The sequence below is a fragment of the Stenotrophomonas oahuensis genome (genome assembly GCF_031834595.1).
In the GTDB taxonomy this organism is placed as follows: Bacteria; Pseudomonadota; Gammaproteobacteria; order Xanthomonadales; family Xanthomonadaceae; genus Stenotrophomonas; species Stenotrophomonas oahuensis.
The window spans coordinates 2,216,566-2,273,012 of sequence record NZ_CP115541.1; the positions used below are offsets into that span (position 1 = coordinate 2,216,566).

Here is a 56,447-nt window from a genome sequence, read left to right on the forward strand (position 1 = left end):
TCGAACGGAGACGCGCTTCTACGTTGGCGGTCCCTCGTCACCGTGCCGATCGCCGCTACCGGTCGTCGTCTATCGACCGACGCTACCGGTTCCACCAGCACCACCCAGTACCTTGCAGCTGGCACTACAGGCATCCCCGCGGAAAGCCTCCGTCAGCCTGGCGCGCACCTCATTATCAATGCGCCCCTCCGAGTCGTGCTTCTGCAGCGTCTTGTCGATGGCATCCAGGGTTTCCTTCCGCAGCTCAGGCGTCATCGCACTGGCCACCTCGAGCAGCACCGGCAGTGCTTCTGCGGTAGTCCGCGCGCGGCTGTTGGGATTCAGGTCGGTCAGCGTGGCCCCCATGACCAGCATGGAGATTCTAGGCTTCAGGTCATCGAGCAGCCGCCGCATGTCATCCAGCGTTGCCGCATCGCCAGGGCTGACACCGCGCTTGAGCAGCTCACGACTCTCAATGTCCAACTGACGCGCGGCGCACAGAATCTGCATGTTGGTGGTGCGGTCCAACGCCACGGACAGGCGCGAAAGGATATCGCCGGGATCGGGCGTGGCCTGCGCAAGACGCACCAGCTGCACGGTGGCGCTGTGCCCGTTCTCGCACGCGGTACGCAGGTCGGGCAGGACTTCGGGGCCGGCATCGGCCCGTGGTACCAGCACGGGGTCGGCAATATCCATCGCAACCATCATCGCGGTCACCAGGGTTTCCCGGTCGGGCACGTTCTCGGGGGAAGCCGCATCAGCCAGACCGGTCAGCGCGTGCAGGCGCTCGGTCTGCTGCAGCAATGGGCTGACCGGGGGCAGGGTGACTGTGGCCTGTGCGGTGCCGGCCAAAGCGGCCAGCGCGGTGAAGCCGAGCAGGCGTGTACGTAGAGCGACGACGTCCATGTTGCATCCTTGTCATTGATAGGCATCCAGAGTGTAGCCCTTTCGGTAGAGTCGGCCGACAGGCGACTGCCGTGAGGCCCACATCGCCCGGTAACGCATGACCTTCAAGCGGAAGGAGCTTCTTCATTAAAGTTCTCTCCCGGCCGTGCCGATTCCCCTTACGGGAAGCCATCTGAATGCCGACAGGGCGTGGCGGAGCCAGCATGATCAGCGCCAAAGAGGGAGTTTTGAAATGTCATTTCTAGACGAGGCAATAAAGGCGATGGCAATCAATCGCGGGAAGGGGGGCGCAGCGGTCGGTGCAGCGGGAAAGATCTTCGACAACCTCACACCGGAGCAGGCGAAAGCCATTGCGGACTCGGTGGAGGCGGTGGCCAAGAGCAGCGGCCCTTCATGGGTAGCCGAAGAGACCACCGAGCAGACCACGGAGCGTCACACATCAGACTTCTATACGGCCTCGATCAACAAAGCCGAATCTGAAGAAGAGCGTGACCGGATCCGCAAGCAGCGCGAGGAAGAGCTAGAAGCGGTCCGAAAGATGCGCGACGAGCTTCGCAAGGACCGAAGCAATAGCCAGCGCGGCATGGCGCTGCTACCCGTCCTGGCCATTGCGGGGGCAACGGCGCTCGTGGTCGCGCTCGGTGCCAGATACGTCAAACTGGACGAGGTCATCGAGCTGCTCGGTAAGGACTGACGAGTCCGGTGCCGGCCTGGGGTGGCGTCCGTCGCCCCCCAGTCGCATTCCGCGGCGTTTCACACCACAATGTCCGGGCACCATCGAACCGGCATCAAGGAAGGAACCCGCCTAGTGTCCAAGCACCCCAAGTCCGCACCGCCATCGCCAGACGATCTGCCGCTCGAGCCCATGAGCCCGGCGCTGCCGCAGCACCCGGACCACGCCATGTACAAGCAGATCCGCCAGCACGTCACCAAGCTGGACAAAGACCACGGCCGCACCTTCGATGACGTGAGCGAACGCCTCACCAGCAGCCTGCTCGCCCTGGCCAAGGCCAACTGCCTCACCCGCGTGGACCACGTGGTGCTCAGCAATCCCACCGACGAGTACCCCACGGCCCACAACGTGTTCGTGGTCGAAGGCGACCTGGACAACCCGGGCCATCGCCGCGCCAGCATGGAAACCATCGTGGCGGTCACACCGCCCTCGGAAGACGAGGAGCCGCGCTGAGGCCGCGCGAAAAGCGACCACACGCGACATCACAACGTCGCAAACGCCTCTACTTCACATCTTCACGCACGCCTATCCTCCTCGGGCATCACCCGACAGCGCAAGGAGCAGCGTGCAGTGAACACCACGAATCACCTCATCAGCAGCCGAGAAGAAGAAAAGCTGCGCAGGTCGGTCTGGGAGACCGGCGACTGGCTCACCGCCGAGCAGATCATCGCGTTGGCAGAAATGAGCGACTACCCACAACGCGTGCAGCCGGATATGTGGAGGAAGAAGGGCATCATCTTCTCCATCCTGCGCAACGGCGTGGAGTATTACCCCGGCTACGGCCTGGACCAGGACGACGGCTTCCGCCCCCTTCTGGCCATGACCATGGTCACCAAGATCCTCGCCCCGCACAGGGACTGCTGGGGCATGGCGGTGTGGTTTGCAGATGGCAACCCGCTGCTGGATGGACTGTGCCCGCAAGAGCTGCTGGAACTGGAGCCGAAGAACGTAATCGCGGCGGCGCTGGCCCTGGCGAAGGCAACGTAGAGCCACGCCCTGCGTGGCTTCAACCCAGTGTGATACGGTCCACTTGCGGCCGCCAACCGGCGAGCCCCGCCGTAGAACTCATCCATAAGGACCATGCATGAACGAAGCCACCCAGGAAGCACTCTTCGACCGCCAGCTCATCATCGACGGCTATCTGCACGATAGAAGCCCGCTGCTGCAGCGCCTGAGCGTGGCGGGGCTGTTTGAGGTCGACTCACCGGTGAACGCGCTGAATCTTCCGGTTGAACGAGTACTTGCAGAGAAGCTCGGCTGCGCCCAGTTCTGCGCCGAGCCGATCCCCAGCTATCGCGAAGGCATGCTGGGCCAGCTTCAGAAGATCGAGAACTCCACCCAGGGTCAAGCAGCCATGCAAGGCGATGAAAGCAGCCTGCGTTCTGCAGCGGAATCGATAGAGAATCTGCAGCTGACCATCAAGGCGGCGCTTATCAACGGCGACCTCGTCCTCGGCTAGATTTGAGGATGCCCCTCGTAGAGCCACGCCCTGCGTGGCTTCGACCAACCCAACCACCGCGAAGCCACGCAGGGCGTGGATCTACGGGGAATCATTGTTGCGACGACGCGCATGGCGCGTCGCTACGCGGTGCATACGGGCTTCTGACCCTTGCTTGCCGATACCAGGCTCACCGACGAGCTGCCACCTTCCTTGTGAAGCTTCAGCTGGCCATAGCCGTTGACCATGGTTGAAAGCTTCGCGTGCCCGTACTTCGAGGTGGTGAAGCCAGGGTGGCTCCTGCTCAAGTGTTGCCCCAGCGCATTGAGCGGCACCTTGCCGTTCGGGCTTGTGGCCGCAAGCTCGCTTACCTCGTCAAAGAAAAACTGAGGACAGCTTTTAGACTGTGGGCCAGTAGCCTTCTTGGCCGCCTTCTTCGCGGCAGGCTGGGGTGCCGGCGGCGCAGGCTTCTTTGCCTGGGTAACTGCCGGCGGCTTCGTCTTGCTTGAAGTTGCCTCTAGAAACCGGTCGCAGATCTTCCTCAATGGGGGAGGAGTCTTCGCATCGCCTACAACGTAGACCGTGGCACCCCGCTCCCTGAGCTTTCTGCACAAACAGACAAAGTCGCTATCGCTGGTTACCAGAACGAAGGTGTCCGCACGCCCATCAAGCAGTGCTTCCAGCGCTTCGAGCGCAAGCGCGATGTCGCTGGTGTTCTTCCCGGATGCGTGCTGAAACTGCAGGCAGGGAGCAAAGACCTCACCCGCGAGTACCTTGTTCCAGGTCCCACTCAAGGTCGTCTGGTTGCCGTAGCCGCGCCGAATGGTGACCCGTCCCGCCTGAGTGGCAATCGGCATGACGAAGTCAACGATATCCGGCGGGACGTTGTCGCAGTCAATCATGACTGCGACCTTTGCCTGTTGCTGAGCGTCTTTCATGATCACCCCCTTGATCACGTTGGATTTCCCAGGTTCTATCGGGCATCGCGAAGCCACGCAGGACGTAGCTCTACATGTGCATTGCGGGCTGTGCCTGTTCGCGTCCTTGTTGGCGTGCTTGCTCCTGCTTCACCACCTCCGCCTGCTCTAGGTTCTGCTGGGCGGGCTGAAGCATGGCTTCGCGTCCGTCCACCACCGCATTGAAGAAGGGCGGTTTGTCGCCATGGGGAGCATAGGTGGCAATCACGTTGTGCTCCCCATTCGGCCCCAACGCGCCCGTCACCCGGTCCACACGCTGGAAGGCCGGGTTCTCCGCCTGCTTCCGGTAGAGCGAGGCCGCCACGTTATGGCTCTGCTCCTCGTTCCAGTTGCCGGTCTTCTCCACCCACGTATGAATCTTGTCGTAGGCCGGATGGTCGGGGTGATTCGGGTGGTTGGGCAGGAGTGGTGGAGTAGGCGCTTGTGCCCCTGGATGCGGTGCGGTCACCGTTACAGCGTCCAACATAGGGGCGCTGCTCTGCGTCGGCGCGGGTGAAGCCGCCAGCTGGGCCTGGTGCCGAGCGACGTCTTCCACCGTGGTCGCGCTGTGCAGCACCACGCGGTTTCCCCCATCATCGCGGAACACTGCCACGGCACTATCCGCGCTTGGTGCATGAGTGTGAGGGTCCGGCATGAGCTCCAGCGTTATGCCTTCCGCATTGCCAGACTGTGCCAGCTTCTGCTGCACGGCGGCAGTGGTAGCGTCCAGCTGCTCGGGCGTACGCTCGATGCCATGCTTGGCGTACAGATCTTCCAGCTGGCCGCGTATGCCTTCAGGCTCAAGCTGCCGGTTCTCCCAGATCTGATCGGCCATCTGGCTCAGGCCCTGCACGCCGGCCTCCTGGCTTTGCCAAGTGAGTTCCAGCTCATCGCGCAGATTCAGATTGGCCGTACTGTCGAACAACACGCCGTCGTGAAGCCACTGCCCGTCGGATTGACGCGTGTAGGTCTGCCCGTTGCTGGCCTTCAGGGTGTCAGGGTTGTCGCGGGCGTTCTGGATGGCAGATGGAATAGCGGAGCTATCGCGCGTGGCGAAGTCATCCCAGCGCTGCTGTTCGTGGGCCACCATGTAGCGGGCGGCGAGGGCGGCCGGGGTATTGGCCGCATTCTGCGCAATGATGGTGCGCGATTGCTCATCCAGTATCGGCAGGCGTTCGGGATCCACCGGCTCACGATGGTTGCTCGGCGCGCGGCCATCGACCCGAGTCTGGATCTCCAGCATCCACTCGCCGCTGCGCGCGTCACGCACGTAGTCGCGGCCGATCTCAAAAGGTGCGCGCGGCGGATAGGTTTCCGCACTGGCGTTGATGTGGTACGGGTCGCGCGCAGGTGGCAGATTGTCCAGTCCCAGCTCGTAGGACGCCGTTGCGGCTTTGTGATTGAGCTGGCGCTCGAGCGTCCCAGTGGCCACATAGCTGGAGCGGAAGGTAACGTCGTTGCCCAGCGCATCCTGCACAGGGCGCACTTCGACGCCTGTGCCCAGATCAGTGCTTTGCACCTGTTGCTGGTGTGCCCCGCGATACCACCGCCCGTCCGGATCAGCAGGATCGCGCCGCCACGTGCGTCCGAGCGAATCCTCTTGTATGTAAACGCGGTCGATATCCTTCTGCTTTGCCCAGTTGTCGCCAAGATATGCACCAAAGGCACCGCCGCCGATGCCGCTGATGATGGCCCCGGGGCCGGTCCACGAACCTGTCGTCAGGCCCACGCCTGCGCCAGCGATGAAGCCGCCCACCGCGCCGCCGACATTGCGACCCACGAAATGTGCTGCGGTGGAGTCGGCGGCGGCGTCATTGCCTTGAGAGTGCAACTGCACCCACTTGTGCCCCGTGGTGCCGAAGTCGTGCGCCATGAGCGCAAGGCCGGCAATGCCGGCGACCTTCATGCCGGGGCCCATGCCGCCGGGCACGCGATGTGGCGCGGCTTCGACGGCAACTTCGGCGGCGGTTGCGGCACTCGGTGGGCCGCGCGGTGCGCCGGGTTGGCCGGGAGCACGCTGCGGCGGTTCCGGAGCCTCAGCGGTGAGGCGCGGGCCGTCGAGCGGCACTCCGCGCGCTGCGACCCAATCGAGCCGTGCGGTGGTCATCTCGGCGAGGCTGAGCGACTTGTAGTCGTCCAATGGGCGCGCGTATAGGGTTCTGGCTGGCGCGTCATAGCCTTCGATCGGCATGATCTCCAGGCGTATTTCGGCCACGGTGACCGCCTTGGTGCCATTGGCGGATGCGTGCTGGGCGAGGGTGCGCTCGAGCGCTTGGTACTCGGCAGCGGATTGGCTGACGAAGGCGAGGGGGTCTGGCCCGAAGGCGCTAACGGGATAGCCGTTGATGCGGGTGTTGGGGTGTTCAAGTGCCGTGGGCAGCTCGAAGTTGCTGAAGCCGCGATTGGCTGGGGCGTTTTCGACAAAGGCGACCAGAGGCTTGCCTGTGGCAATGGCGTTCTCGAAGTAACGCGGGCTTCCGGCGTTCCACATCATGTCCTGGAGGGCTCCGCTAGGAGTTCCCATCGGAACCAAGCCCTCCGCAATCAAATGACTCTTGAACTTCTCCATGGCACGCAGGAAGTCAGGGTGCTGGGATGGATTTTTCTGGATGTCATTGATGTACTCGCCCCACGGTGTATTGCCGATGATTCCGGCGCGATCCTTGGTCTGCGTTACGTACGCTTCGGCGTTATCGAAGTTGTACGCTTTATGGCTGTCCTTGCCGGAGAACCCGACGTACTCCCGGCCGGCTGCGAGTTCCGGCGGAAACTGCTTCATCTTGGCTTCGACGAACTCGGCATAGCTGGTAGCACTATCTGGTCCTGAGCCAGGAGACTTCAGGTACTGAATGACCCGATCCATCTGCTGTGGGGTGATAGGGCTATCATCAACGTTGGTTGCCGGCGTCAGCGTGGTTCGCGCGAAATCATCGAAGGTAAAGCTTGGCATCGTGGTTCTCCTTAACCAGCATCTGACGAAACAAACGCCTCCGCGAGCACAATCACTCCATCCGCGCGGGGTACGACATCGGCAGGGACACGTATGGAGTGCCGGGAAAGCGCGTCAATTCCAGAGAATACGAGATACCTCTTGTTGACCAAGCTGCCAGATTCCGTCTTGAATCCATCAAGCAGGCCTTGGGCCAACTCACGGAGATAGGTGAAATCGTCATCCTGGCTTCCGAGGATCGGCTTGACCCTCAGTGCGGCGGCAAGGGCGGGATCGGTGCTCAGGTCAATGGTAAACAGACGCTCGTGATAGCCGGGGCGCTTAATGAAGTACTCAACTCCTCCGACGCCCATTCCGGTGAGTCTCTCTTCGGACCGATGGAATGAGTACTGGTACTCCACTTCTCTAGCGTCTCCAGAAGCGGCATCAGCCTGCACACGTGGCTCGCCTATGGAAATTCCATTCGCTTCGTAAAAAGGTGTCTTGATTTCGGAGTTCAGATCCATCAGAACGCTTCGTCCCTAAGTTAAGGTGATCAGTCCGGGGATAGGCATGATGCCGGTTGTACCCCTCATCCCTGGCCGGCCCAACCATCGTCCCCCAACCCGATGACAGGCACAACCCGACCCACCCGGTCTTCAGTCCACCGAACTCCAAACCACCCACCCAATCTCTTGCCCTGAGACCGCGATCCCGTATCATCACAGGGAGCCAAAATTTGGCGCCAACCTGTCCTGGACGCTCCGCACCACATGAAAGCCCCCGCCCCTGAGCGTCGCACCAGCCTGCGCCTGTCGGCCGAGCAGCACGAAGCCATCGAGCGCCTGTGCCACCAAGACGGCGGCAAGGTGCCGATGAGCAGCTGGATCGCCCGGGCCATCGAGGACAAGATCGCCCGCGATACCGGCGTGGCCGAAACGCCCGGCGTCGCTTCCGGCACGGGTGGGCATCGCTTCTATGAGTTCTTCGCCGGCGGCGGCATGGCCCGTGCCGGGCTGGGGCCGGAGTGGCAGTGCCTGTTCGCCAACGACTTCGAGCCGATGAAGGGCCGCGCCTACCGGGAGAACTGGAACGGCGGCCACGACCTGCTGGTGGATGACATCAACAATGTCAGCCCTGCGCAGTTGGCCGACGAGGCCGACCTGGCCTGGGCGTCGTTCCCCTGCCAGGACCTTTCGCTGGCGGGTGCATACAAGGGCATCGGCCACTGGCAGGACAAGCAGCAGACCCGCTCGGGCACGTTCTGGGTGTTCTGGCGGCTGATGCAGTCGCTGCAGAAGGAAGGCCGCGCGCCGCGCATCATCGTGCTGGAAAACGTGTACGGCGTGCTCACCTCGAACGAGGGCCGCGACTTCGCCGCCATTGGCAGCGCGTTCTCCAGTGCGGGCTATCGCTTCGGTGCGCTGATGGTGGATGCACGCCACTTCGTGCCGCAGTCGCGCCCGCGTGTGTTCATTGTGGGCGTGCGCGACGATGTGGAACTTCCGGCCTCGCTGCTGGGCAGTGAGGCGCACCCCACCTGGCACCCGCCCCGTATGCAGGAGGCCGTGGCTGGGCTGAGCAAGGCTGCCCGCAAGCAGTGGTTGTGGTGGAACCTGCCTACGCCACCGGCGCGTGCGCTGCACTTCGTGGACGTGATTGAAGACGCGCCGACCGGGGTGAAGTGGGACACCGCCGAGCGCACCCAGAAGCTGCTGGGCATGATGAGCGAGGCCAACCGCAAGAAGGTGCGCGAGGCGCAGAAGGCGGGCCGGCGCATGGTGGGTGGCGTGTACAAGCGCACCCGCCTGGACGAGGACGGCAACAAGGTGCAGCGCGCCGAAGTCCGCTTCGACGACATTGCCGGCTGCCTGCGTACGCCGTCCGGTGGTTCCAGCCGGCAGAGCATTCTGGTGGTGGAAGGCCGGAAGATCCGCTCGCGCCTGCTGTCCCCGCGCGAGGCGGCGCGCCTGATGGGCCTTCCGGATACCTACCGCCTGCCACCCAACTACAACGACGCGTATCACATCGCCGGTGACGGCGTGGCCGTGCCGGTGGTGCGCCATCTGGCCGAACACATCTTCGAACCGCTGCTGCAGCATGCGCAGCGTGCCGAGGTGGCGGCGTGAGTCTGTTTCCGGACGCAGCGGCTCCGGCTCCGGCTGCGGATGCCGCGACGCTGACCGCAGACACGGACTTTCTGCAGGCACTGGTCACCTACAGCCAGCAGGCCAAGGTGAAGGGCAAAGGCGCACTGGCCGTGATGCTGGTGGTAAACGACCATGCCCGCCGCGCCGCTGCCAGCGGCACCTCCTTGAACGCCGATGACCTGCTCACCGAGCAGGGCGGGCAGGTGCTGGGCCTGGGCCGTGCCGCGGTGCAGGCCATCCTGGCCCAGCACGGCATCACCCGCGTGCTGGCGGAGGAGGGCGGCCGCACCAGTCGCGGCAGCATCGGCTTCATGCGCGGCTATGTGGCGTTCCTGAACGAACAGAGTGCCTTGCGTGGTGCGCTGGATCTGGCCGCCGCCGAGCGCTTCTGGATCAGCCGCGTGGAAGCCTTCTTCGCCGGGAAGCCCTTCAGCATGAAGCTGGATGCCGCCTGGAGCCTGCGCACCGCCGTGCGTCACCTCACTGCGCAGGCTGAAGCGCGCCAGAAGGAAGCGGGCGGCACCATGTACCTGGGCACGATGATGCAGCACCTGGTGGGGGCTACGCTTCAGGTTGTGCTGCCGGAAGCCGAGAAGGCGCTGGTGGTGCACCACGGCTCCAATCAGAGCGACCAGAAGCCGGACCGCCATGGTGACTTCGACCTGGGCGATGTGGCGGTGCATGTGAGCACTGCGCCGTCAGAGAGCCTGATCCGCAAGTGCGGGGAGAATCTGGGTAAGGGCAAGCGGCCGGTGATTGTGACCACGCGTCGTGGGCTGCTTACTGCGGAAGGGCTGCTGGAGAATGTTGGTATTCACGATCGCGTGGACGTGATCGAGTTCGAGCAGTTCATGGCGACCAATGTGCTGCAGTTTGGGCGCTTCAGTGTGGATGGGCGGCGTGAGGACTTTCAGCTGATTGTGGACGCGTACAACGACGTGGTGGAGAACCATGAGACCGACCCGAGCCTGCGCATTGAGATGAGCGGCGGGAAATAACGGGGGGCTTCTTCGTTCTCTGGTCATGCGTTACCGGGCGTTGCGCTGCCATCGGCGGTCGTCTGTCGACCGACCCTACCATTGCCAAACATCGCGACCGTGCCGCGCATTGCGGCCGCCGGTACCCCTCTGAACGCCCATTGATGCTGCACGGGTAGAGTCGGTCGCAAGACGACTGCCGATAACCCCAATCGGCGCATTAACGCATTGACCCCACCAACGAAACGCCTTTGGCGGAATCCACGCCCGACGACATCACCCCATCCGGATCGCCGGATTCTCCCGTCCCTGCCGCTCAACCTCCTGCTGCTGGCTCTGCGCCAATGCCTGCGCGCGATCCGCACTCGCCACTTCCAACCGCTGCAACGACTGCTCCACGGGCGTCTGCACAGCGTCCTGTGTGGACATCGCCGCACGTCGGTGCGCAGGATCATTCAAATCTCCCTGCACAACAAAGACGTTGCGACCGGGGCCATGTTCGGCAGTGGCAGCACTCAACACCACATGATCAGCTCGATCTAGATTGTTCTCGCGCGCCAGCGCCATCACACTGGCGGTCATGCGTTCGCTGAACTCGTCAAACGTGCGGCCATGCTTCGCGTCCAATGCAGCTACCTGCTCGCGAACCTGCTGCATCAGCGGATACTCGGGATGGCCCGGGCCGATGTCGGCAAGGCGGGTGATTGGCTGGTTCTTGTCTGGAACATCATCAACAGAACCGGTCTTCGGACTTGGCGTAATGGTTCGGAAGGTGTCTTCCTCATGAAACTGAGTCGACTTTTGCTGACGCTCCAGGCGTACTGCGCGGGCGTCGTTCAGCTCTGCTATGCGTGCGGGATCCTTCTCCTGCTCGTGGAATACATCGCGGCCCCCAGTTCTGTAGTTCACCCACGTTCCGGTTTCCTCGAAGTAACGCGAGTACTTGTTGTGGCTGCCAATCACGTTTGGATCGACGGTGTTCCGACTATCCGTCAGCTGACCTAGCTCCATGACCCCAAGCTTCACCAAGTAGGACCCGCCGTGTCGTGCTCCCTTCTCTGCGAAAGAGTCGACCATCGTGTCCCACATGCGGTTTACGCCCCAGTTGTCATTTACCAACATGTTCTGCCAGATATCTTCCACCTTCTGCGGACCAGAGTCTTCTTGTGCGGCCTGGAGCAGCACGCGAGGTGTCCAGCAGTTAGGGTCCAGATCATGTAGTTCGAAGGCTTTGTCATGGGCTAGCATCACATCCTCGCCCGGTAGATTAAGCGCCAAATCGGGGCGGCCTTCGCGAGTCCAGTACCTGCGCCGTTCCAGATCCTCAAGTAGGAGGGTCTGACCAAACTTTTCCCAGTCGCGCTCAGTCGGCTCCTTGTTCTCAAACCGAGAGCCGCGATCATGCTGGTGCTTCGCGTAGTCCTGAGCATAACTGTTCGCAACTTGACCCGGCAGATTGTCGTTACGAACAACGCCCAGCGCCAAAGTGCCGTATCCGTCAGCTCCAGGAAGCTGAGAAAGGTAGTTCCAGTACAGCTCGCGATTCCCAGCGTTGGCATGGCTGGCCAAGATGCGTAGGTCAGAATCCGTCCGTCCATTCATCTAATGCTCCTTATAAGTGGCGGATCAACTGACCTTGGAACGGGCTAGAACGCCGCGGATGGCGTCCTCCATTCGCTTCCAGTCTTTGAGAAAGACTCGCTTGTAGTTGATGCTGATCGAAAGGCGATCGTTGATATCAGTGATGTAGTGAACGCAGCCTGCGGCAGGGAGCTCGCCCGGGACGTCGATGATCTCGGCACCATCAAGCCTGACGCCATCCCTGACGTGGGCCTTGCTTCCGCACTTGATGTACGTACTAAGTCGACCGTCGGGAGCGCGCGCCACGTACCAATCTTGTTCCGACAATCGACCACGCGGTGGCGGTGTTCCGTACTTCGCCTCGTAGGCCTTGGCGAACAGTGCCATCTTCGCTTCGTCAACTGTGTAGGGGGTCAACCCCATGTCCTCAGGTTGCGCTACTCGCAAGTCCAGTCGCTCTTGCGGATCATCCCGCTCGAGCGAGTCCGGCGGTGTGATGGCCTCGTTGGATGCATGCCGTTCCAGCGACGTTTCTATCGGCAGTCGGTCGACGTAGTTGACAAGAATCCGGATCTCCTTCCGGAAATCATTCGTACGCGGATTCGCCCGCGCGCCCGGCGCACTCGGCCCCATATCCGGCCACTCGATCACCAGGCTCACCCCCTCGCCCGGCCACGGCGCGATCTGGCTGTCCAGGTAATTGGCCGGAATCCGGAACGTATGTGGTCCCAGCTTCACGTCCACAGGCGCGTCGGTATAGGTGTGCCCGTTGACGGTGCGGCCGACCTGGGTAGTCTCGGACATGGTCGAATTCCTTTCTGGTTCCGTAGGTGGTGCCTTGGCGCAGGCACTGGCGCAGACCGCAGCCGCAATTGCCAGCATCACGCAGCGCCCGGATGACATCACACGCATAGGGCCAGTCCATTGCATTGAGTGCGGCCAGTATAGGCAAGGCTGCCGGAACGCCGCCGGAACCGTGTCGCAATCTGCCTGCGCGGCCGACCTCTGCTACCATATCGCCCTCAGCCAGCCTGCCCACGCCGTTCCCGTTGTGTGGGTCGGCCGCCCTCCCGCGGCCGCGCGAGCCAACCTCCTCCGCCTCTTTCGAAGGACGCTCGCATGCACCCCCGTACCCTGTTCCGTTCTGCCGCGCTGGCACTGGCCATCTCGCTCACCGTGGGCGCACCGTCGGCCTTTGCCGCTGAAACCGCCGCTACTGCCGCCGCAAACGTGGTCCGCAAGCCGGTTGCCCAGGGCCTGTACGAGCTGGCCTTCAGCCCCACCCAGAACGCCGTGTTCGTCGCTTCCTCGGGCGGCTTCGGCGACAACGCCGGCCCTTCGCAGGTGCTGCGTCTGAACCCGGAAACGCTGGCCGTGGAAAAGGCAATCCCGCTGGAACGCAAGGCCTTCGGCGTGGTGCTGGATGACGCGCACAACCGCCTGTACGTGGGCAACACCGTGGACACCTCGGTCACCGTGGTGGACACCGCGAACAACAAGGCCATCGGCATCGTGCAGCTGATGGAAAAGAAGGTCGGCAAGGACGGCAAGGCCGCCTACACTCACGACCTGCGCGAGCTGGTGGTGGACCCGGCCAACAATCGCCTGTACGTCACCGGTCATTCCGGCGAAGGCAGCGTGCTGTTCGTGGTGGATACGCAGAGCCTGAAGCTGATCAACACCATCCCGGGCCTGGGCAACGCAAAGGCTCCGGGCCTGGTGTTCGACGCTGCCAACAAGCGCGTGCTGACCTCGAATCTGCTGGGCGAGGTGGTCACCGTGGGCACTGAATCCGCAAAGGTGGAGCAGCGCTTCAAGGTCACCGCCGAGCAGCCGATGAACCTGGCACTGGATCCGACCGGCAAGCGCCTGTTCGTCACCGACCAGGGCCTGGAGATGATCCGCAAGTACCAGGGCACCAGCATTCCGGGCTTCGTGTCCAAACACCCGGGCAAGCGCGTGCTGGTGCTGGACCCGAAGACCGGCAAGGAACTGGCCAGCATCCCCACCGACGCCGGTCCGCTGGGCCTGTTGCTGGACGCACCGCGCAAGCGCCTGTACGTGACGAACCGCGAAGCCGGCACGGTCACCGCGTATGACAGCGACAGCTACAAGCAGGTTGCGACGTACGCAGTGCCCACGCATCCGAACAGCCTGGCGCTGGATGCGAAGAACAACGTTCTGTACGTGACCGTCAAGAATGGCGAAAAGGACGAGAAGGGCAGCGAGGAATCAGTGGCCCGCATCGCGCTGTAACCGCGGCACGGGAACCTGGAAAGCGCGAAGAGGCACGCCCTGCGTGGCTGCTCTTCATTCGGCACCACGAAGCCACGCACGACGTGGCTCTACGCCGGGGTGGGATCTGGTAGGGACGGTCGAAAGACGTCCGCCGATGACATCCATCGGCGCATTAACGCATGGACCCCGGCCGGGCATGCGCTTCTGCCACGGTGTCTCCCCACGAGATAACGCCGTCGCCGGGACACAACTTTGGGAGTTTTCCTACACCCTTCGGCCACCGCCGAGGGCAGAATGCCCGTCATGACCCAGCCGGGGCGGCAACGGAAATGCAGTCATGAACGCCGAAGAATCGATTCGTCTTGCACTCGGCATCGGCCTCCCGGCTTTGATATCGGTGTGGCAAGCCGGCGCAGCGGAAGCAGCGAGGTTCCCAAAGGAGGTAATCGGTACATGGGACCTGGGTCCAGAAGCATGCAAGCTCCCGGTCAATCCCGATTCCGATACACCAATCGAGATCCAGCCCCAGCGCCTGCTCGGCTTCGAAAGCACGGACACGCTCAGGCGGATAGCCCAGATATCAAATGCCCCTGTCGCGTGGTCGGTATCCACCGAGTCCAACCTCGCGCTAGGCGTTGGCGTAGACGAGATCTATGTCCTGAAAGGTGATCATCTGACGATCACGGATGGTGAGGCGGTGCGCAGTTACCGCAGGTGTGGTGAGGTTCCTTCGGCTGGCCTGCAACAATGCCCTTCAGCCGAATTTGGCGAGTTCCTGAAAGGTTTCGCTTCCTCACAGGCGGCTGCGCTGCGAAGGCAGTACACCCGGGAGCCATTGGCGTATGAAACCCCCGCCGGCGTCGTTGAAGAGCAGGGTGCGGCGCGGCTCAATCGATTCAAATACAGATACCTTCCAGAGTTCGAACTGTATGTCTCAGAGGACGTGGCCACCAACCCGGTATCGTTGGACGGCATGAGGCGCGGGGTGTTCAACGCACCGGTATCCGTTGAGGCTCAAACTTCAGGCAGCTATAGGGTCACCTTTGGAATGGAGTACGAGAGTGACAGCTATGTGTTCGAACGCCACGCAGGCTGCTGGCAATTGATACGCGCGATCAATCTGCGTGATTGAGGGGGCAGCTGGCACTCACACGGATCCTGCTACGATTGAGGCGTCCCCCAACATGCCGCTCGCTCGAGGTTTCCCATGTCCCACGACCCCAACACCCAGCAGAACCCCCTCCTGGCCCAGTCGCGCGACGCCATGCAGCGGCTGGAAACCACCTTGGGCCGCCAGTTCGACCAGAACAGTGAACGCATGGCGGCCAGTGCAGCCTGCCTTGCACAGGACAGCGGATTGTCGCGGGTGGACCATGTGTTCCTGAGCAACGCCACCGAATCCAAGCGCCAGGGCGAAACGTTCTTCGTGGTGCAGGGTGACCCGGCCAACCCGGCGCACCGCCGCGCGCATATGCCGACCGAGCAGGCGTTGAATGCGCCGCTGGAGGCATCGTTGCAGCGGTTGCAGGGTGTGGATGCGCCGTCGCAAAGCCAGAGCCGGCAGCAGGAGCAGAATGAGCAGTTGGTGCAGCAGCAAGGCCCGCGCGTTGGGTAAGTAAGTCGCAATGATGCGCCATGCCTAAGACCACCACGCCCCCTTGGAAGAAGCCCAACCCTAAGAAGCGCAAGGGCCAGCCGCTCTCTGCCGCGCAGAAGGACGCAGCAAAACAGCGCGCCGAAGAAAACGGGCGCGCCTATCCGAATCTGGTCGACAACATGTGGGCGGCGAAGCTGCCGCGCGGGGACTAGCGGCGCGTCAGCGCGCCGCGTCCTTGGCCTCGCTTAGTGCGCGGTCGGCGCGCAGGAACAGCACGTTGTTGGATTCCCCGGTGCTGGTGGTGCCGGCACCGATCAACAAACGGGTGCCCAGCACGCTGGTGACGGACTCGGCCGCCCGCTGGAACCGCTCCAGCGTGTGTTCGGGCTTGTCGGTGCCCAGCACTGCAATGAACTCGCCACTGCCGGTGACCCGGTTGATGCTGTCGCCGCGCTCCAACTGCAGGCACTGCTCCAGCGCCTGGTCGAGCAGGGTGAGCTGGCGGTCCAGGGTGCGCTCGCCGACACGGCGGGCCACGTCATCCAGCTGCTGCAGCTCCAGAATCACCACGCTGTAATTGCCGCCCGTGGTGGGCGCGGTGGGGCCGTCCACCGCCACCGCCTGTTCGAGAATGGTGGACACCTGCTGCTCGCGCTCGCGACCGTGCCCTTCCATCAGATTCATGGTCAAGCGGGCTAGGGCCTGCAATGCGTCACGCTGGGTCGGATTGAGCTCGCGTGGGCTCAGGTCCACCACGCACACGCTGCCCACGGCTGCTCCGGTTTCGGTCACCAGCGGCATGCCGGCGTAGAAGCGTGCGCCGATCTCATTGAGCACCGGGTTGTCGGCGAAACGGCTGTCCTGCATCAGGTCGCCAATTTCCATCAGCTGATCGGGTTGGCGGATGGCGTGGTCGCACACCGCGACGTTGCGCTCGGTCTGGTGACCGTCCAGCCCGGTGCGGGCCTTGAACCACTGGGTGTCGCGGTCAATCAGGGTGACCAGCGCCATCGGCGTGCCGCAAACGGCGGCGGCCACCTTCACGATGTCATCGTAAGCCGGTTCGGGCAGGCTGCCGACGATGTGCAGGGCATCAAGCGCGCGCTGGCGCTCGGCTTCGTTGAGGGCGGGGGTGGGGCTCAAGGACATGCAGTTTCCTGACCTACGTATGGCTCAAGCCGTAGCGTAGGTCAGGAGTGGTGCGCACCGGGTTAAGCCCAGGTGGAGGGCGTGAACCGATGATTCAGCTGTGTTCACCATGCGCTGGCGAACGGTCGCGCCGCATCAGTCCGGAACGTTGATCACCTGCGGGTCGCAGACGATGAACTTCTTTTCTTTGAGGGTATCGTCGGTAACCACCACGGCCACGTCGATCAGCGCATTGGCCGTCATGTTGTCGAACATCCTGGCGGTCTTGCCGCTTCTTGCAACCTTCGCAGGCTCCAGCTGACCGCTGGTGCCGTTGTCGACCACGGCGAAGATGCGAATGCCCTTGGAGCAGTCTTTGGTCAGTCGGAAATGAAGGTAGCCCGGCTGGGTGGCCATGATGATGGCGGGCGAGAAACTGTAAAAGTACTTGCCCCCGCCCGTATTGCCACCCTCTTCAACGCGAACCACGGTGAGATCGAACGTATCGTCTAGTACGGCTTCCATGTTTTTCCCCCTGCTGTGAATGTGCCAACCGGCACGAAATCAACGAATCAACGGTGGTGCAGGCTGCAGATCCGCCAGCAGCGGAGACAATCGCTGCCACAGGTCGCGTGCTTCGCGATCAGTGGCACGTTGTTCTTCGCTGCCCAGCCACAGCGCGGCCTGACGCAGCTGCTCGGCGTGCGCGCCCAGATGAGCGGCATCGAGCTCAGCGCGCAGCACGCTGGTTTCCGCACGCAGCAGGCGCTCGCGCCGCGACGGCTTCTCGGTCGCCGGCATCTCATCCAGATACCCCTGCGCCTGGGCGAGGCGCTGCGCAGCCGTTGCTGCTGCACCGGCGGCATGGGCAAGACGGGCCGCACCGAGCGCCGCGCGGATCTTCAAACGCGGCAGCTCACGCACCTCGGCACCGCTGTCCAGCAGCGCACCGAGCAGGCGGTCAGCGGTCACAAAGTGCGCGGTGGCGTCAGTCAGATTGCCCACGTCCAGGGCGAGCTCGCCGGCCGTGCGATGGGTGACGCTGCGGTCGCGCGCCCAGTCGCTGCGCTCGGGCTGTGCTTCGCCAATCTGGTCCAGCAGCCGGGTGGCGGCCACCAGGTCGGCGTGTGCGGGTTCGCGCTCGCCCAGGCTGGACAGAATCTGCCCGCGCAAGGTATGCAGCACTGCTTCGCGGTGCTTCCATTCGGCATCCTGCGGTGCGCGCTCGCGTACCTGCGCAATCACCGTCAGTGCTTCGTCATAGGCAGCGCGGGCCTGTGGCCACTGACCCAGCCGGTCGTGCGCGCTGGCCACCCAGGAAAGACTATCGGCCAGGTCAGCACGCAGGCGCACATCATCGGGATTGAGCGCCTGCGCGCGGCGTTTGTACTGCAGCGACTGCTGGAACAGCTGCAGCGACTGCGCATTCTGGTCGGCACCGCGCGCCAGCGTGCCCAGGTTGTTGAGCGCGTAGGACGCTTCCAGCCAGGCCTTGGAGTTTTCAGGCTGCAGCTCGGTGGCGCGCACGGTGGCCTCGCGGTAGCCGTTCCAGTGCTGCAGCGCGACCGGTGTTTCATTGCGCACGAAGCCGATGTAGCCGTTCCAGTAGTGCGACTCGCCGAGGGCCAACTGTGCCTCTGCCGATTCCGGCTGCTCTGCCACGACTTGTTTCGCCAGTGCCAGCGATTCGCTGGCCAGCGGTGCGGCCTCATCCAGTGCACCGCGCGCCACGCGGATGCGCGCCAGCTGGCGCAGCACGCGCGAGCGTTCCAGGCGCGTGTCCTGGCTGCGTGCCTCGGCACCGGCCAGGTCGTGCTGGATGCGGGTGCCCACTTCGTCCAGCAGGTCCAGACGGCCGACCTGCTCCAAACGATCGGTCAGGTCGCCCAGCATGTATTCCACCAGCCCGGCGGCGCGCTCGCGGTCCTGCTCGGCCTGCAGCCGGGCATGGTGGGCGACGCCGAAACCGGCCATGGCCACCACCGCCAGGGTGCACACGGTGCCGATCGCGCCGCGCTTCACCCAGCGCTGGCGTTGCTCGCGCTGGGCCGAGGCGGCGACCAGCGAGCGCGAGGTGGCGTCCAGCACCTGCGGGCGGCGCTGCAGCAGGTCTCGCGCTTCGTCCAGCAGGCGGCCGCCGGGCAGCAGCAGGTCGCGACGCTGGTCTTCCTGCTGCCAGCGCTGCGCGGCCAGAAGCAGGCGCTCGCGCAGGTGCAGGTCGTCGCGGTTGTCGGCCACCCACTGCGCAGCACGCGGCCAGGCACTGAGCAGGGTTTCATGCGCGATCTGCACGGCGGGGGTGTCGTCCTCGGCGGTGCCGGCCAGCAGACGGTTGCGCAGCAGCGCATCCACCAGTTCGCGTTCGGGGCCCGGCTGGAACACCTGCAGTGGCGCGGCCACGCAGCTGATCTGCTCGCCGCTGGCCGAGTACCGCACCAGATGCACCAGCACGTTCGGCAGGCTGGCGCGTGCGGCGGGGGAAAGCCCTTCCATCACCTGTTCGGCATGCTGGCGCAGCGCGCCGTCCAGCCCGCCAATCGCCGAATAGGCGGCGAAGCCCAGCCGTCCGCCTTCCTCGCGGTGCTCGTACAACAATTGAAGCGTGTACTGCAGCAGCGGCAGCGCGTGGCGCTGGGCCACGGCGGAATCGCGCAGCACGTCGTCCAGCCGGCCGTCGGGGCCTTCCTCGAACGACAACGCCGCCAACTGCGCCGGACGACGGATGATCTCGGCAATTTCCGCCGGCCCCGGCGGAGCCAGGTCGACATGGCCGCTGGGTTGTTTCAGGGCCAGCAGCGCGGGCACGTTGGCCAGGGTGGCGTAAGCGCTGCTGCGGCAGGCCGCGACCACCGCCACGTGGCCGCTGCGCACCAACTGGCCCAGCAGGGTGGCGTCCCGGGCCAGCTGCGCCGGGTCGCCGTCTTCGGGGAAGAAGTCATCCAGCTGGTCGATCACCACCACCAGTGCCGGCGCGCGATCCCCCTGGCGTGCGCCCTGGGCGCTGTGGATGCGGTCGCCCAGCTGCTGCAGGGCGCGCTCCGGGGTGTTCTGCAGCGACTGCTGCCACGTACTGACCTCATGCCCTTCCAGCAGGGCCGGCTGCAAGGTGGTCACTAGCGCATCGGCGACGGCGGCGGCCAACGTGCGGGTGCCCGGGCCGCGGCCGGGGATGCGGGCAATGGCCACCACGTCCAACGCGCCGACGCCTGGCGGTGCCAGCCGCGGAATCAGGCCGGCGTTGAGCAGCGAGCTCTTGCCGCTGCCGCTGGCTCCGACCAGCAGTACGAAGGCGCACTGCTGCTGCCATTGCGCTTCCAGTGCCTGCACCAGGGTTTCCACAGCGGCGCTGCGGCCGAAGAACACGCCGGCGTCGTCGCTGTCGAAGGCCTGCAGGCCCCGGAACGGACTGCCCGGCGTGGCCGGCGCGGCGGCGTGTGCCACTGGGCCGCGATACCCGGCCGGCAGGGTCACCGGCGCAATCAGCCGGTAGCCGCGCTTGCGGATGGTTTCGATGTAGCGGGGGGCCACCGCGCTGTCGCCCAGCGCCTTGCGCAGTTGCGCGATCGCCTTCTGCACCGGGTTGTCGCCCAGGCTGACGTCGGCTCCGCATTCCACCAGCAGGCGCTCGGGGCTGACCACGGTGCCGGCGTTGTAGGCCAGGAATTCCAGCGTTTCCATCGCGCGCGGCTCAACGCTCACGCGTCCGGCGTCGCTGGCCAGTGCGTTTTCCTTCGGGTAAACGATCCAGTCGCCGACGCGGAAATGCGCGACGGCCGGACCCTGCGGGGTTTGTTCGTTCAACGCACTGCCCTTTCTGGCTGTCAGCGCACACGACCGGTGGCCGATGCGCCGATAGTAAGGCAATGTGAAGACGATCGTGCTTCAAAGCAGGTCGCTGGCCACCCCGCGCGCAGGCCAGGCCGTATCCATGGCCGGCGGCTGCGCGCGCCAGGAGTGGCAACCCAGCCGGAACAGCGTGGGTTGGTCACGCCCGGAAAGGCCCTGCACAGGCAATTGCACCGAGAGCACCAGGTCCACCCGGGCGTCCTCGCCGGGCATATGGCCGTGAGTGTCGATGTGCAGGGTCAGGGTGTCTTCATAGCCGGCGGGCACGGTGGCCAGGCTGCTCACCCAGCCATTGGCACGGCCCAGCACGAACGGCGCGATCTGCAGCGGGCCGTTGGCGTCGCTGCCCAGCACCGAGAACGTCCAGGCCGGCGGGCATGCGTGTGCACGCAGCTCCAGCTGCATCGCGGCAGTGCTGTCGCGCTGCTCGTAGCGGGCCTGGAAGGTGTAGCGGTCGGCCATGCCGTAGGCCACGCTGCGCTGGGCGTGCCCCGGGTGGCGTTCGAAGAAGGTCTTCAGGTCCTGCACGCTGCGCAGGGTCACCGGCGGCACCAGCAGGCGCGGGTGCGGGGCCAGCGGCTGCAGCAGGTCCGGCCAGCAGGGCAGCGGCGGGTGGCCGATGGCCACGAACAGCTGGCCGGGGGTGTCGCTGCCGATGCCGTTGGCGCAGCGCATGAACACCTGGTTGTTCACCGCCGGCAGGTGCGGCAGTTCCGGAGCCGTTTCCCAGCCCGGGCGGCTGTCGTCGCCGGGCAGGCCGCGCCGGAACAGCGGCTCGCGGGGGTCAGCGCCGCACATGGCGGGAGCCTGGTTGGCGGTGATCGGCGGCGGGAGCGTGCATGGCGGCAGACCTCGTGAAGCGGACGGGATGTCGAGGCCCGAGACTGCTCATACGTGGCTGACGAAGCTTGCCGGAAACCTTCCGGAGGGGGCAGGTGGTTGATCTACAAGGAAAAATAAAAATCGCTCAGCGCTTGACCGCCAGCACCCCGTCCAGTGCCAGCTCGGCCTTGAAGCCGGCCTTCTCAAGCCGCTTGGCCACCTCGCGCGGCACATCGCGGCCGCTGGTCAGCTTGTTCGGGGCCCCGGTGTAATGGAACATCCGGCCGCCCGGGCGGATCACCCGCGCCAGCTGGTCGTAGAACACCTGCGAGTACAGTTCGCCGGCAATGCCGAAGCGGGGTGGGTCATGCAGGATGGCGTCCACCGACCGGCTCTCCAGCCCTTCGATGGCCTGTGAGACGTCGCCGTGGGTCAGCGACAGCCGGCCGCCGCTGCTGGCCGCGTCCGGGTCGGGCGACCACGGGTTGAGGGTGCGCAGCCAGAGCACGTCGGGGTTCTTCTCGAACGACTGGATCCGGGTCACCCCGGCTTCCAGGCAGCAGGCGGCGAAGTAGCCCAGCCCGCCGCAGGTATCCAGCACGGTCTTGCCGGCCGGGGCCACCAGCGCCACCTTGCGGCGCGCGTCCTCGAACGGGGACACCTGGGCGCTGGGCAGCATCTTGATGCCGTCGATCTCGAAGGTCGGCGCGTCCCACTCGGTGGGCACCAGCTTGATCAGGGCCGAGCCGAAGCGGGAGACCGGCAGGAACTCCTCGCCGTCCCAGTAATACAGGGTGCGGTCCTTGGTCTTGCCGGGGTAGGCATAGGTCACACCCTGCCACTGCCAGTGGTCGGCGGCCAGGGTGGCGGTGCCGGTGCTGCGGCCCAGGTCGAGCGAGCCGGTCCATTCGGCGGCTCCGCTGTCGCGGGCGCGCAGCAGCGCTTCGGCCAGGGGGCGGGTGAGCAGGGGACCGGTGTAGTGTGGCACGGGCGTTCGGGCAGGCACGGGGGTGGGTAGGGTACCCGAGCCGGTGAATTCCTACCGGCCGACGCGTCGCCGCCCGACCCGCGGCCGTGGCCTGGGCTGATCGTGGCCGGCCGGCGGGGTTCGCACACTGGGGTCATGGACACGCCCCGCCCGTACGCCCCGTTCGAGAACACGTGGCACTTCAGTGCCTACCTGCGCGACCCACGCAGTCACCTGCTGGTGGAGCACGCCGAGGTGCTGCGGCGGGCCTTCCGCATTGCCCGGCAGACCCGCCCTTTCATCCTGCAGGCCATCGTGGTGCTGCCCAGCGAACTGCACGGGGTGTGGACCCTGCCACCGGGCGACGACGATGGCGAAGGCCGCTGGCGGCAGGTCCAGGCGGTGTTCGATCGGCAGCTGCCCGGCCAGCCACCGCGCGCGCTGCTGCGTCGCGACCGCTGCGCGCGGCCGTTGTGGCAGGCGGATTTTCCGCAACAGCGCATCGTCGATGCGCAGGATCTGCAGCAGCAGATCGCCCGCGTGCATCACAGCCCGGTGTTGCACGGGCATGTGCGCGAACCTTCGCAGTGGCGGTACAGCTCCATCCACCGCCGCCAGGGTGGGCGGAATGGCGCATGACGGTTGTTTACAGGGGATGGCATCACCGCTGGGCGCGCTCACCGCGCCGGCGTCAGCTGCATATCCGCGGCTCGCCGCTGCGGTGCACCTCGGGTGGAGGTGCGAACTCTTTTAGGGAAGTGCTGAACAAATATGAGAAGAGTTTCATGGTAGCGCCGGCCGTTGGTCTGCAGGCTGACAGCCTTCCATCAATTCGGGAGTACTCGATGAAAAATCTGGTAGGGCTGCTATTTGCAATGAGTTCCGCGTCCGTCCACGCTGGCGTTCCCGAGGCTGGCGCAGATCGGACCGTCTTTGACAAAGCGGGTCAGAGGACGGTCATCAGGGCAGTGGAAAATGTCGGGCGCACCAACCAGGTCGACCAGCGTCTTCGGGTAATGGCAGACGGCCGACTGCGCTACGACTTCAATGAGCAGAGTGAAGTAACGAAGGAATACCACCGCTCTTACTGCGAGCATCTCGGCATGAAACCGGTGATCGAGGGAGAGATCCTGTTTGGCGCTGACGCCAGTGGCTGGCACTGCAGCAACGTCCGTGAGCTTTACCCGGATGAGCTCGCCGACCTTCAGCGGTTCCCACTCGACTACGTTCACGCCGTTGCACCTTCAGGGTCTGTGCAGAGCCATACGAACTTTGCGTTGGAGGGTTCCGCGCACTATCAGAGTAGCGTGGCAGGCTCGATGAGGGGTGTTTCCCATGTCGACAACCGCTGTCACACCGAATTCTCCCAGTACTATGGCTTCCCTTTTACGGGGGACCATCGGGCGAAGGTCGCCTGCCGCGCTCATGAGCCACGATTCATGAACTCGGGAATGGAAGCTTGCGTTCCAAACAAGTGTGGTCGGGCGACCGGGACAGTTTCTGTGCGGTAATCTCTCTTTCATTTTTGAGAACTGGGGCGACCGACTTGGGAAGTCGGGTCGCCGCTGGGTGATTGCTTCATCCATCTGGGCATTACTTGCGTGCTAGTCGCACCCGGTGCGGAACACCGGCCCCGCACCGATCAGCACCAGGGTCATGTAGTCGCTGTCCTTGGCCTTGCCTCGCAGCGTGGCATTGGACTTCAGGTGGAAGAGTCCGAACCCGCCACTGTTGCGCACCAGGGCACGGTCGATCTGGTCGGCATCGCTGGGGAAGTAGCTGGCCACTTCGTCGCGCTTGGCTTCCTGCAGCGGGGTGGCCTCGCGTTGCCACTGTTCGTCGCGGTTGAAGGACACGTAGTACCGGCCCTGTTCCTGGTCGATGCGGAAGTCGGCCGCCTTGCGCGGATGGGTGGCATAGCAGCCGAGCATCGGGTCGGCAGAGAAAACCGTGTCGCCGCCATTGCGTTTGTCGCAGCCGGCGAGCAGGGCCAGGGGGAATAGAAGCAGACAGGGCAAGGCGCGCATGGCGGTTCTCCTGACGGCAGATGTTGCGTCATAGTGCCGCACCCCGCGCGTGGGCGATGTGCAGAACCGGCAATGGTGTACGGTGGCAGCTGACTCGTTCACCTGTGCCGCCCATGTCCCGTCCTGCCCCTTCGATGCCGCCTTCCGTTTCCACGTCCAGAGTGCCCGGTACCCGAGCGCCGCTGTTGGGCGTGGGCAGCTTCCTGGTCGCCCCGGCGATGTTCGCGTTGGCCTATGCCGTGGGCCTGGCGTCGCCGGAAGTGGGGCAATGGTTGTTGAGCAATGCCGGCATCTCGCTCGGGGTGCTGGGCGCGTCCATCCTGGGCGTGATCGTGGGGCTGGGGTCGCGGGTGCGCGGCGAGCGCTGGCCGTGGCTGGGGACGGCGGGGGCGGTGTTCAGTTCGTTGCCGCTGGGACTGTTCCTGTTGGGGATGATTCTCAAGTTGTGATTGGCACCGCGGTGACACGCATGGCGTGTCACTACAGGCGTTGAGGGATTCCGTAGTGACACGCCATGCGTGTCAGCGGGACCCATCACCGTGCAACAAATACGAAATCATCATTGATGCTGCCTATCCTGGAACACACCGCACAGTTCCAGGCCCGCATCACCGCCAACCTCCCGCCTCCATCACCCACGAGGCAGGTACGCCCATGAGCTTCATCCTTGCACTGTTGCTGTCCGCACCCGTGCCCCTGATCGAACACGCAGACGGCTACTACCACGATCGCATCGAGCTGGACGCCGAAGGCAAAGAACGCGTGGTGCGAACCACCGAAGAACTCGATGCAAACGGCGTCATGCGCCAGGTAGAGCAGCGCATTCGCCATCTACATGGCAACACCTATTCCTTCGACTACGAAGACCAGAGCCAAGCCACGAAGGACTACTACCGCGCGCTGTGCGCCGAAAGCCGCATGGCACCGGCGCGCGGCGGCGAGACGACGTTCACCGCCATCTCCGCCTGGAGCTGCGTGCGCCAGGGTGGTCGCTCGGACCAGCCCCCCGGCTTCCTCGAAGCCCGCGCCCCACGGGGCTCCGGACCCCAAGGCCAGGAGTTCAGTGCCGCAGGAACCTTGCGTTACGAGACCACCGAGCCCGACGTGATCAGCGGGACGGTACGGGTGGATACCTGCAGCAGCCACTTCCTGCAGTACCACCCGGCCGCGTTCAAGGGCGAGTACAAGGCCTGGGTCACCTGCACCGTGCGCGATCGCGGTGAGGTTGCCACCGCACTGGATGCCTGCATCGCCAATCACTGTGTGGATGACAGTAGCAGCATGAGCATCCATTAGCGGCGGGCCGTGGTGATTCCGGTTCGCGCGCGGAATTGGGACGCACTGGATGGCATGCACGCTATATCTGACGTGCGGGATACGTAGAGCCGGGCTTGCCCGGCTGCTCCTGGCGGGTTACGTGGAAGGCTCAGCCGGGCAAGCCCGGCTCCACGACATGCGGCGCACGCACAATGGATTGATCGCGACACAATCGATGAATCGAATGTCGCAATCACCCGCCATGGAGGACGCCAGTTTTGTCCAACGGCGTTGCAGACGCTCTTGATGCACAAGGTCTTCAGCGCAGCGAACATTCCCCCACATTCCGGATCCGTTGAACTATTGACGTAGCGCACACTTCCACCGAAGCCATGCAGGAACACTTCGCGCTCCCAACCAACAAGGTCAATGCGCATGAAGTGTTTGATGTACCTGCTGCTGGCAAGCTCGTTCGCGGCGAGTGCGAGCGATTCCAGTTACTACACAGACCGCCCCGAAGTGGACGCTGCCGGAAACCGGGTGATCGTGCGGACGACAACGTTCGTGGATGCAACAGGGGCCACGAAGCACGTTGAGCAGCGCCTGGATCCGGTAGATGAAACCACCTTCATCTACGACCCCAGTATCCAGAGTGAAGCAACGAACCAGTACCACGAAGCGTTCTGTGCCGAGCATGGCGGCGTTCCGTCGCTTGACGGTGAAACCGTCCTGTCGGGTGCGATCAGCGGCTGGGCATGCAGCGGTCCACTGGAGCCGAACGATGGTGGGGTGGGCAGCACCGGGGCGGGCCGCAGCGTCCGCAACGACGCGCCTGATTGGGTCAGGTCCCAGGCCCCCAACGGTGTCGTCGCGGTCGGAAACTTCATCGCCTACGGGTATGTATCCGGTAAGAGCAGTCAGGCGGGCAGGCTCGCCACCAGCGTCACCGCAGACGGCGGCCGCTGCCGGATGTCGAAGAGCTGGACGTACTCCGGTCCATTCACCGCTTCACAGCAGGTGTGGGTGAACTGCCGAGTCGATCTCCCTCGCGTCATCTCGACCAGGACTGAAGCCTGTATTCCCAAGCGTTGCGATGCTCGCAACGGAGAGATGACCGTTCGTTGATCGCGCATTACGTAGAGCCGGGCTTGCCCGGCTGCTCTTGGCGGATTACGTGGAAGGCGCAGCCGGGCAAGCCCGGCTCTACGCAAGGCGGTGCACTTCCACCGTTATATGCACCAGCTCTTCGTGCACGGCCAAGGCGTCACGCAGCGTATCGGCTGAAACGTCGTCGGTGCTGACCACACTGGCCACCACCGCAAACTTGCCACGGCCCACCTGCCACACATGCAGGTCGGCCAGCTGCGCAGCCCACGGACCCTGCTCGATCACCTCGCGTACCTCGGCCACCACCGGCGCATCCATCTGCGCATCCAGAAGAATGCGGCCGGTGTCGCGCAGCAGGCCAATCGCCCAGACCGTCACCAGCACCGCCCCGACAATGCCCATCACCGGGTCCAGCCACGCCGCGCCCCATAGCTTGCCGCCGAACAAGGCCACGATCGCCAGTACCGAGGTGGCGGCGTCGGCGAGCACATGCAGGTAGGCCGAACGCAGGTTGAGATCCTGATGATGGCCGTGGCCGTGGTCACCATGGTGGTGGTGATCGTGATGCCCATGCTCATGCCCGTGGTGGGCATGACCATGAGCGTGCCCGTGCCCATGCGAATGCCCCGGGCTGTCATGCAGCCACCAGGCACAGACCAGGTTCACCACCAGCCCGACCACGGCAATGGTAATGGCCTGGTCGTAATGGATGCTGCTGGGCACGAGCAGCCGCTCCACCGACTGCACCGCCATCAGCAGGGCTACGCCCAGCAGGGCGATGGCGCTGGTATAGCCGCCCAGGATCTCGATCTTCCAGGTACCGAAGGCGAAGCGCCCGTCATGCGCGTAGCGGCGCGCGCAGGCATAGGCAAAGGCGGCCATGCCCAGTGCCAGCGCATGCGAGCTCATGTGCCAGCCATCGGCCAGCACCGCCATCGAGTTGAACCACCAGCCGCCCACGATCTCCACCACCATCATCACCGCGGTCAGGTACAGGGCCCGGCGGGTGCGGCGTTCGGCCAGCGGGTTGCCGTCGTCGAAGCGGTGGCTGTGGCTGCGGGCGTCAGCAGCGGAGGTCAGGGACATGGCGGGGCACGGCAGGGGAGGGCGAAGGTGTGCAATGTATACCCCCTAGGGGTATGAGTCCAGTGTATGCTCCGGCGCTATGGCACACGTCAACCAACACCGAAAAGCCCTCCTTGCCCGGGTCCGCCGCATGGCCGGGCAGGTAACTGCTCTGGAAACGGCTTTGCAGAACGAGGACGCCGACTGCAGCGAGGTGCTGGTCCAGGCCTCCGCGGTGCGCGGTGCCGCGCACGGGTTGTTGATGGCGCTGTTGGATGAGCACCTGCAGGCGCATGTGGTGTCGTCCGACGACCCGGCCGAGCGGGCGGAAGAAGCGCAGGTGCTGGTGAAGCTGTTGCGGGCTTACGGGCGCTGAGGGGCGGCGCCTCACGCACAACGAGTTGATCGCGACACAACCCATGAATCGAATGTCGTAATCGACCACCATGAAGTGAGTCTCTCTTTGCTCAAGCAGAGTGCCGATGCCCTTGATGCACAATGGATTGAACTACGCGGGCGTCATCAACAATTCTGAACGCCTTGAATTTTTGAACTGGCGCACACTTTTGGCCCGTTTGAGAAACAAGACTCGGCGCTCCCAATCGAGGAGTTTCGAGCCAATGAAGAGTTTGACCTGTCTCCTGCTGGTAACGTCTTTTGCAGCAGGTGCAACTGAGGAGAAGTCGTACTCAGACCGGCTTGACGTGGATTCCGCAGGAAACCGCATTGTGGTCCGAAGCAGTGCAATGCCTGATGCGCGCGGAGGTACGAGGTACGTGGAGCAGCGACTGGATCAAGTGGATTCAACGACCTACGTCTACGATCCCAGTATCCAAACTGAGGCGACACAGAAATATCACGAGGAGTTTTGCGCTCAACATGGAATGAAGCCATCTCTCGACGGGGAGTCCATCATCTCGGGTGCCGTGAGTGGTTGGGGGTGCCATCTACCGCGCAACGAGAATGAGCGAATCGATGAGGGTTCCATGGCAGTCGATGGAGTGGTCGGCAAGTCGTCGGACTACGTGTTCACCACTGCGCCTTCCGGATCGGTACCCGTCGGAAACTTTCTTGCATACGGAAGAGCTCAAGCCAGAAGCAGCGTAGCAGGTCCGCTGTCTGCGACGGTTTCCGCCGACAACGGTCGATGCCAATATCACCAAACGTGGCACTACGGCGGTGCATTCACCGACGATAGACATGTTTGGGTGAACTGTATTTCCGAAACCCCACGTTTCATCTCCACGCGAATGGAGGCTTGTGTTCCTCGGCAATGCGGACACGCGACTGGGACCATCTCTGTTCGCTGATGCATCGCGCCTCGTGAGCTCAATCTAGATCAGGTCAAGTGCTGGATTGATGGCGCTGTTGGATGAGCACCTGCAGGCGCATGTGGTGTCGTCCGACGACCCGGCCGAGCGGGCGGAAGAAGCGCAGGTGCTGGTGAAGCTGTTGCGGGCTTACGGGCGCTGAGGGGCGGCTTCGGGTTGGATCATGCGTTTACGTGCAGATCACCGTTATCGGCCGTCGTCTGTCGACCGACGCTACCAAAGCAGATGCCGGCCACGCCGCATTGAGCCCGACGGGCCGCGATGACGAACGCGCCACGACGCGCCCGTTACCCGACGCGCCGATGACGTAGAGCCGGGCTTGCCCGGCTGCTCTTGGCGGATTACGTGGAAGGCGCAGCCGGGCAAGCCCGGCTCTACATCGCCGCGTCCTTGATCGGAGTCACCTGCCACAGGGGGCTTATCAATGCCGGTGCTGCCGCCACGCGTTCCACACATGCGTGCCGGCCAGCAGCAGGCTCCCGCCCACCGTCATCGGGGTCTCCAAAGCATGGCTCGGCCACTCCGCCGCACCGGCCAGCAGGCACAGCAACCCGGCGACGGCGACCACACCCGCCCACATCGGCACCGGGTAGCGCAGGTGCGCGCGCCATAACGCCAACCCCGTGGTGGGGGCCGCAATCGCCACGAACAACACATGCACCCACTCGGCTTCGGCCCACACCCCCAGCAGGGGCAGAGCGGCAGCCAGCAAGGGCAGGGCCAGGCAATGCAGCAGGCATAACGCAGACAGGGCAATGGCTCCTGCGTCCAGCAGGGAGGCGTGGGGGTGTTTCATGGGTGGGGGCCCTTGGCTTTCGAGTGTTATACAGTAACATTCATTCCTTCTCCCAGCCGACCCTGCCATGAACACTGCATCCCCCTCTGCCGATCCGCGCCTGCCTGTCACCGTCCTGTCCGGTTTCCTGGGGGCGGGCAAGACCACCCTGCTCAACCAGTTGCTGCGCAACCGCCAGGGGCTGCGGGTGGCGGTGATCGTCAATGACATGAGCGAGATCAACGTGGACGCGCAACTGGTTCGCGACGGTGGCGCGGCGCTCAGCCGCACCGAGGAAACCCTGGTGGAGTTCAGCAATGGCTGCATCTGCTGCACGCTGCGTGACGACCTGCTGCAGGAGGTGAAACAGCTGGCGTCATCGGGCCGCTATGACTACCTGCTGATTGAATCCACCGGCATCGCCGAACCGATGCCGGTGGCGGCGACCTTCTCGGTGCGGGATGCCGACGGCTTCAGCCTCGGCGACATCGCGCGGCTGGATACGCTGGTGACGGTGGTGGACGGACAGAACTTCCTGCGTGATTTCGGCGGCACGGATCGCCTCGCAGATCGCGGCCAGCAGGCCGGCGAAGACGACGCGCGCGGTGTAGTCGACCTGCTCGCTGACCAGATCGAGTTCGCCAATGTGATCGTGGTGAGCAAGTGCGATGTGATCGACGACGAGTCCTTGCAGCAGACCCTGGCCGTGCTCCGCGCAATGAACCGCGACGCGCGGCTGGTGTTGTCGCGCCACGGGGAGGTACCTGCGCATGAACTGCTGGACACGAAGCGCTTCGACTTCGTGCGTGCACAGCTGGCACCGGGGTGGATGCAGGCGCTGCGTGGCGAGCACACGCCGGAGACCGAGGAATACAACATCAGCAGCTTCGTCTACCGCGCCCGCCGCCCGTTCCATCCGCAGCGTTTTGCGCGCGCGCTGGAAAGTGGCTTGAACAGCGTAATCCGCAGCAAGGGCTTCTTCTGGCTGACCAACCGCATGGACTGGGTGGGCGAACTGTCCAGCGTGGGCGCGTCCACCCGTACCCAGGCGGCGGGGTTCTGGTATGCGGCACGTGAGCGCGTGGATGCCGGGCTGGAAGACACCGTGCCGCTGCTGCCGCCGCCGCAGATTCCTTACACCGATGCCGGTTGGGTGCGCCAGCAGGCGTCATGCTGGACGGCTGCGCTGCCGGCCGCGCATGAGGTGGGTGACCCGGGTGAGTACGCCGCGATGCGCCGAATGTGGCATCCAGTGTGGGGCGATCGCCGCCAGGAACTGGCGGTTATCGGCGTGGCCATGAACGAGCGCGCCGTGCGCGCGGAGCTGGATGCGTGCCTGTTGAACGACGAGGAAATGCGCGCCGGGCCGATGGTGTGGCAGGTGTTGCCGGATGCATTCCCGGTGTGGGCGCGGGGGTGACGTGATCATGACGGGGGCATCTGCAATCGCTGCTCAATCCCCACCGCCTGCAACAACGCCTCATCGTGCGAAACGATCACCAGCGCACCGCCATACCCACGCAGCATCTCCTCCAACGCCGCCAGCGACGGAAGATCCAGGTGATTGCCCGGCTCATCCAGCAGCAACAGCTGCGGCGGCTGCTCCGCATACAGCACCGCCGCCAGCGCGGCCTTCATCCGCTCGCCCCCGCTCAGCGTGTTCAGCGGACGCAGGCTGCGCTCGGCATCCAGCCCCAGCAGCGCAAGCCGCGTGCGCAGCACGCCTTCGCCCGCCGTCGGGTTCGCCTGCAGCAGCAGTTCCAGCGCACTCTGCTGCGCCGGCAACGACGACAGGGTCTGATCCAGATACGCAGTGGTCGCCGCACGCCGCACCTCACCTGAGGCGGGCGGCAGCACACCGGCCAGCACCCGCAGCAACGTCGACTTGCCGCTACCGTTGGCCCCACACACCGCCAGCCGCATGCCGCGCGTAACGCGCAGCTCGATGTGCCCCTGCGTTGCCGGAAGATGCGGCAACTGCACCTGCCGCAGCTCGGCGCACACCTGCGGTCCCGGCGCACTCAACGCGGGACCGAGCAGCGCCACCTGCACATCGGCTTCCACCTGCGCCGCGGCTTCGCGCACCCGCGCATCACCTTCGGCGCGCCGCTGCGCCAGCTGTGCCTGCAGCCGCCCCGCACTGTGCTCGCTGCGGTTCTTCATGCCCCCCAGCAGAATGGGAGCCTGGTTCGCGGTACGCGCGTCCCGCGTGGCCCGTGCCTGACGATGCGCCTGGCGTTCGCGCTGCTCCCGCTCGGCATGCTGCTGTTGTCGGCGCTCGTGCTTGCGCAGGGCCAGCTCGGCTTCGGCCGCGCGCTGCGCCTGTTGCTTCTGCTGCGCATACACCTCGAAGTTGCCACCGTAGCTGTGCAGGCCGCCCGGGGTGAGCTCGACGATGCGCTGCATCTGCTGCAGCAGGGCACGGTCGTGGCTGATCACCACCAACCCGCCGCGCCACTGTTGCAGAGCCTCGATCAGGCGGTGGCGATGCGCGCTGTCCAGGTGATTGCTGGGTTCATCCAGCACCAGGGCGTCGGCGTCGGAAAGCAGCGCACCGGCCAGTGCCACCTGCATGGCCTGGCCGCCGCTCAGCTGGCGTGCGGGGGCGTCCGGGTCGAGCGGCGGCAGGCCGAGTTGCTGCCACTGGGCCTGCAGCTGCTCGCGCAGGGTCCAACGCTCCCCCACGGCGGTGAAGTCATCCGGGTCCACGCTGCCGGCCTCGATTCGGGCCAGCGCATCCAGCACCGGTGCCACCCCGGCGAGGTCGGCAATGCGTCCGGGTACTTCGCCGCTGTGCTGGGCGAGCAGATGTACCCGGCCGTGGCGCTGGATGTGCCCGGCGCTGGGTGTCAGCTGCCCGGCCAGCAGACGGCCGAGCACGCTTTTGCCCACGCCGTTGCGACCGACCAGCCCGGTCGGGGTGGTGTCAAAGCTGGTGGAAAGTTCAGAAAACAGGACCCGCCCGTCGGGCAGGGTGTAGGTCACGCGGTCGAGCGTGAGTGCGAATGCGGTCATGCGACCTCCATGGATGCCTTGGAAACCCCGCGACGTACCGCCCGGTAGGGCAGGCGGGAAGGGAGTCAGGCCGTCATTGCGACGGCGGCATCAATGGCGCATCGGGGCACACCTCAACACAAGGCGGCTGGCTGCCGCGCGGTCATTATAGCGATGGAGGATGAACGCCCGCGGCGGATGACGTCGGCGCGTCCAGCCGGGCAAGCCCGGCTCTACGTGCGATCACTCGTGCGCGCTGTTGGGGTTCTGCATGTTTTCCTTGGCTTTGCCGTACTGCTTCAGCCGCTGCTCGTGGTAGCGGATGAACTCCTCGGCCGGCAACGGCTTCGAGAACAGCCAGCCCTGGCCGAATTCCACCTGCCGGGCCTGCAGATAGGCCAGCTGGGCAGAGGTCTCCACGCCCTCGGCCACGGTGAACAGCCCCAGCGTCTTGGCCATGTCGATGATGTGCGAGGTGACCGGGCTGGTGGCGCTGTGGGTGCCGATGGCTTCAATGAACGACTTGTCGATCTTCAAGGCATCCAGCGGCAGGGTCTGCAGGTACTGCAGGCTGGAATAACCGACCCCGAAGTCGTCGATGGCCACGCAATGGCCGGCACGCCGGGCGGCCGCCAGCGAGGTGCGTGCGCCCTGGATGTCGATGAAGCCACGCTCGGTGGCCTCCAGCCAGATCTGCTGCGGATGGATGCCGGTGCCCTGCAGCTTGGCAGACAGCACCTTCAACGCCCGCCCACTGCCGACGTCGCCTGCGGACAGGTTGATGGCGATATGCGCGCTGCGGTCGCGCACCAGCAGCTCGCGCATGTCCTGGATGACCTGGTCGATGACGTGATCGGTCAACGCGTTGATCAGGCCGGTTTCCTCGGCCACCGGAATGAACAGATCCGGCCGCACCGAGGTGCCGTCGGGGCGGGACCAGCGCACCAGCGATTCGGCACCCACGCAGATGCCGGTGTCCAGTTCGATGATGGGCTGGTACTGCATGCTGAACTCACCCCGGCGCACTGCGCTGGTCAGTTCACTGCGCAGGGTCATGCGCCGCCGTGACAGCCACCAGACACCGAACACGCCGAACGCCGCGCCGGCCACGCCCAGCGGCAGCAGCTGCATCAGCTGGCGATACAAGCTGGTGCGGAAGTCGGTGCGCGGAGAGACCGCGATTGCCAGCCACTCCTGGTCCTGCGCGGTGGCGTACCAGCTGCGCGCTGTGCGCCCGCTGGACGGCTTGCGCAGCAGGTCCAGCAGCAGGTTCTGGTCGGGCAGTGCCTGCTGCACGAGCAGGCGGCCGTCCGGCGTGGCCACAGCCAGCCGCACGTTGGGGTCGGCAATGACGTCAACGAAGCGGCTGGGATCCATGATGATGTCGTGCCGGCCCAGCTGCACCGCCACCATCGGGCTGCCGTCGCCGGCCTGTGGGCGCACGCCCAGGGAGATGCCGGCCCCGTCGGCGGTGACGTGGTCGGGCAGGGGTTCGGGGATGTCGTCTTCAGTCAGTCCCCACGACGTACAGCGCAGCCGGCCGGCTTCGAAGTAGCCGACCTGCTCGGCCGAATGGGTGCTGACCGCCAGGTTGCGCATCAACTGCATATGCTCAGGCGAACAGGGCGGCAACGGGGTCTGGTTGAGCTTGCGCAGGGCCATCAGACCGCCTTCGTAAGCGCGGTGCGCACGCAGCAGGGTGCGCTCTGCGGTGCTGGCCAAGGTGCGCTGTTCGTGCTCCTGCTGCCGTGCCCAGGTGAAGTACGCCACCGTGAGAACGGGGACGACCGCGCCGATGAGGGCGGCAAGCACGATGGCGGCGATGATCCTGGCGCGCTTCAAGCTAACCTCGGTGCAGTCGGGTGTAGGGGGTGCGGTTATGACACCACCCGCAGGCGGCTATGGGAACAGAACTTCACTCAGAACGCTGTCGGGATTTGCCCAGTGTCGGTATCAGGACGCATGAACGAGGTGAAGCCGTCACCGGGCCATCATCGGTACGGCCGGATCATCCCGCCACCGCTCGCCGCGCCCGCCCTGCGGGCCTTTCCCCATGACGCGTCCGTTGCCTGTCGCTTTGGCCCTGTTGTCGCTGCTGCCAGGTGCGCCGGCAGTGGCACGCACGGTCTATCGTTGCGTGCAGAACAACACCGTCAGCCTGGCCACCGCGCCGGAGCCGGGCTCGAAATGCACCGCCGAGCAGGTGGACGACAACGCGGTGCAGGCCCCCAACCTGTGGGGCAACATGGGGGTGTTCAGCGGCACCTTGTACGAACGCGAGCAGGACGGCGTACTGGTGTACTCCACCCGCAACCTGCCGGGCTCGCGGGTGTTCCTGAAGTTCACCGTGACCACCCCGCCGGGCGAACCGGCGCACCCGGGGCTGGGCAAGGTGGGGCCGGCGCAGTTGAACCGCCACGCGCGCCAGTTCAAGGCCGCAGCCCGGGCCACCGGCGTGGAAGACGCCTGGCTGCGGGCCATCGCCCATGCCGAAAGCAACTTCGACGCGGCTGCGGTGTCCCCCAAGGGCGCGCAGGGGGTGATGCAGCTGATGCCCGATACGGCCACCGAGATGGGGGTGACCGACCCGTTCTCGGCCGAGCAGTCGATCAGCGGCGGGGCGCGCTACCTGCAGGCGCTGCTGAAGCGCTACAAGGGCGACCGCACGCTGGCGGCTGCTGCCTACAACGCTGGCATCGGCGCGGTGACCCGCTACAAGGGCGTGCCACCGTATGCGGAAACGCTGGCTTACGTGGAAAAGGTCAGCGCACTGTACGTACGCTACCGCGACGCGATGGGCGGCGCGCCGCAGACGCCGGCGCGCTGATTTCGCGCTACAGGCATTTACTCGGAGTAGAGCGCGTAGCTTTCAATGCGCCCGACTTTCTCCGCGGCGGCGATCACATCCGCGCGCGCCTTGAACTGCTTCCAGCTGGCATGGAAGTCCTTGTCGCCCGGTAGTTCCGGCCGCTCGCGCAGCTGCTGCAGCTCCAGCAGCGCCGAACCCCGCTCATACGGGTCGGCAAGACGTTCGGCCAGCACGGCAGCGGCTTCGTCCAGGCGGTGATCGGTCACCAGCCCCAGCATCGTGTAGGCGGGAGCCTGCGCGCGCACGGCGGCCAGCGCGTTGTGCGCCTGTTGCTGTGCATCGGCATCGGCCAGCTGCTGGGCGGCCTGCAGCAGGATCACCTGGGTCATGCCCTCGCCTTGAACGGACAGCTCGCCCATGTCCCTGAGGGTCTGGCGGGCCAGTGCCGGGCGATGCAGCCCGGTGTAGCTGCTGGCCAGGCGCAGCTTCTGTTCGGTGTCGTCGCCCGGCGAGGCCATGCGGGTGGCCAGCTCCTGGGTCTGGATGGCCTCGTCGTTTCGGCCCAGCTGCCAGAATGCGCGGGCGCGGGCGTTAAGCATCATCCCGACGGGACGCGCTTCCTCCGCTTCAGGCAGGGACCGCGCCTGTGCGGCGAAATCGCCCAGCGACTGGGTCATGCCGACAACGTCTTCGGCTTGACCGGTGACCAGCAGTGCATTGGCCAGTGCGACGGCGGCCTCGTTCAAGCCGGGTGACAGCATGGTTTCCACCCGCATCTGGTCGATGTAGCGCTGCGCTGCGGCGACCGGATCGAAGCGGGCGTCGCCGCGTTGGATGAAGCGGTCAAAGCGCTTGTCGGCGCGCAGCTGTATCAGCGGCAGCGGCGCGTCCACGCGCTCCAGCGTGGCGGCCACGCGGTCGGACTGCGGGCTTTCCACCTGCAGCTCTGCCAGGTCGACCCAGTACCAGATGGGTTCGATGCCATCGGGCTTCCAGTGCTGATCGAACAGCCCCTGCAGCAGTGCCAGCCGTCGGGCGGGGTCTTTGCGCAGATGCATGCTGATGTACCACACCTGGTCTTCGGCCAGTGCCGGCGTGTCCTTGCTGTCGCGGATGGCGCGGATCATGTTGTCGGCGGCCGCGTCCAGCTGGCCGCGTGATATCTGGTGTCCCGCCAGCAACAGTCGGGCCTCGGCGTAGTCCGGTTTGATGTCCAGCGCCTTCTGCACGCGTTGCTCAGCCAGCGTGTCGTCACCCTGCACGCCAGCGGCAATCGCGGCATGTGCCCACACCTCACTGCGGGACTCCGGTTCCAGCGTCTCCAGACGCGGGTCGGCCAGCAGGCGTTCGTAGGCAATGGCAGCGCCGAGCGAGTCGCCCTGGGCCACCTGATTGGAGGCTGCCTGCAGCGCTTCGTTGAAGGCCGGATCGACGCCTGCCGCCGCGATGGCAGGCAACAGACACAGCGACAGCATCACGGCCAGTGCGTTACGGCGACAGCGGGACATGCAGGGCGTCCTTCCTTGGGGGCGATGCCCGATTGAAACCGGAACACGCCAGCAGCACAAGCGCAGGGCTGGGCAGCACGGATGTCAGCGGCTAAGGTCAACGGCTGGAATCATGACAGGGACGCCGATGACGCGCGCACGATGGGCAGGGATCGCGGTGGTGGCAGCGGCCACGCTGGCAGCACTGGCATGGACATTCCTGCGCAGCGACCCGGTACCGGAACCGCCGCCAGGACCGCTGCCGACGCCGCTGGGCTGGATCGCGCAGATCGACCTGCTGGCGGGCGACGGCGTGGGTGGGCTGCAGGAGGGCGCAGGCGTGCAGGCGCGCTTTGCCGACCCCTACGGCCTGGTGGTGGACGCCCAGGGCGTGGTCTACGTGGCCGACGCCGGCGACAACAACCGGATCCGGCGCATCCATCCGGACGGCCGGGTGGATACCCTGGCCGGGCAGGGCGAAGGCTGGCGCGATGGTCCGGCGCTGCAGGCGCAGTTCAACACGCCCTCGCAGATCGCACTGGACGCGGCGGGCAACCTGTTCGTGGCCGACACCGGCAACCATGTGATCCGCCGTATCAGCGTGGACGGCACCGTCAGCACGCTGGCCGGCGACGGCCAGCCGGGCTTTGCCGATGGCGCGGCCGCGCAGGCGCGCTTCAACGGGCCGATGGGCGTGGCGGTGGATGCCCAGGGGCGGGTATTTGTGGCCGACACCTGGAACGACCGCATCCGCGTGATTGAAACGGACGGCCAGGTGCGCACGCTGGCCGGTGGCGACGCGCCCGGCAACGTGGACGGAGCCGGCATCGGCGCACGCTTCGACACGCCGGTGTCGCTGGCGTGGGACAGCCACGGCAATCTGCTGATTGCCGACCTGTACAACAACGCGGTGCGCCGTTTGGCCGCCAACGGCACGGTGGATACGCGGGTGCCGGCAGGCGGGCTGGTGAGTGGGCCGATGGCGTTGGCAGTCACCCATGATGACGTGCTCTACGTCAGCGACATCAACGGCAAGCTGGTGCAGATTTCCGCCTACGGCCATGCAGTGGCACTGGTGGGCGTGCCGCCGCAGCCGCGTTTCTCACGGCCGTCCGCGCTGGCGTTGGATGCCGACGGTGGGCTGTACCTTGCCGATGCCGCGTCCTACCGCGTACACCACCTGCACCCGGTGGTAGTGCCGGGTCTTGCCCGGCAGGAAACGCCGACCACCCCACCGCCAGCCCTGATCGGCCCCGCCCCGGACGCCCCCTTACCGGCCACCGAAGGCCGCTGGCCGTTAGACCCCCAACAAGGCTGGCACGAAGTAGTCGGCACCCTCGGCGAAGTCCGCGGCAGCTTCAAAGGCGAAAGCCGGCACCACCTGCACGACGGCTTCGACATCCGCGGTGACGTCGGGCAGACCGTGCGAGCGGTGGCCGACGGCAAGGTGAGCAGCCCGTTCGGCGCGTGGTCGGTCGGCGACCAGGCCGAGGGGCTGGCACTGGACCGCATCCGCTACATCCACATGAAAGTCGGCCGCGATCCGCAGGGCCGCGCTTTCGACGCACGCTGGCCGCAACTATTGGACCTGGACGGCAAGCTGGAACGCGTGCGCGTGCGTCGCGGTACCCGCTTCCAGGCCGGCGATCCGCTGGGCAGCATCAACCGCATGGCGCACGTGCACCTGAGCGTCGGGGCCAGCGGCTTCGAACGCAACGCGGTGGCGCTGGGCTTCACCGGCTACGCCGACGCCTTCGCGCCGCGCATCACCGGCGTTGAAGTGCTGGATGATGCCGACCAGCCGATCACGCCGGGCGCGGATGGACGCGTGCCGATCTCGAGGCTGGGGCCGGGTGTGCAGATCGTGGTCGAGGCCTGGGACCAGGTGGACCACAACCTGCCGCGTCGTCGGCTTGGCTTGTACCAGGTGGGTTACCAGATTCTGGATGCCGCAGGCCAGCCGCTGCTGGGTTACGAGCAGCCGCGCTTCAACATCGTGTTCAACCGCATGCCGCGCGAGCGCAGTGCCACCTTGGTGGCGTATGCGCCCGACAGCGGCATCACCGTGCACGGCAGTGCGGTGACCCGGTTCCGGTATCTGGTGACCAACACCGTGCGCGATGGGCTGGTGGAAACCGGGCGTTGGTTGCCTGAAGCATTACCCGCAGGGGATTACATCATCCGCGGCAGTGCGCGCGATTACAGCGGAAACGAAGCCGTAGGCCCACGTGATCTGAAGGTGACCGTGCTGCCGTAACGCCCGGCTCTACGCGGCTGCGCTCACCCGTACCCGCTCTGCCTCCATATCCGCCACCGGCCGCACCTCGATACTGCCGTACCGCGACCACGGGAACTCGCGCGCAATCCGCATCGCTTCATCGGCATCGCGCGCGTTGATCAGATTGAACCCGGCCAGGAACTCACGCGTCTCCGCAAACGGGCCATCGGTGATCCGCGTCTGCGCCTGACGCACACGCAACGTGCGCGCCTGTTCCACCGGCTGCAGCTGCTGCGACATCACCAGGACGCCCTGGGCCTGCAGTTCGTCGGCATGGGCCAGACAGCCCCGCATCTCGGCGTCGTACTCCTCGGCCGGAAGCGCCTGGATCAGTTCCGGGTCGATGTTGATCAGCAGCAGGAATTGCATGGGCGCACCACCGGCAGCGGGGGAAGCACCCATGATGCCGCAGCCGGCGCGGCACCTGTGTTGCAGTGCGGCAGTGGCCGCCTGTTCAGGCCATAACCGTCACCACGTGACGGGATCGAAATATTTTTTGCCGGGGATGTCGATCTGGGCTCCACTGGTGCGTCGTATGTCATGAAGGGCCCCCGAACCGGGCCCGTGAACAGGACACGGCAATGAAAGTGATGGTGATCGTCAAAGCCAGCCCGGACACCGAAGCCGGGGTGATGCCCACCGAGGCGGAACTGGCCGCCATGGGCAACTTCAACGAACAGCTGGTAAACGCCGGGATCATGCTGGCCGGCGAGGGCCTGCAGCCGAGCCACCGCGGCCACCGGGTGGTGTACGGCGGGACGGCCCCGCGGGTCATCGACGGCCCGTTCGCCGAAACCCGCGAGCTGATCGCCGGCTTCTGGCTGTGGCAGGTGCGCTCGATGGATGAGGCGCTGGAGTGGGCCAAGCGCGCCCCGTTCGCGCCCAACGATGTGGTTGAACTGCGCCCGCTGTTTGACATGGACGACTTTGGCGAAGCCTTCACCCCGGAATTACGTGCGCAGGAACAGCGTCTGCGCGATCAGATTGAACACAACGACGGAGAAACCCGATGAAACTGATTCCCTTCCTGGGCTTCAATGGCCAGACCCACGAAGCCATGGCGTTCTACGCCAAGGTGCTGCGCGGCAACGTCACCTCGGAAACGAAATACGGCGACATGCCGCCTAGCGACAACATGGATGGCTGCGGCGACGCCCCCGGTCCGCTGGACCCGAACCTGGTGGCGCACAGCCAGCTGGAAGTGGGCGATGCTGTGCTGATGGCCGCCGACGGTCCGCCGTCCGACGGTGCCGGCACCACCACCATCAACATCGACGTGGACAGCATTGAAGAAGCCGAACGGGTGTTCAAGGAGCTGTCCGAAGGCGGCAAGGTCACCATGCCGATCGGCGAAACGTTTTGGGCGCACCGCTGGGGCATGCTGGAAGACAAGTACGGCAAGCCGTGGATGGTCAACTGCATGAAGCCGTTCCCGTAACGCCTGCGCCCTCTGACACCTGGAATGTCCGAATGAAACTGACCAACGAACAAATGATCTTCGTCAACCTGCCTGTCGAAGACCTCGAGCGCAGCAAGTCCTTCTACACCGCGCTCGGCTATACCCTCAACCCCACCTTCTCCAACGACGACGGTGCCTGCATCGTGATCAGCGAGCACATCTTCGTCATGGTGCTGCGCAAGCCGTTCTTCGAGACCTTCATCAGCAAGCCGATCGCCGACACCCACGCCACCGCAGCGGTGATCAACGCACTGTCGGCAACCAGCCGCGAAGCGGTGGACGCACAGCTGGAGAAGGCACTGAAAGCGGGCGGCACCGAACCGCAGCCGCCTCGCGACTACGGCTTCATGTACCAGCGCAGCTTCCAGGATCCGGACGGGCATCTGTGGGAAGTGGCGCACATGGATATGGACGCCGCGCCGGGCTGAGTGGTTTCATTCCCGGCATGGATGCCACGCTGACGCAACGACTGGATACTCTCTGGCGCATGGAAGCGCCGGCTCTGATCGCACGCCTGGCACGCATGCTGGGCGGCGACGTGGGGCGGGCCGAAGAACTGGTCCAGGACACCTGGCTGTCCGCGCTGGAGCGCTGGCCGGCGCAGGGCGTGCCGGACAATCCCGGAGCGTGGCTGATGACCACCGCGCGCAACCGCGCCATCGACGTGCTGCGCCAGCACCAGCGGGTGGCGGGGCAGCACGCGCAATGGGGCAGCGAACTGGAACCACAGCCGTTGCCGCTGCCCGACGACACTGAGGCGCTGGGCGACGATATCGGCGATGACCTGCTTCGGCTGATCTTCGTGGCCTGTCACCCGGTGCTGGGTGCAGACGCACGCGTCGCGCTGACCCTGCGCCTGCTCGGCGGGCTGACCACCGACGAGATCGCACGCGCCTTCCTGCAGCCGGAGCCGACCATCGCCCAGCGCATCGTGCGGGCCAAACGCACCCTGGCCAGCAAGCAGGTGCCGTTTGAGGTGCCGCGCCAGGCGGCGCTGCCGGAGCGGTTGGCGTCGGTGCTGGAAGTGGTCTACCTGGTGTTCAACGAAGGCTATGCGGCCAGCAGCGGCGACGATTGGATGCGCCCGGCGCTGTGCGAAGAGGCGTTGCGGCTGGGCCGCATCCTGCAGCAGCGCCTGCCGGTGTGGCCGCAGGTGCACGGCCTGCTGGCGTTGATGGAACTGCAGGCCTCGCGTGCACGGGCGCGGGTGGATGCGGAGGGCAACCCGATTCTGCTGCCCGACCAGGACCGCAGCCGCTGGGACCACCTGCAGGTAGCCCGGGGGCAGGCGGCGCTGCGCCGCGCGCTGGAACTGGGCGGCGCGAGCGATCCGTACGTACTGCAGGCGGCAATCGCCGATTGCCATGCCCGTGCGCGGCGGCTGGAGGACACCGACTGGGCGCAGATGGCCGCGTTGTATGCGCGGCTGGCGCAGGTGAATCCGTCGCCGGTGGTGGAGCTCAATCGGGCCGTGGCGGTGTCGCGGGCGGCTGGTGCCGCGGCGGCGTGGCCGCTGGTGGAGGCGTTGGCGGCCGATGGTCGGCTGCGCGAGTACGCGCCGCTGGCGGCGGTGCAGGGCGACCTGTTGTCGCAGCTGGGGCGGTCGCAGGAGGCGGCGGAGGCGTTTGCGCGGGCGGCGGAATTGACCACGAATGTGCGCGAGAAGGCGTTGTTGGAGGCCAAAGCAAGGCAACCGTAGGGACACGCCATGCGTGTCCGCGCGGTGCGCGAATGTGGCCGGCGATCCGACGCGCATGGCGCGTCGCTACACCCCCCCGTCTTGCTCCGGTCATCCGACCGGCGTATCGTGTCGCCCATTCACAAATCTGACCCGGTCAAACTCCGGGTCTAACCGATAAGGACAGCGGGACAATGGTTTCAGGGACGAAGCGTACGCGCGCGCGTAGCGCGTGGCTGTGGGTGTGCGGGCTGGTGGTGGTGTTCGCCAGCGGGGCCGCCCAGGCTGCCGATAAATCTCAACAGGCCTACTGGGCCGGTTTTGCCTATACCGCCGACCAGAGCGCGGTGAAGGCCAGCACCCCGCGCACCGCCGCCGTGCTTGAAGCGCGCGGCCTGCCCACGCTCAACAAGGCCCTGTGGGCACGCCTGAGCGTACAGAAGCCGACCCAGCTGGAGCTGATCGACCAGCCGCTGGCCATGCTCGACGGCACCACCAGCGCCACCGTGCTGGCGGCCGCGCTTGACCGCGAGCTGATCTCGGTCGAACCGATCGGCAACCAGTACAAGGTGCTGGTGGAAGTAGCGCTGCAGGCGCTGTTCTTCGACTTCCGCGAACGCCAGGTGGTGGCGTCCTACCCGATCACCCTGCAGCGCATCGACGTGCAGGACTACCGCCCGGACAGCGACGACGTCGACGCGATCATCGCCGACCTGCTGTACGGCAATGCTGCCACCAGCCTGCCGCAGGTGCTGGCCGCCACGCTCAACCCGGCCAAGCTGCCGGACGCCTCGGTGCGCCGCCTGCAGGTGGGCGAAGTGACGCTGAGCGATGCCGCCCGCGCCAAGCTGCCCGACCCGGCGCTGGAGCCGGTGCTGCGCGCCACCCTGGCGCATGAGCTGTCCAAGGCGGTGTCGTCCAACACCGGCATCGGCCTGCTGCCGCCGGCGACCGGCCAGGCGATCGGCGGGGCGATGGCCGCGCGCTTTGCCGATGGCAAGGTCTACCAGCTGAAGATTCCCGAAGCCGACTACGTCATCAAGCTCAAGCTCGATGCCATGAAGCACGGCGTGATCAATGAAACCCCGGCGGTGAAGACGATGCTGTTCGGCGCGTTCTTCAACGTGTCGGTGGTGGAGCCGTTCTCCGGCAAGGTGTTCTTCGACCAGCCGCTGCGCAAGGGGGCCACCAAGGTGGTGCCGGTGACGCAGTGGCAGGTGGACCAGTGGTCGGCCAGCTACGAAACCGTGCTGGCCGGGCTCGACGCCTTCGCCGGTGCCGCTGCCAAGCGCGCCGATTCGCGCGCCTGGCTCGACGAACAGAAGCCCGGCGGCAAGCCGCTGCAGCAACAGACCCAAGCCCTCCAGGAGTTGATCAAGTCATGCCGTTGATTCGTGCCGTACTGCTGATTCTCATCGCACTGATGGTGGCCGCGCCCGTCGCGGCGCAGACCGCCAGTTCCCGTGGTACCGGTTCGGCCAGCTATGGCCTGCGCCTGAGTGCCGACACCCGCGCCCAGGCCCTGAACAAGGCCAAGGTCAATGCACTGGAGGCCTACATCGCCGAATCCGGTGCGGCCAAGCTGCGCCTGTTCGAAGCCCGTCGCGACGAATTCATCGGCGATGTCGACCGTTACGTGCTGAGCGCCGTGCCGCTGTCGGACACCGAAGACAAGAAGGCCAAGACCTACACCGTCACTGTCCGCGCCGAGATCAACACCACTCTGCTGCAGACCAAGCTGGATGCCGGTTCGGCCACCGCCGGCGCGCGCAGCAACGAACGTTCGCTGCTGACCTTCCTGTTCATGGCACGCGCGCAGGACACCGCGCAGTCGTTCCAGGACAAGGAATACCGCCGCGTCGACGCCAGCGTCAGCTATGACGAAAAGACCCGCGAAGGCGACAGCTTCCGTGGCAACTCGGTCAGCACCAGCGGCAGCATCAACCAGAACGCCTCGGCGTCGGTGACCTCGGGTGGCAGCACCACCCGTCGCAGCGACAACATCACCTGGAAGGTGTCCAACGCCAACGAGATCAACACCGCCATGACCGGTGCGTTCAGCGCCGCCGGCTATGAAGTGGTGGAAGCCGAGTACGTCGAAGGCGAAAGCCGCGGCCTGCTCAGCATCGAGCGCATCCGCAAGGACTTCAGCACCGGCAACGACCTGTCGGCCGCTACCCTGCGTGACACCGCCAACGGCATCAAGGCCGCCAACATTCCGTACCTGGCCGTGGGCACCCTGGACGTTGGCATGCGTGACCGCGACCCGGTCAGCGGCAACGTGCGCGTGTTCGTCACCGTCACCGGCAAGGTGCTGGACGTCAGCGGTCGCTTCCCGCGCACCGTCTCGTCGGTGGGTCCGGTGCAGTTCTCCGGCACCGGCCCGGACGAAAGCGTGGCCCGCACCAATGCGCTGCAGATCGCCTCGGAAAAGGGCGCGCAGCAGATGATCAACGAGCTGAACGTCAAGGCTGTCCGTTAAAAGCGTGCCGACCAACGGTCGGCACCTACCAATGCGGGGTGCACAACGACCACCGCATTGCAATCCAACATTGAACAACAGGGGAATTCCCATGATCCGCAAGACCCTCATCGCTCTGGCCATCGCCACCGCTTTCACCGCTCCGGCCCAGGCCCAGTTCGGCAAGCTGAAGGACCTGGCAGGCGGCGGCAATACCGCTTCGTCGTCCTCGGCCAACGTGCCGGACGAAGCCGCGCAGGAAGCGCTGGTGCGTCGTTTCGTGTCCTCGCAGTCGCACTCGCTGCAGGCCCAGACCTCGTTCGCCAAGGCCTTCGGCCTGGCTGAGCAGGTGCAGCTGCTGGAAGCCGAGCGCCTGGCGCTGTCGTCCGGTTCGGTCAATGTCGACCAGATGAAGAAGTCGGTGTCGGTCAGCGAAAACGCCCAGGCCGCCATTGACGAGCGCGTTGCCGCCAAGCCGGAACTGAGCGCCGAATCGAAGCAGCACTACGCCGAAGGCCTGGTGTCGCTGGTCGCTTCCGCGGCCGAAGGCCAGAAGCTGAGCGGCGAGTCGAGCAACTTCGCCAACGGCATGAAGAACCTGGGCGCGACCCAGCTGGCCACCGTGGGCCGCAAGCTCGCCAGCGGTGCCTGGGTGGCCAAGGAATCGCCAGGCTACCTGAAGGGGCTGTACAGCTCGTCGAAGGCCGCGCTGACCTTTGCCAAGGCCTCCAAGATCAAGGTGCCGGGCAACGCCGAGTCGATGCTCGATTCGCTTTGATGTATTGACCCACGGTTTGAGGTATCGACCAACGGTCGATACCTACCACGTCATTTGAAGGTTACGCATGCACAGCTCCGTACGACTGTTGAGCCTGGCCCTCACCGCTGCCCTGCTTGCCGCTTGCGGCAAGCAGGAGGCACCGGCAGAGACCACGGCAGCCCCGAAACCCGAATCGAAACTGGAACAGCCTGCCGCGGAAGAAACGCCGCTGCGCGGGGGGCCGGATTTCGGTGGCACCACCAAAGTGCCGCGTGAAGCGGAGGGCATCGGCAGCACGCCGGAGCTGGCCGTGCTCAATGCGCTGCAGTCGGCGGTGTCGCAGGTCAACGGCGTGCGGGTGGCCAGCCAGATGCAGAGCATCCGCGCTGGCCTGCATGTGGACGTGGATGGGCAGCACGTCGGCGACATCCGTGCCGACGCGTTTGCCCAGCAGATGATTGCCGCCTCGCAAGGGGCGGTGCTGGGCTATGAAATCCTGTCGCAGGAAGAAGTGACCCAGCTGGATGAGGAAGTCATTGCGCGCGTGCGCGCCAGTGACGAAGGCTACAGCTACTCCGCGTCGGCCTCGGCCAGCGGTTCGGCACAGGCGCAGGCCGAAGCCTCCGGTGGCGGCGGCTCGGCGTCGGCCAGCGTCAAGGAGAGCTACAAGGAACAGGCCGAGGTCTCGGCCAAGCAGGGCGCGCGTTCCTTCGAAGGCGACTACAACCGCCGCACGATGCGCAGCTACTGGAAGGTTCGCGTGCGTGCCGACATCGCCAAGTACCGCGCCCCGGACGAACAGGGCCGGCCGAAGATCGTGGTGGCCCAGCCGCGCGTGCGCGCCGGCACCTATGCGGTCGGCGACGGCCGCGTGGACAGCGAGGAAGTGGCCCGCGCAATCCGCGCGCGTCTGAACGATACGCTGACCCAGACCAAGCGCTTCATCGTGCTGGACCGCGAGTTCGGCGATGAAATGCAGGCCGAGATCGACCATATCAACAGCGGCAACGTGCGCCTGCAGGACACCGCGCGGCTGGGCCAGCAGCTGGCCACCGATCTGATTCTGATCCCGACCATCGAGCGCTTCGAATACCCGCGCAGCGTGCGCAACCTGCGCATGTCCGACCGCCAGGTGACGTCGTATTCCGGTGGCGGGCGCATCACCCTGCGCCTGATCAACGCCACCACCGGCGAGGTGGTGATGTCGGACAGCTTCGACCACCAGCTGGCCGGTACCGGCCCGAGCACGCTGCCGCGTGTGGTGGACGGCAAGGGCATGGCCGCGGCGATGATGGATTCGCTGTCCGGCCAGATCGGCACCGCGATCATCACCGAGATCTTCCCGGTGTCCGTGGTGTCGGTGAGTGGCGACCAGGTGGTGCTGAGCCAGGGCGGCGATTCGCTGAAGGTCGGCCAGCGCTGGCAGGCGGTGAGCCTGGGCGAAGAGCTGACGGACCCGCAGACCGGCCGTTCGCTGGGCCGTTCGGAAATGCCGTGCTGCACGATCCGGATCGACCGCGTGGCATCGCAGACGTCCTACGGCACGATTGAAGGGGGCGCGGACCTGGGCGGTGCGGCGTTCAAGCCGGGCTCGATCGAGCTGCGCCAGCAGGCAGGTGCGGTGAAGCAGGCCGCAGCGGCCGCCCCGGCAGGTGAGGGCACGGCCAAGCCGAAGCCCGCGCGTGCCGCAGCTCCGAAGCCGGCGGCACCGGCGGAAGATCCGAATTGGTGATGGATTGAAGGCGGCGCACGACCAACGGTCGTGCGCTACCTATGGAGCACCGTTGCCCCGGTTGCACACGACCATTGGTCGTGTGACGCCCCCAAGGGGCGTATGCGAAATGCCCGGCCGGTAGCACACGACCGTGGGTCGTGTGACGCCCCAAAGGGGCGCGCTCAAACCCGGTACTATCCGTAGATGGGGCATGTCCCAACTGCGGAGAGAGCAATGAAACGAGTGGTACTGAGCGTGCTGGCCCTGTCGGTGTCCAGCGCGCTGATGGCGGCGACGCCGAAATTCGACGGCGCGCGGATCTCCGCCGACGTCAAGGAACTGGCTTCGGACGCCTACGAGGGCCGCTCCCCGGCCACCGCCGGTGAAGAAAAAACCATCGCCTTCCTCAGCAAGCAGTTTGCTGACGCCGGCCTGCAGCCGGGCGGCGACCTCAAGGACGGCAAGCGCCTGTGGACCCAGGCCGTGCCGCTGCGCAAGGGCGACATCGTCGGCACCCCCAGCCTGTCGTTGACCAGCAAGGGCAAGCCGCAGGCGCTGACCCAGGGCCAGGAAATCGCCGTACGCGCCGCCATGAACGGGGCCAGCGAGGTCGATATCCAGAACGCCCCGCTGGTGTTCCTGGGCTACGGCGTGAACGCGCCGGAGAAGCACTGGGACGACTTCAAGGGCGTGGACCTGAAGGGCAAGATCGCCGTGGTGCTGATCAATGACCCGGACTTCGAAACCGGCGAAGGCAGCTTCGACGGCAAGGGCATGACCTACTACGGTCGCTGGACCTACAAGTACGAAGAGGGTGCCCGCCAGGGCGCACTCGGCGTGCTGATCGTGCACGAAACCGCACCGGCCTCGTACGGCTGGGCCACGGTGGCTGGCAGCAACACCAACACCATGTTCGACGTGGTCCGCGACAACCCGGCCGAAGCTCACCCGCTGCTGGAAGGCTGGATTCAGCGCGACCTGGCGGTGGAACTGTTCAAGCGCGCCGGGCAGGACTTCGAAGCGCTGAAGAAGCAGGCGCAGAAGCCGGACTTCAAGCCGGTCGAGCTGAAGGGTGAAACGCTGACCGCCAAGTACGCGGTGAAGACCGAAGTGATCACCTCGCACAACGTGGCTGCACGCCTGGAAGGCAGCAAGCATCCCGATGAAACGGTGATCTACAGCGCGCACTGGGATCACATCGGCGTGGGCAAGCCGGACGCGAACGGTGACACCATCTTCAACGGTGCACTGGACAACGCCAGCGGCACCGCCTCGCTGGTGGAACTGGCCCGTGGCTTCGCCAAGGCCAAGCGTCCCGAGCGTTCGGTGCTGTTCCTGGCAGTGACCGCCGAGGAAAAGGGCCTGCTGGGTTCGGAGTACTACGCTAGTCACCCGCTGTACCCGCTAAGCAAGACCGTGGCGGTGATCAACATGGACGGCATGGCCCCGTTCGGGCCGTCGCGTGATTTCGGCATCTACGGTTCGGCCAAGCTGGAACTGCTGGACCAGCTGAAGGACGTGGCCAAGGGCTGGGACATCCGCTACACCCCGGACCCGAAGCCGGAAGCCGGCCTGTTCTTCCGTTCCGATCACTTCCCGTTCGCCAAGCGCGGCGTGCCGGCGGTGTCGTACTCGGCGGGCCAGGACTGGGTGGACGGTGGCGTGGAAGCCGGCAAGAAGGCCTCCGACGACTACACCGCCAAGCGTTACCACCAGCAGGGCGACGAGTGGCAGCCGGACTGGACCTTTGCCGGTGCCGCACGCGACCTGGAAGTGGTGTACACGCTGGGTAACCAGCTGGCCAATTCCCGGGCCTGGCCGAACTGGAGCGAGGATTCCCAGTTCCGCGCCCCGCGTGAAGCCAGCGCCGCCGAGCGCAAGTAATCGGGGGCTACGTGGTGACGCGCATGGCGCGTCACTACGGGCGCTTCACCTGTAGCGACACGCCATGCGTGTCCACGCGGTGCCCGAACGGAGCCCAGGTGCGGATTCACCCCCCGAATCCCGGCTTTCGTCGCACGCCCCTTGCCCCTCTCGGTCACAGGGCTATGCTCGCCTCACACCCTTGCCAGAGCCCGCCGCCGTGTTCGCCAGCCTCGCCCTGATCTTCCGCATTCTGGCTGCCTGGGCCCTCGCCATCGTGGTGGCGGGCTTTGTCTGGAGCGGCATCTTCCACGGCATGGATGAAGGCCCGGGCTGGGTATTCGCCCTGCTGGCCCTGTTCCTGATGATTTCCGCGCTGGGCAGCAGCATCACCCACCTGCGCCGGGTCTGGCTGGTGGCAGGCAAGCTGGACGCCACCACGCTGTCCAGCCGCCAGCGCCGCCAGATTGAAGTGCCGATGGACGCTGGCGCAGCCTTCGACGTGGTGGAAAAAGCAATCGCCGAACTGCCGCGCGTGGAAGATATCGAAAGCGCCGCCGGCAGCCTGCAGGTGCGCGCCTACGTGCGCCGCGTGGACCCTTACAACGGTCGCCCGCCGTCACGCTGGAACCTGCCGGCGCGGCTGGCAATCAAGCGCAACAGCGTGCTGGCCACGGTGACCCCGGGGCAGGGCACCTGCAGCGTGACCCTGCTGTTCGAGCCCGATGCCGGGGTATGGGCCGATCTGCTGGCGGTGGACGAAGGCAGCAACTACGAGAACGCCGAAGCGGTCAGCCGCGCCATCACCCGCCGCGTGGCCGAGCAGCGCCGCGACGAACAGGCCGCCGCCGAACAGACCGCCACCGAAAAGGAACTGTCGGTCGCCCGATTGAACCTGCTGCACGCACAGGTGGAACCGCACTTCCTCTACAACACCCTGGCCAACGCGCAGGTGCTGACCCGCACCGATCCGCCGCGCGCCGATCAGATGCTGGGGCACCTGATTCAATACCTGCGCAGCTCACTGCCGAGCGTGGACGAATCGATGTCCACCCTGGGCGTGGAACTGGAACGCACCCAGGCTTACCTTGAGATTCTGAAGATCCGCATGGGCGCACGCCTGGCGCTGCAGGTCGACGTGCCGCCGGCACTGCACAGTCTGCCGCTGCCGTCGATGGCGCTGCAGACCCTGGTGGAAAACGCGATCAAGCACGGGCTGGAGCCCAAGCCCGGTGGTGGCACGGTGTGGATCATCGCGCGCAGCTTCGATGACCATGTGACCCTGACCGTGGCCGACGATGGCCTCGGTTTCGGCCAGAGCACCAGTGGCACCGGCATCGGCCTGAAGAACCTGCGCGAACGCCTGCGCCTGACCTGCGGCGAACGCGCCGGCGTGGCCATTGTCAGCAACTTCCCCAGTGGCGTCGCCGCCACCATTACCCTGCCGCGTGACGCGCGCGAGGCCATCCATGCAGCTTGATGCACTCATTGCCGAAGACGAAGACCTGCTGCGGCAGTCGCTGGTGGCCCAGCTGGGCAGGCTGTGGCCGGAACTGCGGCTGGTGGCCGAATGCGAGGACGGCGCGAGCGCGCTGGAGCGCCTGGCGGAACTGAAACCGGACCTGGCCTTCCTCGACATCCGCATGCCGGGCATCAGCGGCATCGAGGTGGCGCGCGCGCTGCCGGAGATCAGCCCGCGCACCCAGGTGGTGTTCGTCACCGCGTATGACCAGTACGCGATCGATGCATTCGAGCAGGGCGCGATGGATTACCTGCTCAAGCCGGTCAGCGACGAGCGCCTGCTGGCGACGCGCGAACGCATTCTCAGCCGCATGCAGCTGGGCCGGCCGGACAACGCGATGCTGGAGCAGCTGCTGCAGCGCCTGGGTCAGGCCCCGGGCGCGCACAGCAATGCGCCGCCGCTGGCCTGGATCACCGCCAGCAATGGGCGTGACACGCAGCTGATCATGCTGGAAGACGTGATGTACTTCCGCGCTGACAGCAAGTACACCACCGTGGTGACCGAAGCCGGTGAAAGCCTGCTGCGCACGCCGCTGCGGGAATTGCTGGAAGTGCTGGACCCGCAGAAGTTCCGCCAGATACACCGCTCGACCATCGTCAACATGAAGGCGGTGGCGGCGGTGAGCCGCGACGATACCGGGCGCGGTCAGCTGCGGCTGAAGCAGCGGCCGGAAGTGTTGAACGTCAGCCAGCCGTTCATGAGCCTGTTCCGGGGGATGTAGAGCGGGGCTTGCCCCGCTTGCCGGCCAGCGGCCGGCACTACCCCCCGCTGCACGGATGGTCGGCGGCCATTGCCGGGCATGGCCCGGCACTACATGTGGGGTGCTTTAAAACGCCGGCTGCAGATGCAGGTTATGCCGCCCGTCCTGCTCACCCACGTGATTGAGCTGGCCGACCAGTTCCGAATGCTGCTTCATGCGCCCGATCTCACGCATGATCCGGATGTCTTCATGCCGCAGCTCACGCTTGGCGGTCACCGCCTGCTTGTAATCCAGCACTTCCGGGTAATGCTGGGCCATGTCCAGCGCCTCGGCCACGCATTCCACGGTGTCGGCGTCGCTGGTGATGCGCGCACGGCTGTTGAAGGCCTTCATCCAGCGCTCGAAACCGGCGGTGTGGTCGAACATGTTGGCCATGAACCAGATCACGAACAGGATCGAGACCCATGAGCCGAACACGATCACCACGCGGGTGAAGGTGATATGGAAGTCGTCTTTCCACAGGTAGTTGGCGATAAGACCGAGGATCAGCAGCGAGGCCGCCTGCCAGCCCACGATGGACGCCATCAGCCACTGCCCCTTGGCCTTGGCCAGGGTGCTTACTTCTTCGCGAATTTCCTGTTCACTCTTGTTGCGCCAATGCGCGACCTGCTTCTCGAACGGGCTGCGGTACAGCTCGTTGTCCTGGAGCAGCAATCCCAAACCTTTGAACAAAGCGATCATCACGAGCTCCTTGGGGAACGAGCGGTAGCGCATTGGACGAACGGGACATCGATGTAACGTAGAGCCGGGCTTGCCCGGCTCCGCATGCAGCCGGGCAAGCCCGGCTCTACATTCGGTGTATTCAGTAGTAGCACTTTCATTTCGCTTGGCAATGGGCAGTGCGACAAATCGCCGCAGGGGTCATTTATGAATGCGCGGTGCGACGAAAATATTCCGCACTGCGGCATGCAAATCCCCCGCACCATTTAGCAAAACCCACGGCATTCGTGCTGCATACGCAAATTTTTCAGCCTGGCCCGCCATTCGCCGTGGCCCCCCTGTCGCAGATCACGCAGAATTGACACAACCGCGCAGATTCGCGCTGTTGCCGCACCCATTCGGACCCGCCATGCCCTCACTGCTGCACCGCCTTTCCACCCCCGCCACCGCGTCGATCCGGCGTTGGGTGATCGGGGCGTTCCCACGCGGCGAAAGCGGCATCAACTACGACCACCCGCTGGGCGATCCGGGCTGGTTCGGTCCGGACAGCGCCACCTGGCAGGTGCATGCCGAACTCCCGGGCATGCTGGCGGGCGGGCTGTGCGCATTGATGCTGCAGACCCTGCATCCGCTGGCGCTGGCCGGGGTGTATGACCATTCCAACTTCCGCGACGACCTGGTCGGGCGGCTGCGCCGCACCACCGCGTTCGTGGCGGGTACCAGTTACGCGCCCAGCGGCGAGGTGGAGGCGCTGGTCGCCAAGGTGAAGCGCATCCACGTGCAGGTGCGCGGCCACACCCCGGACGGGCAGGCGTATGCCGCGGATGATCCCGCGTTACTCACCTGGGTGCATGTGACCGAGGCGTATGGCTTCCTGCAGGGCTACCGGCGCTATTGCCGCGATGCATCGCCGGCTTTTGCGGACCAGTACTACAACGAATACCGGCGCGTGGCGGAAGCGCTGGGTGCGAGGGATGTGCCGGCCAGTGAGGCGGCGGTGACCGCGTATTTCGCCGCGCAGCAGCCTCAACTGCGATTTGATGCGCGTTCGCGCGAGGTGCTGGGTGTGTTGTCGGGTATCCGACTGCCAGTGCCGATGGCGGGGCTGTCGCGCGACCTGTTCCTGGGCGCAGGCGCGGCGCTGCTGCCGGACTGGGCTGACGCGATGTTGGAGCGGACGCCGCTGCAGCGCATGCAGGCGGCCGCGTCAGCAAGGATGCTGGCCAGCATGGCCCCGTTGTTCCGTCGCGCCTTGACCGACGGCACCGCCCCACGCGCATATGCGCGCATGGGTGTCACGAAGGATGCATCACGTCACCGATAACCCCCCCAAAAAAAACGGGCGCCGAAGCGCCCGTTCCAAACCTCACCTCACCACACCTTGACCCGCTTCTCCGGGGCCAGGTACAGCTTCTGACCTTCCTTCACCTCGAACGCCGGATACCACGCGTCCAGGTTGCGCACGGTCAGCGCACGGAACTGACCCGGTGCATGCACATTGGTCAGCAGGGAATTACGCAGCGCCTGCTCGCGCGCCTTGCTGCGCCACGCCTGTGCGAAGCCTAGGAAGAAGCGCTGGTCCGGCGTGAAGCCTTCAATCGTCTGCCCCGGCTTGCCCTGCAGCGACAGATGATACGCGTCGTATGCAGTGGCCAGCCCAGCCACGTCGGCAATGTTCTCGCCCAGGGTCAGGCGACCATTGACGTGCACGCCCGGGAACGGCTCGTAGCTGCTGAACTGCGCGGCCAGCGCATCACCGGCAGCGGTGAACTGCTTCAGGTCATTGGCCGTCCACCAGTTGTTCAACTTGCCGGTTTCATCGAACAGCGCGCCGGCGTTGTCGAAGCCGTGGCTGATCTCGTGCCCGATCACCGCACCAATCGCACCGTAGTTCACCGCGTCATCCGCAGCGCCATCGAAGAACGGCGGCTGCAGAATCGCGGCCGGGAACACCAGGCGGTTTTCCAGCGGCACGTTCATCGCGTTGATGGTCTGCGGCAGCATCGCCCATTCGCTGTGATCGACCGGCTGGCCGAGCTTGGCGATGTTGCGCTGGTACTCGAACAGGCTGGCGCGTTCGGCATTGCCCAGCGCGTCATCGCGCTTCACTTCCAGGCCGGTGTAGTCGCGCCACTTGTCCGGGTAGCCCATGCCTACGGTGAGGCCGGCGACCTTGGCCTTGGCGTGCGCCTTGGTCTGCGGCGACATCCATTCCAGTGCGTCGATGCGCTTGGCGAAGGCGGCGATGATGTTCTTCGCCATCTCGTCCGCACGCGCCTTGGTGGCCGGGTCGAAGTGCTTCTCAACGTAAATCTTGCCGATCGCTTCGCCGACCGCCGCGTTGCTGTCATCCACCGCACGCTTCCAGCGCTCGCTCTGCTGCGGGGTGCCGTTGAGGGTGGTGCCGTGGAAGGCAAAGCGGGCGTCGGCCAGCGCCTTGGGCAGGTAGGGGGCGGCGCGGTCCAGCGCGTGGAAGGTCAGATAGTCCTTCCACACGTCCAGCGGCTCGGTGGCGACCAGGCGCGAAATGCCGGCGACGGCCTTCGGCTGCCACACGATGAAGTCCTGCTGCTGGTCCAGGCCGGCGGCCTTGAGGAAGGCGGCCCAGTCCATGCCCGGAGCCTTGCCGCTCAGGTCGGCCTGGGTCCAGGCGTTGGCCCCCTTGGCCACGTCGTTGGTTTCTTCCTGGGTGGCGTGCGCCTGCGCAATGCGGGTTTCCAGCGCGAGGATGCGCTGCGCCTTGCCGGCCGGGTCGGCCACGCCGGCCAGTTGCAGCACCTGCGCGATGTAGGCCTGGTACTGCTTGCGCAGCTCGGCCATGCGGCCGCCCTGCAGGTAGAAGTCGCGGTCGGGCAGGCCCAGGCCGCCCTGCACCAGGTACGGCGCGTTGCGGTCCGGCTGCAGCAGGTCCACCGACACCCAGGTGCCGAACAGACGGTCGGTGTAGAAGTTGGTGGCGTTGAGCAGGTCGACGTCGGCGCGCAGCGTGCCGCCAAGGGTGGACGCCAGTGCGGCTTTGTCGGCGATGCCGGCAATCGCGTCGAGCTCCGGCTTCACCGGGGCCATGCCACGCGATTCGATCCCGGCTTCGTCCATGAAGGCGGCGTAGTAGTCGCCGATCAGCTTGGTTTCGCCGCTGGCCTTGGCGTCACCGGCAGCGCCTTCAAGAATGGCGCGGGTGTCGGCCAGAGTCTTCTCGGAAATGACATTGAAGCTGCCGAAGCTGGAACGGTCGGCCGGAATCTCGGTGTTCTTCACCCAGGTGCCGTTGGCGAAGCCGAAGAAGTCATCACCGGCGGCGATGTTGCGGTCCATGCCGGCGGCATCGAAGCCGAAGCTGCCCAGCTGGGCCTTGGGCGCGGCCGGGGTGGCCGGCGCGGTGTCGGCCGGTGCCGCAGCGGAGGGAGCGGCCTCGCGGTCGCAGGCGGCCAGGCCCAGCGACAGGCTGGCGGCAATGGCAAGCATCAGGGTGGGGCGGCGCAGCTTGGACATGCAACTTCTCAGGCAACGGGAAACCACCAAGTCTAAACCTGTGGTTGCGCCCGCAACTGCCCTTGTCTGGCGGGAGCTGCGGCCGTTTGTGTTGACGCCAGTTATGTGAATACGGTCACAGACCTTCCCGCGCGCCCCGGGCTGGTGCATGCTGGGCCGGTACAGGCGTGCCAAGGCCTGGCCGACGGGGAATCGGCCGCAGCCGCATCAAGAAATTGAGACATTGGCCGCTCTCGTCTGCAGGACTCAGGAAGTGTTTTCATGTCGTCAGCTGCGTGGGGGAGTGTCAGGCAATGCCCGCGATGAACCGCGCCTTGGCGCGTCCCTTGCGGACCTTGGTATGGCTGGGCGTCGGCCTGGGCGTGCTGCTGGCCGTGGGCCTGGCGATCATGCTGGTCAACGACTACCAGCGCCGCCACGAAGCCGCGCAGCGCCAGAGCACGGCCATCTCCGCCGGTACCCAGCGCCTGCTGCGGCTGGAACTGCGCAACCTCGAGCGCGCCATGCGCGGTATTGCCGCCGACGGCGCGCAGTTGTTCGAGCGGGTGCCGAACCAGGCCCCTGACCTGCTGGATGAGTCCGTGCGCGGCGTGCTGCAGCGCCACCAGGAACTGGACAGCATTGTGGTGGTGGACGAGTTCGGGCGTGCGCTGACCAGTGGCAGCGGTGACCTGTATCTGCCGCTGTGGGCGGTGGACAGC

At 65.5% G+C, this 56,447-nt stretch carries 53 protein-coding genes (1 of these 53 running past the window's edge); 33 read left to right on the forward strand and 20 right to left on the reverse strand.

From position 1 onward, the window contains the following. Positions 1-69 precede the first annotated feature (69 nt). The gene (locus tag PDM29_RS09705) at positions 70-885 is read right to left on the reverse strand and encodes a hypothetical protein (protein ID WP_311193617.1); all 816 of its coding nucleotides are present in this window, start codon (positions 883-885) and stop codon (positions 70-72) included. 232 nt (positions 886-1,117) lie between these two features. Here PDM29_RS09705 and PDM29_RS09710 point away from each other — a divergent pair, with 232 nt between their 5' ends. The 4 genes from PDM29_RS09710 to PDM29_RS09725 all read left to right on the forward strand — a co-directional run bounded on the left by PDM29_RS09710 (position 1,118) and on the right by PDM29_RS09725 (position 3,077). Further along, positions 1,118-1,579: a hypothetical protein gene (locus tag PDM29_RS09710; RefSeq protein ID WP_311193618.1), complete on the forward strand. Its 462-nt coding sequence runs from the start codon at positions 1,118-1,120 to the stop codon at positions 1,577-1,579. Between the two features lie 114 nt (positions 1,580-1,693). Further along, positions 1,694-2,071 (forward strand): XVIPCD domain-containing protein, encoded by a 378-nt coding sequence (locus PDM29_RS09715; protein ID WP_311193619.1) that lies wholly within the window; start codon positions 1,694-1,696, stop codon positions 2,069-2,071. A 117-nt stretch (positions 2,072-2,188) separates the two neighbouring features. Continuing rightward, positions 2,189-2,605: a hypothetical protein gene (locus PDM29_RS09720; protein WP_311193620.1), complete on the forward strand. Its 417-nt coding sequence runs from the start codon at positions 2,189-2,191 to the stop codon at positions 2,603-2,605. 97 nt (positions 2,606-2,702) lie between these two features. Further along, the gene (locus tag PDM29_RS09725) at positions 2,703-3,077 is read left to right on the forward strand and encodes a hypothetical protein (protein ID WP_311193621.1); all 375 of its coding nucleotides are present in this window, start codon (positions 2,703-2,705) and stop codon (positions 3,075-3,077) included. A gap of 122 nt (positions 3,078-3,199) precedes the next feature. Here PDM29_RS09725 and PDM29_RS09730 read toward each other — a convergent pair whose 3' ends face one another. The 3 genes from PDM29_RS09730 to PDM29_RS09740 all read right to left on the reverse strand — a co-directional run bounded on the left by PDM29_RS09730 (position 3,200) and on the right by PDM29_RS09740 (position 7,468). Next, positions 3,200-3,994 (reverse strand): NYN domain-containing protein, encoded by a 795-nt coding sequence (locus PDM29_RS09730; protein ID WP_311193622.1) that lies wholly within the window; start codon positions 3,992-3,994, stop codon positions 3,200-3,202. Positions 3,995-4,064: 70 nt separating this feature from the next. Beyond that, positions 4,065-6,962, reverse strand: coding sequence for an XVIPCD domain-containing protein (locus PDM29_RS09735; protein ID WP_311193623.1), 2,898 nt, complete (start codon positions 6,960-6,962; stop codon positions 4,065-4,067). Between the two features lie 11 nt (positions 6,963-6,973). Further along, entirely contained in the window at positions 6,974-7,468 is a 495-nt protein-coding gene (locus tag PDM29_RS09740) for a hypothetical protein (protein WP_311193624.1), read from the reverse strand. Positions 7,469-7,714: 246 nt separating this feature from the next. Between PDM29_RS09740 and PDM29_RS09745 the strand changes: the two genes are divergently transcribed. Both PDM29_RS09745 and PDM29_RS09750 read left to right on the forward strand, forming a co-directional pair. Further along, positions 7,715-9,070 carry a DNA cytosine methyltransferase gene (locus PDM29_RS09745; protein WP_311193625.1) on the forward strand — a complete coding sequence of 452 codons (1,356 nt, stop codon included), beginning with the start codon at positions 7,715-7,717 and terminating at the stop codon, positions 9,068-9,070. Continuing rightward, positions 9,067-10,089, forward strand: coding sequence for a DUF4928 family protein (locus tag PDM29_RS09750; protein WP_311193626.1), 1,023 nt, complete (start codon positions 9,067-9,069; stop codon positions 10,087-10,089). Before PDM29_RS09745 ends, PDM29_RS09750 begins: the two co-directional genes overlap by 4 nt. A gap of 255 nt (positions 10,090-10,344) precedes the next feature. Here the strand turns inward: PDM29_RS09750 and PDM29_RS09755 are convergent, their stop codons facing one another. Then, entirely contained in the window at positions 10,345-11,670 is a 1,326-nt protein-coding gene (locus PDM29_RS09755; RefSeq protein WP_311193627.1) for a Smlt3024 family type IV secretion system effector, read from the reverse strand. 24 nt (positions 11,671-11,694) lie between these two features. After that, positions 11,695-12,561, reverse strand: a complete 867-nt coding sequence (locus PDM29_RS09760) for a Smlt3025 familytype IV secretion system inhibitor (RefSeq protein WP_311193628.1) — start codon at positions 12,559-12,561, stop codon at positions 11,695-11,697. Positions 12,562-12,768: 207 nt separating this feature from the next. Here PDM29_RS09760 and PDM29_RS09765 point away from each other — a divergent pair, with 207 nt between their 5' ends. The 4 genes from PDM29_RS09765 to PDM29_RS09780 all read left to right on the forward strand — a co-directional run bounded on the left by PDM29_RS09765 (position 12,769) and on the right by PDM29_RS09780 (position 15,696). Then, the gene (locus PDM29_RS09765) at positions 12,769-13,905 is read left to right on the forward strand and encodes a YncE family protein (RefSeq protein WP_311193629.1); all 1,137 of its coding nucleotides are present in this window, start codon (positions 12,769-12,771) and stop codon (positions 13,903-13,905) included. Positions 13,906-14,224: 319 nt separating this feature from the next. After that, positions 14,225-15,019, forward strand: a complete 795-nt coding sequence (locus tag PDM29_RS09770; protein ID WP_311193630.1) for a hypothetical protein — start codon at positions 14,225-14,227, stop codon at positions 15,017-15,019. 75 nt (positions 15,020-15,094) lie between these two features. After that, a complete protein-coding gene (locus PDM29_RS09775) occupies positions 15,095-15,502 on the forward strand; it encodes an XVIPCD domain-containing protein (protein WP_311193631.1) in 408 nt (135 codons plus the stop codon). 20 nt (positions 15,503-15,522) lie between these two features. After that, positions 15,523-15,696, forward strand: a complete 174-nt coding sequence (locus tag PDM29_RS09780; RefSeq protein WP_311193632.1) for a hypothetical protein — start codon at positions 15,523-15,525, stop codon at positions 15,694-15,696. Positions 15,697-15,703: 7 nt separating this feature from the next. Here PDM29_RS09780 and PDM29_RS09785 read toward each other — a convergent pair whose 3' ends face one another. The 5 genes from PDM29_RS09785 to PDM29_RS09805 form a co-directional block, all read right to left on the reverse strand. Then, positions 15,704-16,633 (reverse strand): GAF domain-containing protein, encoded by a 930-nt coding sequence (locus tag PDM29_RS09785; RefSeq protein WP_311193633.1) that lies wholly within the window; start codon positions 16,631-16,633, stop codon positions 15,704-15,706. A gap of 135 nt (positions 16,634-16,768) precedes the next feature. Then, on the reverse strand, positions 16,769-17,137 hold the full coding sequence (locus tag PDM29_RS09790) for a hypothetical protein (RefSeq protein WP_311193634.1): 369 nt from the start codon (positions 17,135-17,137) through the stop codon (positions 16,769-16,771). A gap of 39 nt (positions 17,138-17,176) precedes the next feature. Further along, a complete protein-coding gene (locus PDM29_RS09795; RefSeq protein ID WP_311193635.1) occupies positions 17,177-20,413 on the reverse strand; it encodes an nSTAND1 domain-containing NTPase in 3,237 nt (1,078 codons plus the stop codon). An 81-nt stretch (positions 20,414-20,494) separates the two neighbouring features. Continuing rightward, positions 20,495-21,256, reverse strand: coding sequence for a hypothetical protein (locus tag PDM29_RS09800; RefSeq protein ID WP_311193636.1), 762 nt, complete (start codon positions 21,254-21,256; stop codon positions 20,495-20,497). 169 nt (positions 21,257-21,425) lie between these two features. Further along, a complete protein-coding gene (locus tag PDM29_RS09805) occupies positions 21,426-22,268 on the reverse strand; it encodes a class I SAM-dependent methyltransferase (protein ID WP_311193637.1) in 843 nt (280 codons plus the stop codon). A gap of 135 nt (positions 22,269-22,403) precedes the next feature. Between PDM29_RS09805 and PDM29_RS09810 the strand changes: the two genes are divergently transcribed. Both PDM29_RS09810 and PDM29_RS09815 read left to right on the forward strand, forming a co-directional pair. Next, on the forward strand, positions 22,404-22,886 hold the full coding sequence (locus PDM29_RS09810) for an REP-associated tyrosine transposase (RefSeq protein ID WP_311193638.1): 483 nt from the start codon (positions 22,404-22,406) through the stop codon (positions 22,884-22,886). Continuing rightward, on the forward strand, positions 22,883-23,758 hold the full coding sequence (locus PDM29_RS09815; RefSeq protein ID WP_311193639.1) for a hypothetical protein: 876 nt from the start codon (positions 22,883-22,885) through the stop codon (positions 23,756-23,758). Before PDM29_RS09810 ends, PDM29_RS09815 begins: the two co-directional genes overlap by 4 nt. A 93-nt stretch (positions 23,759-23,851) precedes the next feature. On the opposite strand, the gene PDM29_RS09820 is transcribed toward PDM29_RS09815, so the two are convergent. Further along, the gene (locus PDM29_RS09820; protein ID WP_311193640.1) at positions 23,852-24,274 is read right to left on the reverse strand and encodes a hypothetical protein; all 423 of its coding nucleotides are present in this window, start codon (positions 24,272-24,274) and stop codon (positions 23,852-23,854) included. Positions 24,275-24,387: 113 nt separating this feature from the next. Here PDM29_RS09820 and PDM29_RS09825 point away from each other — a divergent pair, with 113 nt between their 5' ends. The 3 genes from PDM29_RS09825 (at position 24,388) to PDM29_RS09835 (ending at position 26,656) form a co-directional block, all read left to right on the forward strand. Beyond that, a complete protein-coding gene (locus tag PDM29_RS09825; protein ID WP_311193641.1) occupies positions 24,388-24,723 on the forward strand; it encodes a hypothetical protein in 336 nt (111 codons plus the stop codon). A 205-nt stretch (positions 24,724-24,928) separates the two neighbouring features. Further along, positions 24,929-25,570 (forward strand): hypothetical protein, encoded by a 642-nt coding sequence (locus tag PDM29_RS09830; RefSeq protein WP_311193642.1) that lies wholly within the window; start codon positions 24,929-24,931, stop codon positions 25,568-25,570. Between the two features lie 408 nt (positions 25,571-25,978). Continuing rightward, positions 25,979-26,656: a hypothetical protein gene (locus PDM29_RS09835; protein ID WP_311193643.1), complete on the forward strand. Its 678-nt coding sequence runs from the start codon at positions 25,979-25,981 to the stop codon at positions 26,654-26,656. 78 nt (positions 26,657-26,734) lie between these two features. Here the strand turns inward: PDM29_RS09835 and dmeF are convergent, their stop codons facing one another. Beyond that, positions 26,735-27,724, reverse strand: a complete 990-nt coding sequence (dmeF, locus tag PDM29_RS09840; protein WP_311193644.1) for a CDF family Co(II)/Ni(II) efflux transporter DmeF — start codon at positions 27,722-27,724, stop codon at positions 26,735-26,737. Positions 27,725-27,803: 79 nt separating this feature from the next. Here dmeF and PDM29_RS09845 point away from each other — a divergent pair, with 79 nt between their 5' ends. Both PDM29_RS09845 and PDM29_RS21125 read left to right on the forward strand, forming a co-directional pair. Then, positions 27,804-28,079, forward strand: coding sequence for a metal/formaldehyde-sensitive transcriptional repressor (locus PDM29_RS09845; RefSeq protein ID WP_311193645.1), 276 nt, complete (start codon positions 27,804-27,806; stop codon positions 28,077-28,079). 983 nt (positions 28,080-29,062) lie between these two features. Continuing rightward, a complete protein-coding gene (locus tag PDM29_RS21125) occupies positions 29,063-29,176 on the forward strand; it encodes a metal-sensitive transcriptional regulator (RefSeq protein ID WP_484606902.1) in 114 nt (37 codons plus the stop codon). Between the two features lie 279 nt (positions 29,177-29,455). Here the strand turns inward: PDM29_RS21125 and PDM29_RS09850 are convergent, their stop codons facing one another. Continuing rightward, positions 29,456-29,830 carry a MerC domain-containing protein gene (locus PDM29_RS09850; protein ID WP_311193646.1) on the reverse strand — a complete coding sequence of 125 codons (375 nt, stop codon included), beginning with the start codon at positions 29,828-29,830 and terminating at the stop codon, positions 29,456-29,458. A gap of 67 nt (positions 29,831-29,897) precedes the next feature. Between PDM29_RS09850 and PDM29_RS09855 the strand changes: the two genes are divergently transcribed. After that, positions 29,898-31,229: a GTP-binding protein gene (locus tag PDM29_RS09855; RefSeq protein ID WP_311193647.1), complete on the forward strand. Its 1,332-nt coding sequence runs from the start codon at positions 29,898-29,900 to the stop codon at positions 31,227-31,229. Positions 31,230-31,234: 5 nt separating this feature from the next. Here the strand turns inward: PDM29_RS09855 and PDM29_RS09860 are convergent, their stop codons facing one another. Together PDM29_RS09860 and PDM29_RS09865 are read right to left on the reverse strand one after the other, a co-directional pair. Then, positions 31,235-32,824 (reverse strand): ABC-F family ATP-binding cassette domain-containing protein, encoded by a 1,590-nt coding sequence (locus PDM29_RS09860; protein ID WP_311193648.1) that lies wholly within the window; start codon positions 32,822-32,824, stop codon positions 31,235-31,237. A 222-nt stretch (positions 32,825-33,046) separates the two neighbouring features. Then, complete coding sequence (locus PDM29_RS09865; RefSeq protein ID WP_311193649.1) at positions 33,047-34,645, reverse strand: EAL domain-containing protein; 1,599 nt, start codon at positions 34,643-34,645, stop codon at positions 33,047-33,049. A 211-nt stretch (positions 34,646-34,856) separates the two neighbouring features. On the opposite strand from PDM29_RS09865, the gene PDM29_RS09870 reads away from it, so the two are divergent. Continuing rightward, complete coding sequence (locus PDM29_RS09870) at positions 34,857-35,630, forward strand: lytic transglycosylase domain-containing protein (protein WP_311193650.1); 774 nt, start codon at positions 34,857-34,859, stop codon at positions 35,628-35,630. Between the two features lie 17 nt (positions 35,631-35,647). Here PDM29_RS09870 and PDM29_RS09875 read toward each other — a convergent pair whose 3' ends face one another. Next, a complete protein-coding gene (locus tag PDM29_RS09875) occupies positions 35,648-37,120 on the reverse strand; it encodes a tetratricopeptide repeat protein (RefSeq protein WP_311193651.1) in 1,473 nt (490 codons plus the stop codon). 127 nt (positions 37,121-37,247) lie between these two features. Between PDM29_RS09875 and PDM29_RS09880 the strand changes: the two genes are divergently transcribed. Further along, positions 37,248-39,356, forward strand: coding sequence for a gluconolaconase (locus PDM29_RS09880; protein WP_311193652.1), 2,109 nt, complete (start codon positions 37,248-37,250; stop codon positions 39,354-39,356). A gap of 9 nt (positions 39,357-39,365) precedes the next feature. Here PDM29_RS09880 and PDM29_RS09885 read toward each other — a convergent pair whose 3' ends face one another. Beyond that, positions 39,366-39,746, reverse strand: coding sequence for a YciI family protein (locus PDM29_RS09885; protein WP_311193653.1), 381 nt, complete (start codon positions 39,744-39,746; stop codon positions 39,366-39,368). Between the two features lie 212 nt (positions 39,747-39,958). On the opposite strand from PDM29_RS09885, the gene PDM29_RS09890 reads away from it, so the two are divergent. The 11 genes from PDM29_RS09890 (at position 39,959) to PDM29_RS09940 (ending at position 51,555) form a co-directional block, all read left to right on the forward strand. Beyond that, entirely contained in the window at positions 39,959-40,390 is a 432-nt protein-coding gene (locus PDM29_RS09890; protein WP_311193654.1) for a YciI family protein, read from the forward strand. Continuing rightward, the gene (locus PDM29_RS09895; protein ID WP_311193655.1) at positions 40,387-40,815 is read left to right on the forward strand and encodes a VOC family protein; all 429 of its coding nucleotides are present in this window, start codon (positions 40,387-40,389) and stop codon (positions 40,813-40,815) included. Before PDM29_RS09890 ends, PDM29_RS09895 begins: the two co-directional genes overlap by 4 nt. Positions 40,816-40,847: 32 nt before the next feature. Next, positions 40,848-41,264, forward strand: a complete 417-nt coding sequence (locus PDM29_RS09900) for a VOC family protein (protein ID WP_311193656.1) — start codon at positions 40,848-40,850, stop codon at positions 41,262-41,264. A gap of 59 nt (positions 41,265-41,323) precedes the next feature. Then, complete coding sequence (locus tag PDM29_RS09905; RefSeq protein ID WP_311193657.1) at positions 41,324-42,535, forward strand: RNA polymerase sigma factor; 1,212 nt, start codon at positions 41,324-41,326, stop codon at positions 42,533-42,535. Positions 42,536-42,708: 173 nt separating this feature from the next. Beyond that, the gene (locus PDM29_RS09910) at positions 42,709-43,905 is read left to right on the forward strand and encodes a hypothetical protein (protein WP_311193658.1); all 1,197 of its coding nucleotides are present in this window, start codon (positions 42,709-42,711) and stop codon (positions 43,903-43,905) included. Further along, positions 43,896-44,996: a hypothetical protein gene (locus PDM29_RS09915; RefSeq protein ID WP_311193659.1), complete on the forward strand. Its 1,101-nt coding sequence runs from the start codon at positions 43,896-43,898 to the stop codon at positions 44,994-44,996. The genes PDM29_RS09910 and PDM29_RS09915 overlap by 10 nt, the downstream gene beginning before the upstream one ends. Positions 44,997-45,087: 91 nt before the next feature. Further along, complete coding sequence (locus tag PDM29_RS09920; RefSeq protein WP_311193660.1) at positions 45,088-45,753, forward strand: hypothetical protein; 666 nt, start codon at positions 45,088-45,090, stop codon at positions 45,751-45,753. Between the two features lie 67 nt (positions 45,754-45,820). After that, positions 45,821-47,467, forward strand: a complete 1,647-nt coding sequence (locus PDM29_RS09925; protein WP_311193661.1) for a CsgG/HfaB family protein — start codon at positions 45,821-45,823, stop codon at positions 47,465-47,467. Between the two features lie 216 nt (positions 47,468-47,683). Then, positions 47,684-49,333, forward strand: coding sequence for a M28 family metallopeptidase (locus PDM29_RS09930; RefSeq protein WP_311193662.1), 1,650 nt, complete (start codon positions 47,684-47,686; stop codon positions 49,331-49,333). A 199-nt stretch (positions 49,334-49,532) separates the two neighbouring features. Further along, on the forward strand, positions 49,533-50,792 hold the full coding sequence (locus PDM29_RS09935; RefSeq protein ID WP_311193663.1) for a histidine kinase: 1,260 nt from the start codon (positions 49,533-49,535) through the stop codon (positions 50,790-50,792). Next, entirely contained in the window at positions 50,782-51,555 is a 774-nt protein-coding gene (locus PDM29_RS09940) for a LytR/AlgR family response regulator transcription factor (RefSeq protein ID WP_311193664.1), read from the forward strand. Before PDM29_RS09935 ends, PDM29_RS09940 begins: the two co-directional genes overlap by 11 nt. Positions 51,556-51,660: 105 nt before the next feature. Here PDM29_RS09940 and PDM29_RS09945 read toward each other — a convergent pair whose 3' ends face one another. After that, entirely contained in the window at positions 51,661-52,275 is a 615-nt protein-coding gene (locus PDM29_RS09945) for a hypothetical protein (RefSeq protein ID WP_311193665.1), read from the reverse strand. 388 nt (positions 52,276-52,663) lie between these two features. On the opposite strand from PDM29_RS09945, the gene PDM29_RS09950 reads away from it, so the two are divergent. After that, entirely contained in the window at positions 52,664-53,578 is a 915-nt protein-coding gene (locus PDM29_RS09950; protein WP_311193666.1) for an oxygenase MpaB family protein, read from the forward strand. Positions 53,579-53,625: 47 nt separating this feature from the next. On the opposite strand, the gene PDM29_RS09955 is transcribed toward PDM29_RS09950, so the two are convergent. Further along, positions 53,626-55,746 carry a M13 family metallopeptidase gene (locus tag PDM29_RS09955; RefSeq protein WP_311193667.1) on the reverse strand — a complete coding sequence of 707 codons (2,121 nt, stop codon included), beginning with the start codon at positions 55,744-55,746 and terminating at the stop codon, positions 53,626-53,628. Positions 55,747-56,039: 293 nt separating this feature from the next. Here PDM29_RS09955 and PDM29_RS09960 point away from each other — a divergent pair, with 293 nt between their 5' ends. Then, positions 56,040-56,447 carry the start of a bifunctional diguanylate cyclase/phosphodiesterase gene (locus tag PDM29_RS09960; RefSeq protein WP_311193668.1) on the forward strand. It continues 2,547 nt past the right edge of the window, so 408 of the gene's 2,955 nt are visible here — the first part of the coding sequence; its start codon is at positions 56,040-56,042; its stop codon lies beyond the right edge, outside the window.

Bases quoted from the DNA above. Each gene is read 5' to 3' on its own strand.
- PDM29_RS09705 (WP_311193617.1), bottom strand. From the start codon at position 885: ATGGACGTCGTCGCTCTACGTACACGCCTGCTCGGCTTCACCGCGCTG.
- PDM29_RS09710 (WP_311193618.1), top strand. From the start codon at position 1,118: ATGTCATTTCTAGACGAGGCAATAAAGGCGATGGCAATCAATCGCGGG.
- PDM29_RS09725 (WP_311193621.1), top strand. From the start codon at position 2,703: ATGAACGAAGCCACCCAGGAAGCACTCTTCGACCGCCAGCTCATCATC.
- PDM29_RS09730 (WP_311193622.1), bottom strand. From the start codon at position 3,994: ATGAAAGACGCTCAGCAACAGGCAAAGGTCGCAGTCATGATTGACTGC.
- PDM29_RS09735 (WP_311193623.1), bottom strand. From the start codon at position 6,962: ATGCCAAGCTTTACCTTCGATGATTTCGCGCGAACCACGCTGACGCCG.
- PDM29_RS09740 (WP_311193624.1), bottom strand. From the start codon at position 7,468: ATGGATCTGAACTCCGAAATCAAGACACCTTTTTACGAAGCGAATGGA.
- PDM29_RS09745 (WP_311193625.1), top strand. From the start codon at position 7,715: ATGAAAGCCCCCGCCCCTGAGCGTCGCACCAGCCTGCGCCTGTCGGCC.
- PDM29_RS09755 (WP_311193627.1), bottom strand. From the start codon at position 11,670: ATGAATGGACGGACGGATTCTGACCTACGCATCTTGGCCAGCCATGCC.
- PDM29_RS09760 (WP_311193628.1), bottom strand. From the start codon at position 12,561: ATGCGTGTGATGTCATCCGGGCGCTGCGTGATGCTGGCAATTGCGGCT.
- PDM29_RS09765 (WP_311193629.1), top strand. From the start codon at position 12,769: ATGCACCCCCGTACCCTGTTCCGTTCTGCCGCGCTGGCACTGGCCATC.
- PDM29_RS09770 (WP_311193630.1), top strand. From the start codon at position 14,225: ATGAACGCCGAAGAATCGATTCGTCTTGCACTCGGCATCGGCCTCCCG.
- PDM29_RS09775 (WP_311193631.1), top strand. From the start codon at position 15,095: ATGTCCCACGACCCCAACACCCAGCAGAACCCCCTCCTGGCCCAGTCG.
- PDM29_RS09780 (WP_311193632.1), top strand. From the start codon at position 15,523: ATGCCTAAGACCACCACGCCCCCTTGGAAGAAGCCCAACCCTAAGAAG.
- PDM29_RS09785 (WP_311193633.1), bottom strand. From the start codon at position 16,633: ATGTCCTTGAGCCCCACCCCCGCCCTCAACGAAGCCGAGCGCCAGCGC.
- PDM29_RS09790 (WP_311193634.1), bottom strand. From the start codon at position 17,137: ATGGAAGCCGTACTAGACGATACGTTCGATCTCACCGTGGTTCGCGTT.
- PDM29_RS09800 (WP_311193636.1), bottom strand. From the start codon at position 21,256: ATGTGCGGCGCTGACCCCCGCGAGCCGCTGTTCCGGCGCGGCCTGCCC.
- PDM29_RS09810 (WP_311193638.1), top strand. From the start codon at position 22,404: ATGGACACGCCCCGCCCGTACGCCCCGTTCGAGAACACGTGGCACTTC.
- PDM29_RS09815 (WP_311193639.1), top strand. From the start codon at position 22,883: ATGACGGTTGTTTACAGGGGATGGCATCACCGCTGGGCGCGCTCACCG.
- PDM29_RS09820 (WP_311193640.1), bottom strand. From the start codon at position 24,274: ATGCGCGCCTTGCCCTGTCTGCTTCTATTCCCCCTGGCCCTGCTCGCC.
- PDM29_RS09825 (WP_311193641.1), top strand. From the start codon at position 24,388: ATGTCCCGTCCTGCCCCTTCGATGCCGCCTTCCGTTTCCACGTCCAGA.
- PDM29_RS09830 (WP_311193642.1), top strand. From the start codon at position 24,929: ATGAGCTTCATCCTTGCACTGTTGCTGTCCGCACCCGTGCCCCTGATC.
- PDM29_RS09835 (WP_311193643.1), top strand. From the start codon at position 25,979: ATGTACCTGCTGCTGGCAAGCTCGTTCGCGGCGAGTGCGAGCGATTCC.
- dmeF (WP_311193644.1), bottom strand. From the start codon at position 27,724: ATGTCCCTGACCTCCGCTGCTGACGCCCGCAGCCACAGCCACCGCTTC.
- PDM29_RS09845 (WP_311193645.1), top strand. From the start codon at position 27,804: ATGGCACACGTCAACCAACACCGAAAAGCCCTCCTTGCCCGGGTCCGC.
- PDM29_RS21125 (WP_484606902.1), top strand. From the start codon at position 29,063: ATGGCGCTGTTGGATGAGCACCTGCAGGCGCATGTGGTGTCGTCCGAC.
- PDM29_RS09850 (WP_311193646.1), bottom strand. From the start codon at position 29,830: ATGAAACACCCCCACGCCTCCCTGCTGGACGCAGGAGCCATTGCCCTG.
- PDM29_RS09855 (WP_311193647.1), top strand. From the start codon at position 29,898: ATGAACACTGCATCCCCCTCTGCCGATCCGCGCCTGCCTGTCACCGTC.
- PDM29_RS09860 (WP_311193648.1), bottom strand. From the start codon at position 32,824: ATGACCGCATTCGCACTCACGCTCGACCGCGTGACCTACACCCTGCCC.
- PDM29_RS09870 (WP_311193650.1), top strand. From the start codon at position 34,857: ATGACGCGTCCGTTGCCTGTCGCTTTGGCCCTGTTGTCGCTGCTGCCA.
- PDM29_RS09875 (WP_311193651.1), bottom strand. From the start codon at position 37,120: ATGTCCCGCTGTCGCCGTAACGCACTGGCCGTGATGCTGTCGCTGTGT.
- PDM29_RS09880 (WP_311193652.1), top strand. From the start codon at position 37,248: ATGACGCGCGCACGATGGGCAGGGATCGCGGTGGTGGCAGCGGCCACG.
- PDM29_RS09885 (WP_311193653.1), bottom strand. From the start codon at position 39,746: ATGCAATTCCTGCTGCTGATCAACATCGACCCGGAACTGATCCAGGCG.
- PDM29_RS09890 (WP_311193654.1), top strand. From the start codon at position 39,959: ATGAAAGTGATGGTGATCGTCAAAGCCAGCCCGGACACCGAAGCCGGG.
- PDM29_RS09895 (WP_311193655.1), top strand. From the start codon at position 40,387: ATGAAACTGATTCCCTTCCTGGGCTTCAATGGCCAGACCCACGAAGCC.
- PDM29_RS09900 (WP_311193656.1), top strand. From the start codon at position 40,848: ATGAAACTGACCAACGAACAAATGATCTTCGTCAACCTGCCTGTCGAA.
- PDM29_RS09905 (WP_311193657.1), top strand. From the start codon at position 41,324: ATGGAAGCGCCGGCTCTGATCGCACGCCTGGCACGCATGCTGGGCGGC.
- PDM29_RS09910 (WP_311193658.1), top strand. From the start codon at position 42,709: ATGGTTTCAGGGACGAAGCGTACGCGCGCGCGTAGCGCGTGGCTGTGG.
- PDM29_RS09915 (WP_311193659.1), top strand. From the start codon at position 43,896: ATGCCGTTGATTCGTGCCGTACTGCTGATTCTCATCGCACTGATGGTG.
- PDM29_RS09920 (WP_311193660.1), top strand. From the start codon at position 45,088: ATGATCCGCAAGACCCTCATCGCTCTGGCCATCGCCACCGCTTTCACC.
- PDM29_RS09925 (WP_311193661.1), top strand. From the start codon at position 45,821: ATGCACAGCTCCGTACGACTGTTGAGCCTGGCCCTCACCGCTGCCCTG.
- PDM29_RS09930 (WP_311193662.1), top strand. From the start codon at position 47,684: ATGAAACGAGTGGTACTGAGCGTGCTGGCCCTGTCGGTGTCCAGCGCG.
- PDM29_RS09940 (WP_311193664.1), top strand. From the start codon at position 50,782: ATGCAGCTTGATGCACTCATTGCCGAAGACGAAGACCTGCTGCGGCAG.
- PDM29_RS09945 (WP_311193665.1), bottom strand. From the start codon at position 52,275: ATGATCGCTTTGTTCAAAGGTTTGGGATTGCTGCTCCAGGACAACGAG.
- PDM29_RS09950 (WP_311193666.1), top strand. From the start codon at position 52,664: ATGCCCTCACTGCTGCACCGCCTTTCCACCCCCGCCACCGCGTCGATC.
- PDM29_RS09955 (WP_311193667.1), bottom strand. From the start codon at position 55,746: ATGTCCAAGCTGCGCCGCCCCACCCTGATGCTTGCCATTGCCGCCAGC.